At 34.5% G+C, this 57,671-nt stretch carries 51 protein-coding genes, 6 tRNA genes and 3 rRNA genes (2 of these 60 running past the window's edge); 52 read left to right on the forward strand and 8 right to left on the reverse strand.

All coding sequences use genetic code 11. The features are described 5' to 3' along the window. The 15 genes from secY to JN168_RS03610 all read left to right on the forward strand — a co-directional run. Window positions 1–714, forward strand: partial view of a preprotein translocase subunit SecY gene (gene secY, locus JN168_RS03540; RefSeq protein ID WP_042739073.1) — the 3' portion only. It extends 579 nt beyond the left edge of the window; only the last 714 of its 1,293 coding nucleotides appear in the window; the start codon falls outside the window, past its left edge; its stop codon occupies window positions 712–714. Between the two features lie 17 nt (window positions 715–731). Beyond that, the gene (locus tag JN168_RS03545) at window positions 732–1,379 is read left to right on the forward strand and encodes an adenylate kinase (RefSeq protein WP_042739072.1); all 648 of its coding nucleotides are present in this window, start codon (window positions 732–734) and stop codon (window positions 1,377–1,379) included. Between the two features lie 177 nt (window positions 1,380–1,556). After that, the gene (gene infA, locus JN168_RS03550) at window positions 1,557–1,775 is read left to right on the forward strand and encodes a translation initiation factor IF-1 (RefSeq protein WP_001118443.1); all 219 of its coding nucleotides are present in this window, start codon (window positions 1,557–1,559) and stop codon (window positions 1,773–1,775) included. Window positions 1,776–1,806: 31 nt separating this feature from the next. Then, a complete protein-coding gene (gene rpmJ / locus JN168_RS03555; RefSeq protein ID WP_002482634.1) occupies window positions 1,807–1,920 on the forward strand; it encodes a 50S ribosomal protein L36 in 114 nt (37 codons plus the stop codon). A 21-nt stretch (window positions 1,921–1,941) separates the two neighbouring features. Beyond that, the gene (gene rpsM, locus JN168_RS03560; protein WP_042739071.1) at window positions 1,942–2,307 is read left to right on the forward strand and encodes a 30S ribosomal protein S13; all 366 of its coding nucleotides are present in this window, start codon (window positions 1,942–1,944) and stop codon (window positions 2,305–2,307) included. A gap of 23 nt (window positions 2,308–2,330) precedes the next feature. Then, a complete protein-coding gene (gene rpsK / locus JN168_RS03565; protein ID WP_002471279.1) occupies window positions 2,331–2,720 on the forward strand; it encodes a 30S ribosomal protein S11 in 390 nt (129 codons plus the stop codon). Between the two features lie 76 nt (window positions 2,721–2,796). Further along, window positions 2,797–3,741, forward strand: a complete 945-nt coding sequence (locus tag JN168_RS03570; RefSeq protein WP_042739070.1) for a DNA-directed RNA polymerase subunit alpha — start codon at window positions 2,797–2,799, stop codon at window positions 3,739–3,741. 18 nt (window positions 3,742–3,759) lie between these two features. Further along, the gene (gene rplQ / locus JN168_RS03575) at window positions 3,760–4,128 is read left to right on the forward strand and encodes a 50S ribosomal protein L17 (RefSeq protein ID WP_042739069.1); all 369 of its coding nucleotides are present in this window, start codon (window positions 3,760–3,762) and stop codon (window positions 4,126–4,128) included. A 490-nt stretch (window positions 4,129–4,618) separates the two neighbouring features. Beyond that, entirely contained in the window at window positions 4,619–5,428 is an 810-nt protein-coding gene (locus tag JN168_RS03580; protein ID WP_042739068.1) for an energy-coupling factor transporter ATPase, read from the forward strand. Continuing rightward, entirely contained in the window at window positions 5,425–6,288 is an 864-nt protein-coding gene (locus JN168_RS03585) for an energy-coupling factor transporter ATPase (protein WP_229366634.1), read from the forward strand. The genes JN168_RS03580 and JN168_RS03585 overlap by 4 nt, the downstream gene beginning before the upstream one ends. Further along, window positions 6,278–7,084 (forward strand): energy-coupling factor transporter transmembrane component T family protein, encoded by an 807-nt coding sequence (locus JN168_RS03590; protein WP_107512207.1) that lies wholly within the window; start codon window positions 6,278–6,280, stop codon window positions 7,082–7,084. The genes JN168_RS03585 and JN168_RS03590 overlap by 11 nt, the downstream gene beginning before the upstream one ends. 3 nt (window positions 7,085–7,087) lie before the next feature. Continuing rightward, on the forward strand, window positions 7,088–7,852 hold the full coding sequence (truA, locus tag JN168_RS03595) for a tRNA pseudouridine(38-40) synthase TruA (RefSeq protein ID WP_042739065.1): 765 nt from the start codon (window positions 7,088–7,090) through the stop codon (window positions 7,850–7,852). Between the two features lie 244 nt (window positions 7,853–8,096). Continuing rightward, window positions 8,097–8,534: a 50S ribosomal protein L13 gene (gene rplM, locus JN168_RS03600; protein WP_042739064.1), complete on the forward strand. Its 438-nt coding sequence runs from the start codon at window positions 8,097–8,099 to the stop codon at window positions 8,532–8,534. A 19-nt stretch (window positions 8,535–8,553) separates the two neighbouring features. After that, the gene (gene rpsI / locus JN168_RS03605) at window positions 8,554–8,946 is read left to right on the forward strand and encodes a 30S ribosomal protein S9 (protein WP_042739063.1); all 393 of its coding nucleotides are present in this window, start codon (window positions 8,554–8,556) and stop codon (window positions 8,944–8,946) included. Window positions 8,947–9,143: 197 nt separating this feature from the next. After that, window positions 9,144–10,031, forward strand: coding sequence for an alpha/beta hydrolase (locus JN168_RS03610; RefSeq protein ID WP_279526179.1), 888 nt, complete (start codon window positions 9,144–9,146; stop codon window positions 10,029–10,031). Window positions 10,032–10,065: 34 nt separating this feature from the next. Here JN168_RS03610 and JN168_RS03615 read toward each other — a convergent pair whose 3' ends face one another. Further along, window positions 10,066–11,064, reverse strand: coding sequence for an LLM class flavin-dependent oxidoreductase (locus tag JN168_RS03615; protein WP_042739062.1), 999 nt, complete (start codon window positions 11,062–11,064; stop codon window positions 10,066–10,068). 149 nt (window positions 11,065–11,213) lie between these two features. Here JN168_RS03615 and JN168_RS03620 point away from each other — a divergent pair, with 149 nt between their 5' ends. The 6 genes from JN168_RS03620 to JN168_RS03645 all read left to right on the forward strand — a co-directional run bounded on the left by JN168_RS03620 (window position 11,214) and on the right by JN168_RS03645 (window position 16,467). After that, window positions 11,214–12,215: an NADP-dependent oxidoreductase gene (locus JN168_RS03620; RefSeq protein WP_042739061.1), complete on the forward strand. Its 1,002-nt coding sequence runs from the start codon at window positions 11,214–11,216 to the stop codon at window positions 12,213–12,215. Window positions 12,216–12,243: 28 nt separating this feature from the next. After that, window positions 12,244–13,257 carry a zinc-binding alcohol dehydrogenase family protein gene (locus JN168_RS03625; protein WP_232139524.1) on the forward strand — a complete coding sequence of 338 codons (1,014 nt, stop codon included), beginning with the start codon at window positions 12,244–12,246 and terminating at the stop codon, window positions 13,255–13,257. A gap of 154 nt (window positions 13,258–13,411) precedes the next feature. Then, entirely contained in the window at window positions 13,412–14,968 is a 1,557-nt protein-coding gene (locus JN168_RS03630) for a BCCT family transporter (protein ID WP_229366637.1), read from the forward strand. Window positions 14,969–15,112: 144 nt separating this feature from the next. After that, window positions 15,113–15,649 carry an alkaline shock response membrane anchor protein AmaP gene (amaP, locus tag JN168_RS03635; protein WP_042739058.1) on the forward strand — a complete coding sequence of 179 codons (537 nt, stop codon included), beginning with the start codon at window positions 15,113–15,115 and terminating at the stop codon, window positions 15,647–15,649. A gap of 12 nt (window positions 15,650–15,661) precedes the next feature. Beyond that, window positions 15,662–15,901 carry a DUF2273 domain-containing protein gene (locus JN168_RS03640; RefSeq protein WP_042739057.1) on the forward strand — a complete coding sequence of 80 codons (240 nt, stop codon included), beginning with the start codon at window positions 15,662–15,664 and terminating at the stop codon, window positions 15,899–15,901. Window positions 15,902–15,960: 59 nt separating this feature from the next. After that, the gene (locus JN168_RS03645) at window positions 15,961–16,467 is read left to right on the forward strand and encodes an Asp23/Gls24 family envelope stress response protein (RefSeq protein ID WP_107526930.1); all 507 of its coding nucleotides are present in this window, start codon (window positions 15,961–15,963) and stop codon (window positions 16,465–16,467) included. A gap of 217 nt (window positions 16,468–16,684) precedes the next feature. On the opposite strand, the gene JN168_RS03650 is transcribed toward JN168_RS03645, so the two are convergent. After that, on the reverse strand, window positions 16,685–18,637 hold the full coding sequence (locus tag JN168_RS03650) for an IucA/IucC family protein (RefSeq protein WP_279526180.1): 1,953 nt from the start codon (window positions 18,635–18,637) through the stop codon (window positions 16,685–16,687). Between the two features lie 104 nt (window positions 18,638–18,741). Between JN168_RS03650 and JN168_RS03655 the strand changes: the two genes are divergently transcribed. The 7 genes from JN168_RS03655 (at window position 18,742) to JN168_RS03685 (ending at window position 27,432) form a co-directional block, all read left to right on the forward strand. Beyond that, window positions 18,742–19,917 carry an MFS transporter gene (locus tag JN168_RS03655; RefSeq protein WP_042739054.1) on the forward strand — a complete coding sequence of 392 codons (1,176 nt, stop codon included), beginning with the start codon at window positions 18,742–18,744 and terminating at the stop codon, window positions 19,915–19,917. Continuing rightward, window positions 19,914–21,671, forward strand: coding sequence for an IucA/IucC family protein (locus tag JN168_RS03660; RefSeq protein ID WP_279526181.1), 1,758 nt, complete (start codon window positions 19,914–19,916; stop codon window positions 21,669–21,671). Before JN168_RS03655 ends, JN168_RS03660 begins: the two co-directional genes overlap by 4 nt. Before the next feature lie 3 nt (window positions 21,672–21,674). Then, entirely contained in the window at window positions 21,675–22,736 is a 1,062-nt protein-coding gene (locus tag JN168_RS03665; protein WP_229366639.1) for an alanine/ornithine racemase family PLP-dependent enzyme, read from the forward strand. 92 nt (window positions 22,737–22,828) lie between these two features. After that, a complete protein-coding gene (locus tag JN168_RS03670) occupies window positions 22,829–23,839 on the forward strand; it encodes an ABC transporter substrate-binding protein (protein WP_042739051.1) in 1,011 nt (336 codons plus the stop codon). 12 nt (window positions 23,840–23,851) lie between these two features. Then, entirely contained in the window at window positions 23,852–24,886 is a 1,035-nt protein-coding gene (locus JN168_RS03675; RefSeq protein ID WP_107513138.1) for a FecCD family ABC transporter permease, read from the forward strand. Further along, window positions 24,883–25,845 (forward strand): iron chelate uptake ABC transporter family permease subunit, encoded by a 963-nt coding sequence (locus JN168_RS03680; RefSeq protein ID WP_042739049.1) that lies wholly within the window; start codon window positions 24,883–24,885, stop codon window positions 25,843–25,845. Before JN168_RS03675 ends, JN168_RS03680 begins: the two co-directional genes overlap by 4 nt. A 213-nt stretch (window positions 25,846–26,058) precedes the next feature. Further along, window positions 26,059–27,432, forward strand: a complete 1,374-nt coding sequence (locus JN168_RS03685; protein WP_042739048.1) for a YjiH family protein — start codon at window positions 26,059–26,061, stop codon at window positions 27,430–27,432. Between the two features lie 705 nt (window positions 27,433–28,137). Here the strand turns inward: JN168_RS03685 and JN168_RS03690 are convergent. Beyond that, window positions 28,138–28,449, reverse strand: coding sequence for a heme oxygenase (locus tag JN168_RS03690; RefSeq protein ID WP_042739047.1), 312 nt, complete (start codon window positions 28,447–28,449; stop codon window positions 28,138–28,140). A 236-nt stretch (window positions 28,450–28,685) separates the two neighbouring features. Between JN168_RS03690 and JN168_RS03695 the strand changes: the two genes are divergently transcribed. Both JN168_RS03695 and JN168_RS03700 read left to right on the forward strand, forming a co-directional pair. Continuing rightward, window positions 28,686–29,501: a carbon-nitrogen hydrolase family protein gene (locus tag JN168_RS03695; protein WP_279526182.1), complete on the forward strand. Its 816-nt coding sequence runs from the start codon at window positions 28,686–28,688 to the stop codon at window positions 29,499–29,501. Then, window positions 29,488–30,813 carry an APC family permease gene (locus tag JN168_RS03700; protein WP_042739045.1) on the forward strand — a complete coding sequence of 442 codons (1,326 nt, stop codon included), beginning with the start codon at window positions 29,488–29,490 and terminating at the stop codon, window positions 30,811–30,813. The genes JN168_RS03695 and JN168_RS03700 overlap by 14 nt, the downstream gene beginning before the upstream one ends. A 235-nt stretch (window positions 30,814–31,048) precedes the next feature. Here the strand turns inward: JN168_RS03700 and JN168_RS03705 are convergent, their stop codons facing one another. Beyond that, window positions 31,049–31,309 (reverse strand): SunI/YnzG family protein, encoded by a 261-nt coding sequence (locus tag JN168_RS03705; RefSeq protein WP_042739044.1) that lies wholly within the window; start codon window positions 31,307–31,309, stop codon window positions 31,049–31,051. A 175-nt stretch (window positions 31,310–31,484) separates the two neighbouring features. Between JN168_RS03705 and JN168_RS03710 the strand changes: the two genes are divergently transcribed. The 20 genes from JN168_RS03710 (at window position 31,485) to glmM (ending at window position 49,431) form a co-directional block, all read left to right on the forward strand. After that, a complete protein-coding gene (locus tag JN168_RS03710; protein WP_042739043.1) occupies window positions 31,485–31,988 on the forward strand; it encodes a metal-dependent hydrolase in 504 nt (167 codons plus the stop codon). A gap of 114 nt (window positions 31,989–32,102) precedes the next feature. Then, window positions 32,103–33,290: a UTP--glucose-1-phosphate uridylyltransferase gene (locus JN168_RS03715; RefSeq protein ID WP_042739042.1), complete on the forward strand. Its 1,188-nt coding sequence runs from the start codon at window positions 32,103–32,105 to the stop codon at window positions 33,288–33,290. Window positions 33,291–33,308: 18 nt separating this feature from the next. Beyond that, complete coding sequence (gene trhA, locus JN168_RS03720; protein ID WP_042739041.1) at window positions 33,309–33,989, forward strand: PAQR family membrane homeostasis protein TrhA; 681 nt, start codon at window positions 33,309–33,311, stop codon at window positions 33,987–33,989. A gap of 333 nt (window positions 33,990–34,322) precedes the next feature. Beyond that, on the forward strand, window positions 34,323–35,678 hold the full coding sequence (gene sdrM / locus JN168_RS03725; protein WP_042739040.1) for a multidrug efflux MFS transporter SdrM: 1,356 nt from the start codon (window positions 34,323–34,325) through the stop codon (window positions 35,676–35,678). A 164-nt stretch (window positions 35,679–35,842) separates the two neighbouring features. Then, window positions 35,843–36,298, forward strand: coding sequence for a SepA family multidrug efflux transporter (locus tag JN168_RS03730; protein WP_042739039.1), 456 nt, complete (start codon window positions 35,843–35,845; stop codon window positions 36,296–36,298). 71 nt (window positions 36,299–36,369) lie between these two features. Then, window positions 36,370–37,815: an MDR family MFS transporter gene (locus JN168_RS03735; protein WP_042739038.1), complete on the forward strand. Its 1,446-nt coding sequence runs from the start codon at window positions 36,370–36,372 to the stop codon at window positions 37,813–37,815. Window positions 37,816–38,003: 188 nt separating this feature from the next. Then, window positions 38,004–39,068, forward strand: a complete 1,065-nt coding sequence (locus JN168_RS03740) for a P-loop NTPase (RefSeq protein ID WP_042739037.1) — start codon at window positions 38,004–38,006, stop codon at window positions 39,066–39,068. Window positions 39,069–39,565: 497 nt separating this feature from the next. Then, window positions 39,566–41,118, forward strand: a 16S ribosomal RNA gene (locus JN168_RS03745). A 281-nt stretch (window positions 41,119–41,399) separates the two neighbouring features. After that, window positions 41,400–44,321, forward strand: a 23S ribosomal RNA gene (locus tag JN168_RS03750). A 78-nt stretch (window positions 44,322–44,399) separates the two neighbouring features. Beyond that, window positions 44,400–44,514: ribosomal RNA gene (gene rrf / locus JN168_RS03755) — 5S ribosomal RNA — on the forward strand. Together the 16S, 23S and 5S rRNA genes with 6 tRNA genes alongside form the textbook arrangement of a ribosomal RNA operon. Before the next feature lie 11 nt (window positions 44,515–44,525). Then, window positions 44,526–44,600, forward strand: a tRNA-Asn gene (locus JN168_RS03760). A gap of 3 nt (window positions 44,601–44,603) precedes the next feature. Beyond that, window positions 44,604–44,675 (forward strand) — tRNA-Glu (locus tag JN168_RS03765). An 8-nt stretch (window positions 44,676–44,683) separates the two neighbouring features. Next, a tRNA-Val gene (locus tag JN168_RS03770) sits at window positions 44,684–44,759 on the forward strand. A gap of 15 nt (window positions 44,760–44,774) precedes the next feature. Next, window positions 44,775–44,858: transfer RNA gene (locus tag JN168_RS03775), tRNA-Tyr, on the forward strand. A 4-nt stretch (window positions 44,859–44,862) separates the two neighbouring features. Next, window positions 44,863–44,937, forward strand: a tRNA-Gln gene (locus JN168_RS03780). A 3-nt stretch (window positions 44,938–44,940) separates the two neighbouring features. Next, window positions 44,941–45,013: transfer RNA gene (locus JN168_RS03785), tRNA-Lys, on the forward strand. Window positions 45,014–45,272: 259 nt separating this feature from the next. Further along, window positions 45,273–46,181 carry an arginase gene (gene rocF, locus JN168_RS03790; protein WP_229366908.1) on the forward strand — a complete coding sequence of 303 codons (909 nt, stop codon included), beginning with the start codon at window positions 45,273–45,275 and terminating at the stop codon, window positions 46,179–46,181. Window positions 46,182–46,312: 131 nt separating this feature from the next. Further along, window positions 46,313–47,119 carry a diadenylate cyclase CdaA gene (gene cdaA, locus JN168_RS03795; protein ID WP_042739451.1) on the forward strand — a complete coding sequence of 269 codons (807 nt, stop codon included), beginning with the start codon at window positions 46,313–46,315 and terminating at the stop codon, window positions 47,117–47,119. Next, window positions 47,120–48,052, forward strand: coding sequence for a CdaR family protein (locus JN168_RS03800; protein ID WP_042739452.1), 933 nt, complete (start codon window positions 47,120–47,122; stop codon window positions 48,050–48,052). Between the two features lie 26 nt (window positions 48,053–48,078). Then, window positions 48,079–49,431, forward strand: coding sequence for a phosphoglucosamine mutase (gene glmM / locus JN168_RS03805; RefSeq protein WP_279526183.1), 1,353 nt, complete (start codon window positions 48,079–48,081; stop codon window positions 49,429–49,431). Window positions 49,432–49,535: 104 nt separating this feature from the next. On the opposite strand, the gene JN168_RS03810 is transcribed toward glmM, so the two are convergent. The 4 genes from JN168_RS03810 to JN168_RS03825 are packed head-to-tail and all read right to left on the reverse strand — an operon-like array spanning window position 49,536 to window position 54,695. After that, window positions 49,536–50,639 (reverse strand): mannitol-1-phosphate 5-dehydrogenase, encoded by a 1,104-nt coding sequence (locus JN168_RS03810; protein WP_279526184.1) that lies wholly within the window; start codon window positions 50,637–50,639, stop codon window positions 49,536–49,538. Continuing rightward, window positions 50,639–51,073, reverse strand: coding sequence for a PTS mannitol transporter subunit IIA (locus tag JN168_RS03815; protein ID WP_042739455.1), 435 nt, complete (start codon window positions 51,071–51,073; stop codon window positions 50,639–50,641). Before JN168_RS03815 ends, JN168_RS03810 begins: the two co-directional genes overlap by 1 nt. A 12-nt stretch (window positions 51,074–51,085) precedes the next feature. Then, the gene (locus JN168_RS03820; protein ID WP_042739456.1) at window positions 51,086–53,113 is read right to left on the reverse strand and encodes a BglG family transcription antiterminator; all 2,028 of its coding nucleotides are present in this window, start codon (window positions 53,111–53,113) and stop codon (window positions 51,086–51,088) included. Between the two features lie 40 nt (window positions 53,114–53,153). After that, window positions 53,154–54,695 carry a PTS mannitol transporter subunit IIBC gene (locus JN168_RS03825; protein ID WP_229366905.1) on the reverse strand — a complete coding sequence of 514 codons (1,542 nt, stop codon included), beginning with the start codon at window positions 54,693–54,695 and terminating at the stop codon, window positions 53,154–53,156. Window positions 54,696–55,349: 654 nt separating this feature from the next. Between JN168_RS03825 and glmS the strand changes: the two genes are divergently transcribed. Further along, complete coding sequence (gene glmS, locus JN168_RS03830) at window positions 55,350–57,155, forward strand: glutamine--fructose-6-phosphate transaminase (isomerizing) (RefSeq protein ID WP_042739458.1); 1,806 nt, start codon at window positions 55,350–55,352, stop codon at window positions 57,153–57,155. A gap of 160 nt (window positions 57,156–57,315) precedes the next feature. Further along, window positions 57,316–57,671 carry the 5' portion of a DUF2200 domain-containing protein gene (locus JN168_RS03835; protein WP_107512925.1) on the forward strand. It continues 1 nt past the right edge of the window, so 356 of the gene's 357 nt are visible here — the first part of the coding sequence; the start codon lies at window positions 57,316–57,318; its stop codon straddles the right edge of the window (only 2 of its three bases are visible, at window positions 57,670–57,671).

The following is a 57,671-nucleotide window of genomic DNA, read 5'->3' on the forward strand; positions in this document are numbered from 1 at the left end:
TCAGCATTGATTCAATTCTATCAACAAGCATTCGTTGGACAAGATGATGTTACAATGGCTTGGTTAAAGGTAATTGGATTAATAGTTGGAATGATATTATTAACAGTTGGAGCGATTTACGTCTTACAAGCTGTTCGTAAAATTCCGATTCAATATGCTAAAAAACAATCAACACAGCGATTAGGTTCACAAGCAACGTATTTACCTTTAAAAGTTAACTCTGCAGGGGTAATACCAGTTATCTTTTCAATGGCATTTTTCTTGTTACCGAGAACATTAACGTTGTTCTTCCCAGATGCGAGTTGGGCACAAAAAGTTGCGGATGTCGCAAACCCATCTAATAACTATGGTATGGTTGTATATGTCATATTAATCATAGCATTCACTTATTTCTATGCATTTATACAAGTTAATCCTGAGAAGATGGCAGATAACCTGAAGAAACAAGGAAGTTATGTCCCAGGCATTAGACCTGGAGAGCAAACTAAAAAATATATTACTAAAGTGTTATATCGTCTGACATTTGTAGGTTCTATATTCTTAGCTGTTATAGCAATTCTTCCAATCATTGCTACTAAAGTAATGAGCTTACCACAAACGATTCAAGTGGGTGGTACAAGCTTACTAATTGTAATTGGTGTTGCAATTGAAACAATGAAGAGTTTAGAAGCACAAGTAAGTCAGAAAGACTATAAAGGCTTTGGTGGTAGATAAATTGTAGGAGGGCACTTATGAATATCATTTTAATGGGTTTACCTGGAGCAGGTAAAGGAACTCAAGCGAGTGAAATTGTAAAGAAATTCCCAATTCCACACATATCTACTGGCGACATGTTCAGAAAAGCGATTAAAGATGAAACTGATTTAGGAAAAGAAGCTAAATCATACATGGATCGTGGAGAATTAGTCCCTGATGAAGTTACTGTGGGTATCGTTAAAGAAAGAATTTCTGAAGACGATGCGAAAAAAGGGTTCTTACTAGACGGCTTTCCTCGTACTATTGAACAAGCTGAAGCATTAAGTGAAATCATGCAAGAATTAGATAGAAAAATTGATGCTGTTATCAATATAGAGGTACCTGAAGAAGAACTAATGAACCGCCTTACTGGTCGTAGAATCTGTGAAAAATGCGGAACGACTTATCATCTTGTATTCAATCCTCCAAAAGTTGAGGGGATTTGTGATCTTGACGGTGGTAAATTATATCAACGTGAAGATGACAACCCAGAAACAGTTGCTAATCGTTTAAACGTCAATGTTAAGCAATCAAAACCTATCTTAGAATTCTATGATAATAAAGGTGTATTGAAAAACATTGATGGCTCTAGAGATATTAATGTAGTAACAGAAGACGTTATTAATATTTTAGAGCAACTATAATCAATTTCAACTTTGTACGGTCTATGTAATGCCAAAAGTATAATTAAATAAGAGTGACAATGCGATTGAGTAATTCATTTTAATTTTGTTAAACTTATTAACAACACTAATAGACTCGTATGGTTAGAGTTGATTATTGACGATAACCAACTACCGCAAAAAGGGGGAAGTTAATAAATGGCTAAACAAGATGTAATTGAATTAGAAGGTACTGTATTAGATACTTTACCAAATGCAATGTTTAAAGTAGAATTAGAAAATGGTCATGAGATCTTAGCACACGTAAGTGGTAAAATCAGAATGAATTATATTCGTATTCTACCTGGCGACAAAGTAACTGTAGAAATGTCTCCGTATGATTTAACACGCGGAAGAATTACTTATCGTTATAAATAATCGTCACTCCATAATATAGGGAGGTATTAAAATGAAAGTAAGACCATCAGTAAAACCTATTTGCGAAAAATGTAAAGTCATTAAACGTAAAGGTAAAGTAATGGTAATCTGTAGTAATCCTAAGCACAAACAAAGACAAGGCTAATAAAGAGAGGTGTAAATAATTATGGCACGTATTGCAGGAGTAGATATTCCACGTGAAAAACGTATTGTTATCTCATTAACATATGTATATGGTATCGGTACAACAACTGCTAACAAAATTGTTGAGCAAGCTAACGTATCAGCAGATACTCGTACTAAAGATTTAACTGACGACGAATTAGGTCGTATCCGTGAAGTAGTAGACAGCTATAAAGTAGAAGGTGACTTACGTCGTGAGCAAAACTTAAACATCAAACGTTTAATGGAAATCTCATCATACCGTGGTATCCGTCACCGTCGTGGTTTACCAGTACGCGGACAAAAAACTAAAAACAATGCTCGTACTCGTAAAGGCCCAGTTAAAACTGTAGCTAACAAGAAAAAATAATAGGTAAAGGAGGCAAAATTTAAATGGCACGTAAACAAGTATCTCGTAAACGTAAAGTGAAAAAGAATATTGAAAACGGTGTAGCACACATCCGTTCAACATTCAATAATACAATCGTAACAATCACTGATGAATTTGGTAATGCTTTATCATGGTCATCAGCAGGTGCACTTGGATTCAAAGGATCAAAAAAATCTACACCATTTGCAGCTCAAATGGCATCAGAAACTGCTTCAAAATCAGCAATGGAACACGGTTTAAAAACTGTTGAAGTTACTGTTAAAGGACCAGGTCCTGGTCGTGAATCAGCTATCCGTGCATTACAATCAGCTGGATTAGAAGTAACTGCGATCCGTGACGTTACTCCAGTACCACATAATGGTTGTCGTCCACCAAAACGTCGTCGCGTTTAATTTTATTGTTATTGTCGCAGGTCACTGAGAAATACAGTACAAATCAAGTCGACGTAATCAAGGAGGATATTTGTAAATGATTGAAATCGAAAAACCTAGAATTGAAACAATTGAAATTAGTGATGATGCTAAATTCGGTAAGTTCGTTGTTGAACCACTAGAACGTGGCTACGGTACTACACTAGGAAACTCCTTACGTCGTATCCTACTATCTTCATTACCAGGTGCAGCCGTCAAGTACATTGAAATCGAAGGAGTATTACACGAATTCTCAGCAATAGACAATGTAGTTGAAGATGTTTCTACAATCATTATGAACATCAAAAACTTAGCGTTGAAAATCTATTCTGAAGAAGACAAAACTTTAGAAATTGATGTTAAAGATGAAGGCGAAGTTACTGCAAGTGACATTACTCATGACAGTGATGTTGAAATTCTAAATCCTGAACTTAAAATTGCAACTGTTTCTAAAGGTGGACACTTGAAAATCCGTCTTGTTGCTAACAAGGGTAGAGGTTACGCATTAGCAGAACAAAATAACACTAGTGATTTACCAATTGGTGTAATTCCAGTGGATTCACTTTATTCACCTGTTGAACGTGTAAACTATACAGTTGAAAATACACGTGTAGGTCAAAGTAGTGATTTTGATAAATTAACTTTGGATGTTTGGACTAATGGTTCAATCACACCACAAGAGTCTGTTTCACTAGCAGCAAAAATCTTAACAGAACACTTAAACATCTTTGTTGGATTGACTGATGAAGCTCAAAATGCTGAAATCATGATTGAAAAAGAAGAAGATCAAAAAGAAAAAGTGCTTGAAATGTCAATTGAAGAATTAGACTTATCTGTTCGTTCTTACAATTGTTTAAAACGTGCTGGCATTAACTCTGTTCAAGAATTAGCTGATAAATCAGAAGCAGATATGATGAAAGTTCGTAATTTAGGACGTAAATCATTAGAAGAAGTTAAATATAAACTTGAAGACTTAGGTTTAGGCTTAAGAAAAGAAGATTAATATAAAGGAGGTTAACTCATGGGTTACAGAAAATTAGGTCGTACTTCTGATCAACGTAAAGCTATGTTACGCGACTTAGCTACATCACTTATCGTTAGTGAGCGTGTTGAAACTACAGAAGCTCGTGCGAAAGAATTACGTAGTGTTGTTGAAAAATTAATCACTTTAGGTAAACGCGGAGATTTAGCTTCACGCCGTCAAGCAGCTAAAACTTTACGTAACGTTGAAATCCTAAATGAAGATGAAACTACACAAACTGCACTTCAAAAATTATTTGGTGAAATCGCTGAACGTTATAACGAACGTCAAGGTGGTTACACTCGTATTCTTAAAGTAGGTCCTCGTCGCGGAGACGGAGCTGAATCAGTAATTATCGAATTAGTTTAATTTAAATATACGTACTACTATATATAAAGCAAATGAGTGCAACGATAATGTTTGCCACATACAAATATTGTCTAGCTCAGAGTACCCCATCAAACTTAATAAATTTTAAAGCGTGAACTCAAAAATAAATGATGGGGTGCGCGCTTTTTTTGTTTAGTCCCCCTTAACTCTTTAGAGTTTAGGGGGACTTATGCAATTGCGAAGCAATAGCGAACCATAAAAGCTTAACTCTTTAGAGTGAAAGAGGAATACATGCATAGATGCATGCATAAGTAGTACAAAGGAATTGGAGATTCCAAGTACTGCTAAGACTTATGCAATAGCGAAGCAATAGCGAACCATAAAAGCTTAACTCTTTAGAGAAAAAAGAGGAATACATGCATAGATGCATGCATAATCAGTACATAGGAATCAGAGAATGCAATATGATTCATTTTCATGTAAAATGGATAAAGTATACTAATTTTAAATGTAAAGGGAGGCAATCGATATGGAATCAATGGATAGTATAATTAAATTTAATCATGTATCATTTAAATATAATAGTGACGAACCATTTGCATTAAATGATGTATCCTTTGATATACCTAAAGGTAAGTGGACATCGATTGTCGGTCACAATGGATCTGGAAAATCTACAGTGGCAAAATTGATGATTGGAATACAAAAACCTCTGACAGGAGATATTTATTATAATCATCAGTGTATAAACCCTGAGCATTTAAGTGAGTTGAGAAATCATATTGGGATAGTGTTTCAAAATCCTGAAAATCAATTTGTTGGTGCAACAGTGGAATATGATGTTGCATTTGGATTAGAAAATAATGCTGTATCTCACGAATCTATGCATGAAATTGTACCTAAAGTGCTTAGTGATGTTGATATGTTAGATCGTTTAAATTATGAACCTCAATCTTTGTCTGGTGGTCAGAAACAACGTGTAGCAATTGCTGGTGTATTAGCGCTTAATACTGAAGTTATTATTTTAGATGAAGCAACTTCTATGTTAGATCCAGTAGGAAGAACTGAATTACTTAAATTAATCAGACGGTTAAATTCTGAGAAAGATGTGACTATAATTTCAATTACGCATGATTTATCAGAAGCTGCTGAATCAGATCAAATGGTGGTATTGAATGAAGGTAGTGTCTTTCAAATTGGGACCCCCCAAGAAGTATTTAGCCATGGAGAAGCGCTCACGAAAATTGGATTAGATTTGCCGTTTGCAATGAGGATCAACCAATTGATTAGAGGAGAGTCAGAGTATATCACTTATGAAAGGTTGTTAAGTGAACTATGACAGTAAATTTTAATAAAGTAAGTTATGTGTATCAAAAGGGAACACCTTTTGAACATTTAGCACTAAAAGATATCATAACAGAATTTGAGCAAGGCAAGTATTATGCAGTCATCGGACGGACTGGTTCTGGTAAATCGACATTAATACAACATTTCAATGGCCTTTTAAAGCCCACTCAGGGCTCGTTGACGGTTAATGATATACAGATTACACCTAAGACTAAGGATAAGTATTTGATGCCCGTACGAAAGCGTGTAGGAGTTGTGTTCCAATTCCCCGAATCTCAATTATTTGAAGACACAGTAGAGAGAGAAATATTATTTGGCCCTAATAATTTTAATATGCCATTGTCAGAAGTTAAAGAAAGAGCCTTTCGTTTATTATTAGACTTTGGTTTTAGTAGAGATGTATTAGAGCAATCTCCATTTCAAATGTCAGGTGGTCAAATGCGTAAAATAGCCTTAACATCCATTTTAGCAATGAATCCTGATATTGTAATACTTGATGAACCAACTGCTGGTTTGGATCCAAAAAGCCAAAAGCAAATTATGCAATTGATTAAAAATTTACAGATTAGACATAAAAAGACTATCGTTTTAGTTACACATGAGATGAATGATGTGGCTCGTTATGCTGACGAAGTTAAAATAATGCGAGACGGTAAGATAATAGAGTCCTGTTCACCACGAGCACTATTTAGTAATTCAAACTACGTGGAACAGCTAAACCTCGACGTTCCTGATATCGTGAAATTGCAACGTGATATTGAAAGCAAGTATCAAATGAAGTTTAATCATGTAGCTTTAACAGAGGATGAATTTGTAGCGATGTATAAGGAGTGGACGAAAAATGAAAGATAAGTTTATTATTGGACGTTATTTGCCACTTGATACATTAATACACAGACTTGATCCACGAGCAAAACTGATATTTGTCATGGTATTTATTATATTGATTTTTATTGCACATAGTTTTGCTACATACTTATGGTTATTACTATTGATAGGCATAATTGTACGTTTATCAAAAATCAAATTATGGTTTTTGGTAAAAGGTTTAACACCTATATGGATATTTTTAATCTTTACCTTTGCCATGCATTTATTTTTAACAAAAGGTGGCACGCGTTTAATAGAGATAGCCTTTATTTCAATTGATACAGCAGGCATATTAGAAGGGATTTATATAGTCTTAAGATTAATGTTTATAATCATGATTTCTACGGTTATGACTTTGACAACAAGTCCGATTGATTTAACAGATGCATTTGAAAGATTATTAAATCCATTAAAATGGATTAAAATTCCAGTACATCAACTCAGTATGATGATGTCAATTGCACTTAGATTTATACCAACTCTAATGAACGAATTAGATAAAATTATACTTGCACAAAAATCACGAGGATCAGAGATTAGTTCTGGTAGCATTGCAAATCGTATTAAAGCCTTTGTACCATTATTAATTCCTTTGTTTGTTTCAGCTTTTCAACGTGCAGAGGATTTAGCAATTGCGATGGAAGTTAGGGGTTATGACACGAATAAACAACGCACAAGTTATCGAAGGTTACAATGGCAATGGCAAGACACATTGACACTTGTAATCCTAATACCAATTGCTTTAATATTAATTGCATTGAAAGTTATAGGAGTGTAAAGCATGCGTGTTTTGGTAAATATATCATATCAAGGAAGCCAATTTTTAGGTTTTCAAATACAACAAAATGGAAGAACTGTACAACAGTTATTCGAAAAAATTCTTAAACGTATTCATAAACGTCATGTGAGAATACACCCAACAAGTCGAACAGATCGAGGTGTACATGCACTTGAACAATATTTTCACTTTGATACAGAACTCAACATACCGGCGCAACAATGGAAATACGCTATGAATAGAGCGTTGCCAGGTGATGTTTATGTTAAAGATGTAACCATAGTAGATGAACACTTTCATTGCAGATATGATTGCGTAGGGAAGTCTTATCGCTATAAAGTATATCAGTCTGAAACTAAGGACCCTTTTCAAAGTGGATTAAAAACGCATTTACCTGAACAACTAGATTTAGAAAAAATGAATAGAGCGGCTCAATTTTTTATAGGTACTCATGACTTTACAGGTTTCTGTTCGCAAAAAACAGAAACAGAAAGTAGAGTCCGTACTTTGTATGGAAGTAAAATAATAAAAACTGCTGACGGCTTCGATTACGTTGTAACTGGTTCGGGATTTCTATATAATATGGTGAGAGTATTAGTAGCATTTCTAATCGAGGTCGGTAAAGGAAAGAGAGAACCTGAGGAAATTCCAAAGCTGTTAGAAGCGAAAGATAGAAAGCAAATTCCTTTTACTGCACCCCCGGAAGGGTTGTACTTGGAACGCATATACCTCACATTGGATGAACTCATTGCGACATATGAAGTTTAGTATGAAAATTTAGTAAAAAATTTCTTTAGAAAATCACTAAATTACATTGACAAAATGACATAAAAATTATACGATTACTAACGGTATTGTTTTATATCACCCACGATAAGCCCCGGAATCTTATTGTGTTACAAGATATAGAAGCACGTAGAACAAAATTAATAAAATAAATGAAATTTACGATTTAAAAGTATACTACTATTAAATATGAAATCTTATTTATTTACTCTAGGAGGACAATATTATGCGTCAAACATTTATGGCAAATGAATCAAACATTGAGCGCAAATGGTATGTGATTGATGCTGAAGGTCAAACACTTGGTCGTTTATCATCAGAAGTAGCATCTATTTTACGCGGTAAAAATAAAGTAACTTATACACCACACGTTGATACTGGTGACTATGTAATCATCATCAACGCTTCAAAAATTCAATTCACAGGTAATAAAGAACAAGATAAAGTTTATTACCGTCACTCAAACCACCCAGGCGGTATTAAATCAATCACTGCTGGTGAGTTAAAAGCAACTAACCCAGAACGTTTAATTGAAAACTCAATTAAAGGTATGTTACCAAGCACTCGTTTAGGCGAAAAACAAGGTAAAAAATTATTTGTATATGGTGGCGCTGAACATCCACACGCTGCACAACAACCAGAAAACTACGAGTTACGTGGTTAATTAGAAGGAGGAAATTACATTGGCACAAGTTGAATATAAAGGCACAGGCCGTCGTAAAAACTCAGTAGCACGTGTACGTTTAGTACCAGGTGAAGGTAACATCACAGTTAATAACCGTGACGTACGTAGCTACTTACCATTCGAATCATTAATCTTAGACATAAACCAACCATTTGATGTAACAGAAACTAAAGGTAACTATGATGTATTAGTTAACGTTTCTGGCGGTGGTTTCACTGGACAAGCTCAAGCAATCCGCCACGGTATTGCTCGTGCATTATTAGAAGCAGATCCTGAATACAGAGGTTCTTTAAAACGCGCTGGATTACTTACTCGTGACCCACGTATGAAAGAACGTAAAAAACCAGGTCTTAAAAAAGCACGTCGTTCACCACAATTCTCAAAACGTTAATTGTTGGTTCATACGAACTACGATGTTTCAAGAAGCTCCCAACTTTGTTGGGGGCTTTTTTTGTAAACTTTTTTAACCTAATATGTAGTTCGTTTAAATCTTTTATAGGAAAAGGATAACCACAATATTCTAGGGTATGAAATATATAGTGTATAGCATATTTATATACTAATATTTTTATAAGAGGTGTTTCGAGATTGATATTACAAAAAAATAGTGTTTTTAGAAGAATGATTATCAGTAGTATTATAGTCATATTTACTATAATGTCACTGTTATATTTAATGACAGTACATAATCAAGTTAACGCGGCACAACAAGCAACTACCCAAGAAGCAAAACAAACACCTGAGCCGACATTTTACTTACATGGTTATTCTGGTTCGGAGAAATCAGAGCGTTATTTAGTAAATTCAGCAATTGAAAAAGGTGTCACGAATCAAGTAATCAAAGCACATGTATCAGCTGATGGTGAAGTCACATTTGACGGTAAATTTGATAAAAATGATCCTCATCCTATTGTTCAAATCATTCTTGAAGATAATAAAAATTGGGATTACAACAAAAATGCCGAATGGTTTAAAAATGTCATTACTGAAACAGAACAGCATATTAAATATAGTAAATTTAACATGGTAGCACATTCGATGGGGAACCTTACGTTAGGCTATTATATGTTGAATTATGCTGGAGATGAATCTTTACCTAAATTAAATAAACAAGTTAATACGGGTGCACCATATAATGGTATATTAGGCAGAAATGACGAACCGAATGAGGTGAAATTGGATGAAAATGGTAAGCCTGATCAAATGAAAAAGGAATATAAAGATTTACAACAAATGAAATATAATTATCCTAAAAAGTCAGTGGATGTATTAAATGTGTATGGAGATCTTCAAGATGGATCACATTCAGATGGAAAGGTGACAAATCAATCTTCATTATCACTTAAATCTTTACTTAATGGTTATGTGAATTCTTACCATACCTTTAAAGTTGAAGGGGAATATGGTGAACATAGTGCATTACATGATTATAAAGTAGTAGCAGATGAAATTAATGCATTTATTTGGAATAAATAGTGTAGAAATTAAAATCAACGTAACTATTGGTGAGTTACGTTGATTTTTTATTTTCATTTGCAATAAGTTGAAGTAATTGTTTTCGATTTTCTTCCCCATAGACATGAGGTTGAATCATAATTTCATCAGCACCATATTGATCCTGTATATTCTGTAATTGTGCATAAACAGCACTAGGAGTACCAGAAATAACGCGCTTTTTATTTTGTAGCATTTTTTCCTGTTCTCTGCTTGTAAGTGGTCTATTTTTTACATATTGAGGTGAAGCATAAAATTGTGGTTGGTCGATGTAATTTATACGTAATAACCAATAGTGTAGCGCTGTTTCTAAATCATTTATGGTTTCTTGATTATCGGCAGTTACTACAAATGTAGAAATGATTACGTAACTTTGACGTTGAGGGTGCAATGCTGCGAATTGTTGTCGATAATGTGTGATTACATTCGCAACCTGAGAAGCTGGTTGTCCCATTAAAGCAATGACGAATGGTAATCCTTCTTTCGCTGCAAGAGATGCACTATTTTTACTCATACCTAGAATAAACATTAAAGGCTTAGTATCAACTTTAGGGGTAACAGCGATATTTTTAAAGCGGTGAAGTTGTGTGTCACCATTAAAATATTGAATTAAATCTTCAATTTGAGTTTCATAATCGACTGGTTGTGATTTATGTTCGTTCAACGCTTTATTTACATTTTTAAAGCTGGGTGAATGACCTGTCCCAATATTGATTCTTTTAGGGTGACGTGCTTCCATAATATTAAATTGTTCTGCCACTTTATAAGGGCTATAATGTGCCAACATGACGCCACCACTACCTATTTGTATTGATTGTGTTTGTTCTAAAAGTGCCATCATAACCATTTCAGGTGCACTAGAAGCAACTGAATATACTTGATGATGCTCTGCAACCCAATATCTTTCATAGTTTAATTGCTCAGCCAACTGTACAAGTTCTATGGCGTGATTAAATGCTTCTGTTGCATTGCAATCTTGAAAGATGGGGACATAGTCCAAGATGCTTAATTTCACGGATTATCCTCCTTTAATAACTTCGTATAACAAGTGTTTAATTTAATAAATCATAACATGAAGTTAAAATTGAAGATAAGCGATTTGATTGATTGAGATCGTCAATCACTATAAAATGAAAGATAACAGACGTGAATGGAGGCTAAAAAATGAAAACAGAAAGAATTGTATTAGCTAAAAGACCTGTAGGTTTACCTACAGATGAAATTTTTCGATATGAAACTGTTGAAATAGGGCAGCCAGGTGACAATGAGATTCAAATTGAAGCACTATACATTTCAGTGGATCCTTATATGAGAGGTAGAATGAGTGATAGCGAATCTTATGTTCAACCATTCAAATTAGATGAAGCACTTAATGGTCATGTGGTAGGTAGAGTAACAGAATCGAATCATGATCAATTTGAAACCGGTGATATTGTCACTGGTGGACTACCTTGGCAAAAGGTTGTAAATATATCAGGAGATAAAGTGATAAAAGTTTCAAATACAGAAGTACCTCTTTATCTTTACCTTAGCGTGTTAGGCATGCCAGGACAAACTGCTTATCATGGTTTACTTAAAATAGGAGAGCCTCAAGAAGGTGAAACTGTCGTAGTATCTGCAGCTTCAGGTGCTGTTGGTTCTGTTGTTGGACAAATTGCTAAATTGAAAGGTGCACATGTTGTTGGTATCGCAGGTGGACCTGAAAAAACGGCATATTTAACAGAAACGTTAGGTTTTGATGTAGGATTGGATTATAAAGACGAAGATTTTGCAACTGCATTAAGCGAAGCAGTCCCTAATGGCATTGATGTCTACTTTGAAAATGTTGGCGGTGATATTGCGGATGAAGTGTTTAAACATTTAAATCAATTTGCCAGAATACCAGTCTGTGGTGCAATTTCTGGTTACAATGATACAGAAATTGAATATGGTCCTCGTATACAACCAACATTAATCAAATCTCAAGCATTAATGAAAGGTTTTATTGTTGGAAATTATGCAGATGACTTTAAACGAGCTAGTCAAGATTTAGCACAATGGGTTACTGAAGATAAAATCAAAACAAAAACGACAGTAGAAGAAGGTTTTGAAAATTTACCACAAGCATTCCGTAATTTATTTACAGGTGATAATTTCGGCAAACAAGTAGTTAAAGTCGCAGATTAACGAATTAATAATGAAGGAGATGCATGTGATGAAAGCAATTGGTGCAGATAGCGCTTTTAATTTATCTGAAGGGAATCAATTTTATGAATTTGAAATAAATTCATTAGAACCAAAGCAATATGAATTATTGGTGAAGATAGATGCAATTAGCATTAATCCTGTTGATACTAAGATTAGGCAATCACCTGTTGATAATGCACCACGCGTTTTAGGCTTTGATGCTGTAGGTGTTGTTGAGGCAATAGGCGATAATGTCAAACATTTTCAGGTGGGTGATGAGGTCTATTATTCTGGTTCACCGTCTTATCAAGGTTCAAATCAAACACATCAAATTGTAGATAGCCGCTTGGTAGCAAGAAAGCCTCATAATATATCGGCAATTGAAGCAGCCAGTATTCCACTCACTGGTTTAACAGCTGCAGAAACATTATTTGATGTATTCAATATTTCACACAATCCAGAAGATAATAAAGGTAAATCAATCTTAATTATTAATGGAGCAGGAGGTGTTGGAAGTATTGCTACCCAAATTGCTAAACAGCACGGTTTGCATGTTATAACAACAGCATCTCGTGAAGAAACACATCAGTGGTCGAAAGAAATGGGGGCAGAAATTGTCCTAAATCATAAAAATGATTTAAGTGCAGAATTTGAGAAATATGAAATTTCTGAGGTAGATTATATATTCTGTACCTTCGATACGGACCGATATTTTGAGAAAATGATAGAATTAGTGAAACCACGAGGTAAGATTGCTACAATAGTAGCGTTCAAGGACAAGCAAGATCTGAATTTACTTAAAAATAAAAGTGTCACATTTACACATGAATATATGTACACACGACCATTACATGAGACAGAAGATATGCAACGACATCATGAGCTACTATCAGACATTACTGATAAAATTGAATCCGGTAAATATAAACCAACAGTTAATAAGGTATTACAAGGGTTGACTGTTGACAATTTATATGAAGCACATAAACAACTAGAAAGCCATTCTATGGTTGGCAAGTTAGTAATCCAAGTTGCTAAATAAGACCCAATAGAATAAATGTAAAATGCCATTCATTTGACTATGATCATAGTTAAGTGAATGGCATTTTTTTGCAATTTATCAAATATAGAAGATACGCATATTGAAAATAAGATAGGGTAATACAAATATAGATTTAAGGGAGGGGAATTAACGAATGAGTGGTAAGAAACTCACGATTGTATTTTGGTGTGCGTTATCTATATGTACGTTATTCGTTATTTATGGAGCAATTTTACCAAAACAGTTAGAGCAAGTGACACAGAGCATTACTAATTTTATAGCTGTGCACTTTGGCTGGTATTATTTATTATTAGTGTTATTTATTTTAATTGTTTGCATTTATTTATTATTCTCAAGGTTTGCGTCAATTACCTTAGGAGATGATAATGAAGAACCAGAATTTTCACTGAAATCTTGGTTTGCCATGCTATTTAGTGCAGGAATGGGGATTGGATTAGTATTTTGGACAACAGCTGAACCAATCAGTCATGCCTATACATTAACACCATTACATAAAGCAGGTACACAAACTGCAATTAACGAAGCCATGCAATTTTCTTTTTTCCATTGGGGCATACATGCATGGGCAGTGTATGGCATAGTTGGCCTTGTCTTTGCTTATTTTAATTTTCATAAGGGATATCCAGGATTAGTTAGTGCGACTTTGACCCCAATATTAGGCAGTAAGGCGATGCGTGGACCAATTGGTGGTGCGATTGATGTGTTGGCTATCATTGCAACGGTAACAGGCGTAGCAGCTACACTTGGTTTTGGCGCTTTACAAATTAATGAGGGACTGAACTTTTTATTTGATATTCCTTCTAACTTTGGGACGCAAGTCATTATCATTATTGTAGCTACAATTTTATTTACTTGGTCTGCTTGGTCAGGTATTGATAAAGGTATTAAAAGTTTAAGTAATATTAATATGTTGCTTGCATTTGTTGTATTATTAGTCCTATTTTGTGTTGGACCTACTTTAAATATATTAAATATGTTTACCAATACTTTAGGTGATTATATTGCTAATTTCTTTAAAATGAGTTTACGCATTCCTCAGAGCGGTGGTGAAAAGTATCAATGGTTACAACAATGGACAATATTCTATTGGGCATGGTGGATTTCTTGGGCACCATTTGTTGGTATATTTATTGCAAGAGTATCGCGTGGTAGGACGATTAAAGAATTTATATTAGGTGTTTTATTTGTACCGGCGTTTGTGTGCTTTTTATTCTTTGCAGTATTCGGTACATCAGCTATTTATTTGCAACAACACAATATTGCTAATATTGCTAAGGCAGCAACAGAAACAGCTACATTTAGTACATTGGAGCATTACCCACTTGGATTTATTTTGAGTATTGTCACATTAGTTGTTATTATGATTTTCTTTGTGACTTCGGCAGATTCTGCTACTTATGTGTTAGGTATGTTAAGTGCAAAAGGTAGTATTCATCCTTCAGGTATTGTCAAAATAAGCTGGGGTGTTATCTTAGCATTATTTGCAGTAATCATGATCTATACTGGAGGTACACAGTCGATACAAAACTTGTTAATTATTGCTGCATTGCCGTTTTCAGTGGTCATTATCTTTATGATATGCGCCTTATTTAAAGCAATTTCTGAAGAGAAACCAAGAACAAATCATAGTAATACGCTGAAACAAAGTAAAGGTTCACAACAAAAGATAAATGAAAATAACCAGCAATGATTTGAAAATTTTAATTAGTTTAAGCAAGTTTTATTGAAACCAATTAAAATATAACGCAATAAAATGTTTTTGATGGAAAATTTAGGGGTATGTTTTTGGTATGACAAGTACATAAATATACAAGCATAGGAGGTGTCATACGAGGTGAAACGCATAAAGAATTTTATTTTAGGTCTGTTAATAGTGGTGATTGTTGGATTTTTACTCTTTATGTTTATTAAAGATTCACGTATTACTAAATACCAAGATTATTTCATGCAATTTAACTGGTTTGTACCAACATTAATTGGTTTAGCAGCACTCTTATTATTAATAGGTCTAATATTAGTATTTAGTTTGTTTAAACCTACGTATAGAAAGCCTGGACTTTATAAAGATTATGAGGATGGTCATATTTACGTATCACGTAAAGCAGTTGAAAAAACTGCCTACGATACAATTGTTAAATATGATGAAATTCGTCAACCTAATGTAATAGCTAAGCTATATAACAAAAAGAAAAAGTCACATATTACATTGAAAGCGGATTTCTTTGTTCCTGGAGATGTTCAAGTTAAAACACTTACAGAACAAATAAGAAATGATGTAAAACAAAATGTTGAGCATTTTACTGAATTACCAGTATCAAAATTAGAGGTTAATGTTAGAGATCAAAAAACCTCAGGCAAACGCGTGTTGTAAGGGAGGGTAATTATGACTCAAAATAATAACCAAAATGGTCAAGATTCAACGCAACAAGTTATTGATTTCTTTAAAACTTTTAAATGGAGAATTATAGGATTCTTAGCATTCTTAATCATTGCTATTTTATTTTTAACTTTAGGTTTCTGGAGTACAATACTTATTATCATATTATGTTTGATTGGCGTAGGTATAGGGTATACGAAAGACCGTAAGCAGGATTTTTTAAATTTCTTAAATCGGTGGAGTTAAAAATTTAAAGTAATTAATGAATCAAAACAAAAAACTTAAATAATAAAGGAGAATTTATTATGGCAGTAGATAACAATAAAGCGAAACAAGCATATGACAACCAAACTGGTGTGAACGAAAAAGAACAAGAATTACAAAAAGAACAACAACAACAAAATCAAGAACCTCAATTTTCAAATAAATTATCGTTCTCAGATGAAGTTGTAGAAAAAATTGCAGGTATTGCTGCACGTGAAGTTCACGGTATCTTAGAAATGAAAGGCGGTTTCGTCGACAACATTTCTAATTCATTTGGTAGTAGCAATAATGTTACTCAAGGTGTGAGTGTAGAAGTAGGCGAAAAACAAGCAGCAGTAGACTTAAAAGTTGTATTAGAATATGGTGAGTCTGCACCTAAAATTTTCCGCAAAGTAACAGACTTAGTCAAAGAACAAGTTAAATATATCACTGGTTTAGATGTGGTTGAAGTTAACATGAGAGTTGAAGATGTAATGACTAAAAAAGAATGGGCTCAAAAAAATGAAAAAAATGAAAGCTCAAGTAAAGAACAAAAAGGTTTACAATAAGTCTATTACTGATTAAGACCAAAACCTAAAAAAATTTATCACATTAATTAAATAGGAATAAATAATTATTTCGAAAAAATACAGGTTAGGACCTAATAAACATCCTAACCTGTATTTTAATTTATAGAAAAAAACTGCCAATAAAGCAATATACTTTATTGGCAGTAAATGATGTGATTTCAAAATATGATAACCCTCATTTTTATCTTCTATATAATTACTTACTTTTGTAAAGTGGATTATCTACTTGAACATAAGTGTAATAATCAGCTTCATCTTCTAGACGCATGGTTGTTACACATTTATAATCTATCTTCTCCGCAAATATGATATCTCTAAAGTTTGCTACACGTTCTGAATCTGTTAGAGTTTGTTCAATTTGATCTAGTTTAGCTTCAATTAAATCACTTATTGTATGCCAGATTTGGGCTTCTAAATCATTTGAGTCACTATATTTTGCTACGGCTGTGATTAATTCACCAAGATGATTTTGTATGCTTGAATAAAAAACTTTATTAAATACAGTTTGTGCTTTGTCTGTTAATATAAGTGATTTTTCATGAAAATCCTTTGTACTATATCCAACACTATTTAAAAAAGGTTCATCAATACGTAATCCTTCAAAATCTCTGACATATAAGGTGTTAAGTGAACCATCTTTATTAAATGCCACGATTGAATTTTGTAAATGCGCTTCTAAAGCAATACCATATTTTACTAATAATGGAATTGCAATATCAATTAAAGCTTGGCCATAACGTTTAAACCAATTTATACTTGCGATTTCAAAATTATCAAAGGAACGTGCTAATGTATATTTTTTTATTAAAGAGATAATAGGTGCCTCAGAATTGTTCGGATAATTTGCTACTAAACTTGATGGTATGATCGGCGTAACATCCGCATCAATAATTTCGTAAATATTTCTTCTGAATAATGTACCAAGTTGTTCACTTCTTAAAGTTTTAATTGCTGTAGCATCCGCTTCATTATAAAAGTGTATACCTGCTAATTCATCGATTGTTTCTGCATTAATATTATGAAATAGTGAGTCGTTTTCTTTAATGTTATTTAGTATTTGAGTGACCTTTGGACCATTTGTCGTAGTCTGTTCAGATAATGTTCTGATTTCACCAGTTATATGCACATTGGTTGATAATTTAATATGTGGCGAAGTTACTGGTAGTTCAGGCATCAATGTTCTGAAGGATAGGCCAGCAAAATAATTCAACTGGTAATTTAAAGGAATAATACTTTGAGTTTTGAGTTCTTGTGCATAATCTTTAACAATAATTTCGTTAAATTGCCAAGGATGAACGACCATGACATTATAATTATCAATAGCTTCTTGTCCTACAGTTTCAACCGCGAAATCATACAAACCATTAAATAATTGGTAAACAACGTCATTGAAGTGATTATTTAGCGCACTTGTACGTGTAATTTGCTTATTGATGAGTATAAATTTCATAGGAATTGGTTGAGCAAATTCAGATGAATAATTAATTGCAGTTTCAGGCGTCATACCTTTCCTTAACTTTGCACCTGGATGGAGCGGATGGCCTTCAACGACAGATTGCTCAGAACGTAGATAACTGTCGGGATGTTGATCTATAAGTTCCCATAGAGGTGCTGTCGTTTCAGATAAAGTATGATGCTGAAAACTTATAGCAATAGCCATATTGGCCACACTATTATTGATATCCTCTAAAAATTGTGCGCTCGCATCATTATTTAATTCTGGTGCTTCGATTAATATGCAATCTAATATCTCTTTAGGATGTAGCACACGTGTCATTACTTGGTCTTGTTCAAAGTAGAAAGGTCCTGATACATCGATTCTATCGAAAGCGTGTTGACCAGTAATTGGTGCTATTAAAGTACGACTAGACTTGGGAAAATCAATACGCAGTACTTCATCAGTTTGTATATCCGTTACAAGGTTTAATGATTTGGTTGAAATAATTTGACTATAGTCTCGACTATTTACTAAATTTTCTCTATGTAATGAACTAATAAGTCGTTGTGATATTTTGTCTCTACTAGCTAATAACACTGACTTAAATTGATTGGCCCAATTTTCTTCTATTGTGCTTAAATAATAAAAAGCATTTTGTTCATCAATAGTAAGATTTTCAATTAAGTTGTGTTTGTTTCTTTTTAAATACATAAAAGCACCTCTAAAAAATTATTTTACAAAAGCATAAGATATTTGTATAATCTATAATAACGATAATGATAATTATTATCAATTAAAAAGACGGGTGAAATTTCATGGCGAAGTATTTTTTTCCAAGTTCTTTCTTATTATTTTTAGGAAACTGGATTGGACAAATTACATTAAATTGGTATGTATTCAGTATTTATCACAATGCGATTTACTTAGGTTTAATTAATTTTTTCCGGTTAGTACCTATCTTATTAATAAGTGTATGGGCTGGAGCATTAGCTGATAGATGTAACAGAGGCAACCTGTTACGAATTTCAATATCAGCTTCCTTTATATTAACTACTATACTTTGTATTTTAACGTTTCAAAGTAAGAAGTTACCAATAATTGTGTTCTTAATTTATGCATTAGGAAGAGGCATTATGAGTGCAATTGAAACACCAGTTAGACAAGCAGTATTACCTGATTTAACAGACAGGTTAACAACGACACAAGCTGTGTCATATCACTCATTTATAATAAACATTTGTCGATCAATTGGTCCGGCAATTGCTGGATTTGTTGTTGCTACATATAATTCAGAAATTAGTTTTGCATTACAGGCACTATGTTACTTTATTTCATTACTACTCTGTTTACCATTATCGTTTAATACACATAAGATTGATAAGGTAGATACAGAAGTAAGTTTCAAGTATGTAGTTGATTATTTTAAAGAAAATAATGTAGGAGCACGTATCTTTATTACATCACTATTAATTATGGCAACAGGCTTTTCATATACGACACTATTACCAGTGTTAACCGATAAAACATTTCCAAATCAAGTCGCAATATTTGGTAGTGCAATGACTTGTTGTGCAATCGGTGGCATTATAGCAACTATGATTTTACCGAATATTTTAGAGAAAATTTCTATGGTAAAAATGTATTATTTAAGTTCGGCATTATTTGGCGTATCGCTTTTAGGTACGATAACAAGTAATACGTTGTTACTATTTACTGCAATATTCTTTATTGGTTTGTTTAGTCAATGGGCACGAACTACGAATAGAATCTATTTCCAACACAAGGTGGAAGCGCAACATAGAGGTAAGATATTAAGTGTAATTATGATGGATAGAGGCATGATTCCTTTAGGAGCAATGTTAATGAGTTTTGCAGCTGAGTTAATAGGGGTTGTTGAAACATTTGTTGCTATGGGTATATGCACTTTAGTTATTTCATTATTATTCGGTATTGTTAACAGACAAAGGAAAGACGGAGGCAAAGTCGTATGAAGCATCAAACATGGAAATGTGCAGATAAAAATGTGCAATATCGTATTATCAATGCGATTCTTAAAGAACAAATTTTTCCTGATGGAATGCGAGTCAATGAATATCAGGGTTTAATTGAATTACAATATCAAGGACAATTAATAAAAGTTAATAAAATTCGTAAAAGTGCGATGGCGCGCTATGATTTTAAAGGACCTTTGAGTTATTTAAAAGGTGAAGAAGCTTATGAAGTTGATTCGGTAGAACAATTAATCGAAATTTTAGACAGTAAGTTCGATATTCCTATAAGTGAAAGGTTAACTCAGGAATTAATATCTTGCCGTGATGGCTTTGTTCTGACATATGAACATTTTTGTAATAGGCAATCATTGATTGATGCAACGTTAAAATTCTCAAGGATGCCAGAAACGATTAATTTTTTCTCATGGATCCAACATATGACAGATTCAGGTCAGATGAATGATTTAAGTTATTCTGAAAGTTTAGTGGTTGAAGGTCATCCAACACATCCATTATCAAAGACAAAGTTACCCTTAACTGAGGATGAAGTTAAACGATATGCGCCAGAATTTGAGAAAATCATTCCATTGAAAGTCATGTTAATCCATAAAGATGATAGTGTTACAACATCAATGGAAAATGATGAACAATTTATATTGGATTTTATTATTCCTGAATATCGTTATAAATTGAAAGCATTTTTAGAGCCATACCAATTAGAATTAAATGATTATAATGTATTGCTTGTTCATCCGTGGCAATATGAAAATGTTATCGTCAAACAATTTTCTGAATGGATAAAAGCTAGACAATTATTACCAACACCATTTGAAATTGAATCTAAAGCGACGTTATCATTTAGAACAATGGAACTTGTTCACAAACCATTTCATATTAAACTGCCAATCAATGTCCAAGCTACAAGCGCTGTGAGAACTGTGTCACCTGTGACTACAGTAGATGGTCCCAAGTTAAGTTATGAATTACAAGATATGTTAGATATATATCCACAACTCCAAGTTTCAATGGAACCTTATGGTATTCATGCAAAGACGGATCCTGATATCGCAAGACATTTAGGGTGTATTGTACGTTATCAACCTGTATTAGCGGATAATGGCACAACATTAGTAACAGCAAGTTTAGTGAACAAGAACCCGGTCGATAATAGTGTAATAGTCGACAGTTATTTGGATTGGTTAGGTGAAGGATTGACAGTAACTTCAATTGAAAAATTCATGAAATACTATGCTAAATCATTAATAGAACCACTTATCGCTTATATTCAAGATTATGGTATTGCGTTAGAAGCCCATATGCAAAATACAATTGTTAATCTTGGACCTGATTATCAAATGAAATTTATAGTTAGAGACCTAGGTGGTTCACGAATTGACCTTGCTACATTACAGCGTATTAAACCGGGTATTGATATTACAAATACCAGTTTAATTGCTGAAAACATTGAAGCGGTAATTGCTAAATTCCAACATGCTGTAATTCAAAATCAAATCGCAGAATTTATACATCACTTTTCAAATTATGAGCAAGTCGAAGAAGAGAACTTATACAGTATCGTCAGTGATATCGTTTATGCAGCAATTGATCCTAATAAAGCACATGCTCAAGTGTTGAAAGAGGTATTATTTGGAAAAACAATAACGGTAAAATCATTACTACGTATGAGAATGGAGAGCAAGGTTAAACAATATGTCACTATAGACTTAACGAACCCGATCTATAAAGAGGTGTAAAAAATGGCACAAGTAAAAATCAATCTATCAAAAATTCAATATAATGCGAGTGTATTGCAGTCAATATTCACAAGTCATAACATTCAGTTTACACCAGTAATTAAATGTGTGGGTGGCGATAGACGAATAGTTGAAACATTAAAGGATGTAGGCATCACTCATTTTGCGGATGCGAGAATTGATAATATAACGAAGACTGTCGATGAGGATATAAGTTATACAATGATTCGCACAGGTAACCAGCAAGAATTAGAAGATATCGTTCGTTTCACTGAAATTAGTGTTCAAACTGAACTTGAAACAATTCGACGTATCAACGATATCGCTGCAAAGCAACAAGTGAAGCATAAAATTTTATTGATGGTTGATTGGAAAGATGCACGTGAAGGTATTTTGACATATGACATCGTCGATTACATTAATGAAATTATGAAGATGCATCATGTTTCAATTGCTGGTCTTGCATTTAACTTTATGTGCTTTCAGTCTATAGTTCCAACAGATCTTGACATCGAGATGATTAATCAATTTGTAGATTCAGTAGAGATGGAAACACAAATGCGCTTTCGAATTGTATCAGGTGGAAATTCTAGCTTGATACCTCAAATGCTCTATACAGATTTAGGAAAAATAAATGAACTAAGAGTCGGAGAAACATTATTTAGAGGCGTCGAGACAACGACGAATCAACCTATTGCCTCACTCTATCAAGACGCAATCATATTAGAAACAGAGATTGTAGAAATTAAACCACGTGTGAATATATCAACAGGTAAACATTATTTACAAGCAATTGTAGATATTGGAAGTTTAGATACGTATGTTGCTGAAATCAAACCATTACACCATCAAATTAAGGTGTTAGGTGCAACAAGTGATCATGTGATGTTAGATTTAGAGAACCACGATCATTATCAAGTGGGAGATAAAATTCAATTTAGTCTCGGTTATAAAGCACTGGCTCATAGTATGTATATGCCTAATTTAGCTAAAACATATATATATGATGAAGTTGTCCAAAGCGTGAATCATCAGCTTCACACGCTAAAAACGAATGAATATTAAATAACTAAATATTCATTCAATTTCTTATTGACAGTGATAATTATTATCAATAAAATAAATATGTAATGATACATATTTAAGGAGTGAAGACAATGAAACATAGCTATAAGATTATGGGAATCTTGTTATTAACATTAACTGTGGCTTTATTAGCGGCGTGTGGTAGTGTGAGTGATAACGGTTCTGACAAATCTAAAAGCAACAAATCCGACAAGGAAACAGTATCAATTAAAAATGATGGTGGGACAACTAAAGTCGGTAAGAATCCAAAACGTGTTGTAGCATTAGAATTTTCATTTGTTGATGCACTAGCAGCTTTAGATATTAAACCTGTCGGTGTTGCTGATGATGGAGATAAAAATAGAATTTTAAAACCTATCAGAAATAAAATTGGTGATTATACTTCAGTAGGTGCACGTAAGCAACCAAACTTAGAAGAAATTAGTAACCAAAAACCTGATTTAATCATCGCTGATAGCAATCGACATAAAGGTATTAAAAAGGATCTTGAAAAAATAGCTCCGACAATTATGCTTCCAAGTTTTGATAGTGACTATAAAGATAATCTTGAAGCATTTAAAACAATAGCTAAAGCAGTAGGTAAAGAAGATAAAGGTAAAGAAAGACTAAAAGAGCATAATGAATTAATGGATAAATACAGTAAAGATATCACGATGGACAAATCACAGCCGGTACTTCCTGCAGTAGTAGCTAAATCTGGTTTGTTAGCACATCCTGATAATACGTATGTAGGTCAGTTATTAAAAGAATTAGGTTTCAATAATGCTTTAAATAAAACAAAAACTGATCACCTTTCAAAATATCTTAAAGGACCTTACCTACAACTAAATTCAGAAGTCCTTTCAGACATTAACCCTGGTCGCATGTTTATTATGGCGGATAAAGGTGAAAATGATCCTAACTTGAAATCTCAAGAAAAAGATCCTGTTTGGCAAGACTTAGATGCTGTTAAGAATAATAGAGTATCAGTTGTAGATCGTAATACATGGGCGAGAGCGCGTGGTATAATTTCTTCTGAACAAATCGCTAAAGAATTAGTAGAAATTTCTAAAAAGCAAAAAGAAGATAAACAACAAAAGTAAGGTGAATGGTAAATGACTAAATTAACAAATGTTAGTCAGACCGACACAAAAGATCATAACATGTCAAAACGCACAACACTCACTTTTTTAGTGAGTGTATGTGCGCTTTTTGTCATTATTTATTTTAATCTTAGTGTTGGCTCGTCTCACATAGGTTTGGGAGATTTTAAGAACTATTTTTGGGATCATGTAGATACAAAGCAAACTTTTTTAATACATAATGTAAGAATGCCTAGAATGCTTGCCGGTCTTTTTATAGGTGCAGCGTTAGGTCTAGCCGGTTTACTTATGCAAGCAATGACGAGAAACCCACTTGCTTCACCACAAATTTTTGGTGTTAACGCAGGTGCATCGTTTGTTATTGTTACAATAACTATGATTATTCCTGCGCTAACTGCATACTCAACATTGTTGGCATTTATTGGGGCATTTATCGGTGGATTAACAGTTTATCTATTGTCAGGTTCAGCTAGAGGAATGACACCTGTTAAACTTGCATTAGCTGGTATGGCAATTCATTTGTTTTTCTCAAGTTTAACGCAAGGCATAATTCTACTTAACGAAGATTCTACAACAACGGTAATGTTTTGGTTAGTCGGATCTTTATCAAGTATAAAATGGGCACAAATAATCGGTATCATACCTTGGTTAGTTATGGCATTTATAGCTACGATAATTATTTCAAGGCAATTGACGATTATGGAACTTGGTGAAGATTTAGCTACTGCTCTAGGTCAGAATGTTAAAGTAATTAGAATCGTTACAGGATTGCTGGTTATTGTTCTTGCAGGAACATCCGTTTCAATTGCAGGTCCAATTGGTTTTGTTGGGTTAATTGTCCCTCACATTGTAAAGCATTATATTCGTACAGATTACAAGCTTATGGTGCCATTAACAATGATAATAGGTGCTGATTTATTGCTACTATCTGATGTGCTTTCTAGATTAATCACATACCCGTTTGAATCACCAGTTGGTATCGTGACGTCATTTATTGGCGCACTTTATTTCTTAGCAATAACGATTAGAGGGGTGGATCGTATATGATTCAACGTTTATCTTTTAAATATACAATCGTTGTCATATTGTTGCTTGTATCGTCAATTGTATCGCTTTCTGTTGGAGCTGTATTTATTAATCCGATTAACGTTATAAAAAGCTTACTATTACACGATAATTTTATATTAAATGAATATCGTACGCCGAGAATGTTACTTGCGCTAATCGTCGGATGTAGTTTGGCGATATCGGGGTCGTTAATACAGGGTGTTGTTAGAAATCCACTTGCTTCACCAGATGTTATTGGTATAACTAAGGGAGCAAGTCTCTCTGCAGTAACAATTATAATGCTATTTCCGTCAGCACCATTATTTGTTTTACCTTTCGGCTCATTTGCAGGTGCATTAGTAATTAGTTTAATTTTGACTACGTTAATTTCTAAGTTTAATGTACAAGGTTCTAAACTAGCATTGATTGGATTAGCAATTGGAGCGATTTGTACGGCAATTGTGCAATTTCTATTAATTCGCAACCCGCAAGATGCAAACACAGCATTAGTGTGGTTAACAGGTAGCTTGTATGGACATAATATGTCTAATGTATATGTATTATTACCGTGGTTTATCTTATCATTACCTGTTATATTTTACTTCTGTCATCAGTTAGATATTTTAACGCTTGGTGATGATATAGCTATTGCACTAGGTACGAAAGTAAAAATGATTAAAATGATTTTACTATTTCTAGCTGTAACTTTAGCAGGGGCTTCTATTTCAGTCGTTGGTGGATTAAGCTTCCTAGGTCTAATAGCGCCACATATCGCTAGACGAATGGTAGGACATAAACATATTCATATTACAACTATGTCGGGGTTGATTGGCGCACTAATATTAGTAATTAGTGATGGTTTAGCAAGAGGCATTCATCCACCAATCGATATTCCGGTAGGTGTTGTAGTAGCAATAGTGGGTGTACCATACTTTTTATTCTTATTGAGAAAAATATAAGTTTTCAACTGTAATAGGAATTTTAAAGCAAATATATATAAAGTTGGTTATAAATTTACTCAAAAAGTAGATTTATAGGCCAACTTTTTTTATGATAGGAATAATAAATGAAGTGTCATAGAATTTACATTTACATAATTATACATTATAGGTTATAATTATTGCTGTTGTTTTTTGTACGAAACTTAAATGACGTGAAAAGGAGGTCGTTTGATGAATCAATATAATAAATCGCAAATTGTCCGTGGTCGACTTAAATTTATAATTATGTCTTTAATTGGTATTATTCTTTTTTTAGTTCCCGTGACAGCAACAGTTGACGGTGAAAAGCAAAAAACGTTACCAGTAGCATTTTTAGCTGGCGTGTTAAAGGACTTAATAGGTGGAGCAATGCCAACACTAATTGTAGTAATCATTACATTATCAGGAATTTTGACAGTGTTATGTTCTACAGTATTTAAAAATAAATTAAAACCAGATAGTTTAATGAACAATGCGTTTAATGTGCGTTGGGTTTGGCTCGTACTGAGAGTTATCGCAGTTATTTTTGTATGGATGACTTATTTAAAAGTGGGAAGTAAAGTTATTTACTCAAGTGATACGGGTGGTTTAGTATTCGATAGTTTATTGCCTACCTTAGTAACTGTATTTCTATTTGCAGCTTTATTCTTACCATTACTGATGGAATATGGATTGTTAGAATTACTGGGACCTTTATTTAGACCGATTATGCGTCCATTATTTACATTACCAGGTCGCTCTACAGTTGATAATTTAGCTTCATTTATTGGGGATGGTACAGTAGGCGTCTTGATTACGAGTAGACAGTATGAAGAGGGTTTCTATTCTAGACGTGAAGCAACTGTAATTTCAACAACATTTAGTGTGGTGTCACTAACTTTTGCTATTGTTGTTGCTAGTACGGTACACATGGAAAAGCATTTCTTTTATTTTTATTTAACTGTTATAGTTTCTTGTCTAGTCTGTGCGTTTATTTTGCCACGTATTTGGCCATTAAATAAAATTAAAGATGAATATGCAAAGGAAGTATCAGAAGAGACTAGAACAGAGCGTTTACCTGAAAATAAAACCGCGCTTGGACATGGCTTTGACATGGCTACAGAAGTAGGAATTAAGGCACCAGGATTTATTGCTTTCTTTAAATCAGGTTTTAAGACTGTAATTGATATGTGGTTTGTTATCTTACCAGTAGTTATGGCGATTGGGACAATAGCTACGATTATAGCGAATTATACTTCTGTGTTTGCCATTATAGGTAAACCGTTTGTACCGTATTTGGAATTATTGCAAATTCCGGAAGCAGCTCAAGCTTCAGAAACTGTATTAATAGGTTTTGCTGATATGTTCTTGCCTTCTATATTGATAGAAGGGGTTGGCAATAATATTACATTATTTGTAATAGGTGCTTTAAGTATAACGCAATTAATTTATTTATCTGAAGTTGGTGGTGTTATTTTAGGTTCGAAGATACCAGTAAGTATCTTTAAATTGTTTATTATCTTTTTAATAAGAACAATTATTTCATTACCGATTATTGCTTTAATGGCGCATCTTTATTTTAATTAAGTTTGATATAAGTTAGTATGACTGTCGATTAAGATTTGATCTTATCGACAGTTTTTTTATTGTTAATTGAAAATAAGGTGCACGCTTTCCGTGGGCCCAGCCTCAGCCTGTAGTCTTCGGCATGTGCTTATCCCACAGGAGTCGGCACCATTTTCAAATAAAAAAGTAATAATACTTATGGAACTGACTACTTAATGTATTATCGCTTAAAGCTAAATTCAAATAATAATGGATAAGATAGGTTCTTTTGTCATCATTTTATTGTTAATTGAAAATATGGTACACGCTTTCCGTGGGCCCAGCCTCAGCCTGTAGTCTTCGGCATGTGCTTATCCCACAGGAGTCGGCACCATTTTCAAATAAAAAAGTAATAATACTTATGGAACTGACTACTTAATGTATTATCGCTTAAAGCTAAATTCAAATAATAGTGAAATAAGATAGATTGATGTAGCAATCAATTGATTTAAAATAATCAAGACATTGTCACCCTCATCACTGATTAATTAAATGTTCTATATTAATATTAAATTGAATTCTAATTCGTATCCGATATTACAAATATAGATTAGACATTTTCTCAACACTTAAACGCTACTTAAAAAACGATATGCACGACAGCTATACGTACAAAAAAACAAACTAAATGCCAAAGGACACTTAGTTTGTTTCATATAATATATTAATTAAAGCTAAATCATAACTTTAATTTAATTTCGATAGTACGGTTGCCTTAACAACCTCATTACCTAGTACAGGTGATTCCTCTGAATTTTTTGATTTGCCGCTGTGTGCTTCTTTAAAGGCATCACTTGATAACCAACCTTTGAAATCATCTTCAGATTCCCACCATGTATTTACATACATTTGATCGTAATCCGCTTCATTTTCTATTTGCCAAACCTCTATTTTGATAAAGCCTTGTAAATCCTCGATTTTACCACCTTTGGTAAAATGTGGTGCCATTTTTTCGGCATAGCCTTTTTTTAAATCAATTCTATTTGTAACTACATACATATCATGCACCTACTTTCTAATTTTGTACTGTTTATTATAACACTTTTCGCTGAAAAATATTTTTATAAACTGGTACCTTAAAAACGTTCTATCTGGTTCTTTTATAACTAACCAGAATTGTAGTAAAATTCAGATAATTAAATTTAATAATTTATTTTTTTCGAAACGAAGGGTGGAATTTATAGAAGTTGCTAGTTATATGAGATTCATTAATTTAATACAAAGGGGATATGTTGATGAAAATTTCATTAGCTCAATTTGAGCCGAATTTAGGAGACTTAAAGCAGAATATTAATGACATATGCGATATTTTAAAAACAGAAAGTCAATTTCAGTCAGATTTAGTACTATTTCCTGAATTATCAATTTCAGGTTATATAGAAGAAACTGAGTTATTAGATCGAGTAGCGATTGAAGATACTTCACGTATTTTACAAAAAATCATGGAAACATGTATTCAATACCATGTTGATACGATAGTTTCATTTCCTGAAGTCGAAAGACAATGCTACTATATTACATCAGTGTATATAGACTGCAATGGGGAAATAATTGGAAAATATAGAAAGACGCATTTATTTGCAAACGAGCAAATGTTATTTGAGCGAGGCGATGAGTTTGTCGTTGTACCATCTAGATTCGGAAACTTTGGCTTAATGATTTGTTATGACTTAGAATTTCCAGAAGTTGCACGAATTTTAAAATTGAAAGGTGCAGAATTAATACTTATATCCACAGCGAATATGGCACCTTATCAAAAACATCAGGATATATATCTTGCTAGTCGAGCGCTAGAAAATGAAATACCTATCGCTATTGCTAATCAATTTGGAGTAAATGGTTCTTTAGTATTTTTTGGTCATAGTGCAGTGTATGATCATAATGCCAATTGTTTATTACAAGTCGATGATAAAGCAACAGTCGAACGTTTGGATTTACAATTAACAACGGAACGTGATCCACAGTTAGATTATATCAATCAATTGCATCCTAATATTTATCAACAATTAAGTCATGCTAAAGGGGAGTGTGATTTTAATGGAACAAGGTAAATTAAAGCAATCTTTATCACTCTATCAAGTTATTATGTTTGGTCTAGCGTATATGGCTCCAATGATAGTGTTTGGAACTTATGGAACTTTGTATGCAACAACAAGTGGTTATGTGCCATATGCCTATTTATTTGCAACAATCGCGATGTTATTTACTGCTTATAGTTATGGGAAAATGGCAAAGGCGTTTCCTTCAGCTGGGTCAGCATATACTTTTGTTTCTAAAAGTTTACATCCATCATTGGGATTTATGGTGGGTTGGACGATAATGTTGGATTATCTATTCTTACCATTAGTTATCTGGTTAATAGGCGCAGAATATTTAACGACAGCTTTTCCATTCATGCCAAATTGGTCGTGGATTATTATTTTTATAATCATCACTACTGCAATTAATATTATTGGTATTAATACTACGACTTCAATGAATTTATTAATCATGTTATTTCAAATATTAGTGATTATAATTTTTTTAGGTTTATGTATATGGAATGTAGTACATGGTATGGGTGAAGGTAGTCTATTAAGTCGTCATATATTTGCTATAGCAGGTCACCATATGTCGCCTGTACTGGCTGGTGCCTCAATTGCGTGTTACTCTTTCTTAGGATTTGATGCGGTTACTACACTTGCTGAAGAAACTAAAAATCCAAGCAAGACGATACCAAGAGCTATAATGCTTATAACCATTATAGGTGGCTTTATTTTTGTAGCGGTCGCGTATGTATTATCGATTACAGTTCCTAATTTCAATGTAATTCATAATACAGAATCAGCAGCATTTGAAATTGCAAAAATTGTTGGAGGTAATTTCTTATCAGCTTTATTTTTAAGTGGATTAATCTTAGCTCAATTTGCTTCAGGTTTATCAGCGCAAACGAGTGGCGCTCGTATATTATATGCGATGGGAAGAGATGGAGTACTAAATAAGCGAATTTTTGGTTTTGTGGATAAAAAACATCAAACCCCTATATTTAATCTTATATTTATTGGGATTATTGGTACTATAGGTGTGTTTATGACTATTAGTACGTCTACTTCTTTTATTAATTTTGGTGCATTTATTTCTTTTGCTTTTGTTAATATTTCTGTAATTGCTTATTATTATATAAAATTAAAGCAAAGAGAAGGATTCAAAAAATTGAGTTACTTATTTATACCAGCAATAGGTTGTATACTAGATATCAGTCTATTTGTGAGTTTAGACATACATGCCTTAATACTCGGTTCTGCATGGACGTGTATAGGATTTATCTATTTACTTGTATTGACTAAATGTTTTTCAAAATTACCACCAAGTTTAGCAATATAGATTTAACTGACAAGAGATTAATGATATATATTATGCAACAGTTTTTGAAATGTATTGAAGAATGGTGGAGTAATTTTTGTCATAAAAATTACTGCTCCATTCTTTATATTTATATTTGAAATATATTGAACTCAAAAAAGACGAGATTCCGAAAAACGAAATCTCGTCTATTTATTAATGACTGATATTAACATCAGCTGAATTTAATTATTATTTTAAAGGCAGTTTAAAACGATTATTTAGTTATTTCATTGTAAATCTTTTGATCATTTTGCGTATAAATAATGTATTCATGGTCTTTTGTATCAATAATTACTCGGTTAGTTTTACCGAAAGTTGAACCAATACGAGATACTTTATCTCTGTCTAATTTAGGCACTGCATGAATATTTTGATCTTGTGAAATATTTGTAATTTCACTTGTTGGAATTTTAATATCTGCTACTCTCCACTGAATTCGTACCTCATTATTGTCTTTTTTAACTGTCATTGCCATAAATGAACACATCCTTTAAATAATTTGTAGCTATATCATACAATATAATGAAATCGTTTTCAAGAGATTAGGTGATACTTATTTAAATTAGGTTATACTAATTACATGAACCGAAAGTATGTTCGCGTTTTGTGCGCTTTTATGGTAAAATATAGCATATTAAGGAGTGATGAATGTGACAGGTAAGACCCATGCCTCATGCGGTTTATTAGTAGGCGCATTAACTACAGAATATTACCATACTGATTTGTTTACATCTATTACTATTATAACGCTTGCTATTATTTCAAGCTTATTACCTGATATTTGTCATACACAAAGTAAGATTGGTAGAAGATTTAAATTATTGAGTTTAATTATTAGACTTATGTTCGGTCATCGAACCTTTACCCATTCTATATTGTTTATATCTATTATTACGGGGATATTATATTTTATTCAAACACCTAGTCATTATTTAATAGCAATTGTATGTGGCTTGTGTTCACATGTTATACTAGATATGTTAACGCCTAGAGGAGTTAAATTATTTTATCCGGTACCGATAAGTGTGAAGTTCCCGATTGTATTTAAGACGGGCGGTATGATAGATTTATCTCTTGCAAGTGCTTTATCAATTGGTGCATTTTATTTGTTTTTCAAATCATTTGTTGATGATTTAATCATGAAATTATTATGATTACAGTTGTATATGCTGTAATTATAATATAAAGTGAGAATACAGAATTTATAAAATCACTGTGTAAATAAAATATATTTTTTATATAATCTTTAGTCAATAAGGAGCGAAAATATGCTAGACAAGAAAGAGTTAGAAAAGTATAATCAAGCACATTTAATTGAATTTGAAAAAATGATGAGTTCAAATGAAAAGGAACAATTAGCTAATAAGGTTGACTCATTAAACTTATCTAACATTCGAGATTTGTACGAAGATTTATATGTGAATAAGCAAGTTATAGATGATGTAACTGAAGTTGATGAAGTCAAATACGAAGTCAAAAATACATTATCAGAATCATTGTTAAATGAATATGAAAGTATTGGAATAGATGCAATTAAAAATGGCAAGTTTGCAGTTTTATTAATGGCCGGTGGTCAAGGTACGCGTTTAGGGTATAAGGGACCTAAAGGTTCATTTGAAATCGAGGGTGTAAGTTTGTTTGAGTTACAGGCGAAACAACTTATTGCGTTACACGAACAAACGGGTGTCTATATCGATTGGTATATAATGACGAGCAAAGTAAATAATAGAGAAACTCAATTATATTTTGAAGATCAAGGTTATTTTGGCTATGATGCTGAGCATATACATTTCTTTGAACAGGATAACATTGTTGCATTATCTGAAGAAGGTAAACTGGTCTTGGATGCTGATGGGAATATTTTAGAGACACCAAATGGTAATGGTGGTGTGTTCAAATCCCTTAAAAAAGCTGGCTATTTAGCTGAAATGTTAGAAAATGGCGTTGAGTACATCTTTTTAAATAATATTGATAATGTTTTAGTTAAAGTATTGGATCCGGTATTTGTTGGCTATACTTATAAGAACAGTAAGGAAATTACAACGAAATCTATTCAACCTAAACCTAATGAAAGTGTGGGTAGATTAGTACATGTAAATCAAAAGGATACGGTCTATGAATATTCCGAACTAGACGAAGCTGCTGCTAATCAATTTAATAACGCAAATATTGGCATACATGCATTTAAACTATTATTCATCAATGATGTTGTAGACTATGATTTACCATATCATCTTGCAATAAAGAATTTAAAGCAATTAGATGAAGATTTTGGGGTCATTGAACAACCGACGTTAAAATTTGAATTATTTTATTTTGATATATTCAAATACGCAAATAGTTTTATTACATTACAAGTAGATAGAAATCAAGAATTTTCACCTTTAAAGAATAAAGAAGGTAAAGATAGTGTCGAAACAGCAACTGCTGATTTGAAAAGCATGAACTTGATTTAATAGAAGGTGGTATGCCAAATGGCAGATACAATAAAAGTAAATAAAAAGATGAGAAAGTCTTTTAATGACATCATACCTTTAACCTTTGGAGAAGAATTGGGAAATTCGATTTCACATGGTGTAGGTGCAATGTTGGTATTGTTGGCACTTCCGTATGCGGCAGTTCAAAGTTATATTGATAATGGATTCTTAGGCACATTAAGTGTGTCAGTCTATTTAATAAGTATTTTTATGATGTTTTTAGCATCTACAATTTATCATGCAATGCAAAATGATTCACCACATAAATATGTAATGAGAATTATTGATCATAGTATGATATTTTTAGCAATTGCTGGTACTTATACGCCTGTGTTTCTTATCATAGTAGGTGGATGGTTAGGTTGGCTTGCAATGGCCATATTATGGGGAATAACAATTTGGGGTATTCTTTATAAATCCTTAGCTAAATATGTAAATCATAAATTAAGTTTAACGATGTATTTAGTTATGGGATGGATGGGTATTTTATTTTCCCCTTTAATTGTAATAAAAACGTCAGCGTTGTTTATTACTTTTATCGTCCTAGGTGGACTGGCATATACTGGAGGCGCTTGGTTCTATGCTCAAAAGGAAAGACCTTATTTCCATATGATATGGCATTTATTTATAATCATCGCGTCAGCATGTCATTTTATCGCTATCATTTTCTTGATTTAATTCAGAATAAAAGTTTTGTAATTAATATATCAAGTTTGAAAGCTCATCCTTAGAAAATGACTGTATATGAATGCTTATAAATTTGAAAGTGTTCAAAGTTAAGTAACTAAATATTTAATTAAATTTCAGGTTAATCTCGTTCTTTACGAGGTTAACCATTTTTAATGTTAATTTAGCAAAAACGCCAGCATGTTATTTGTATTACCGTTAATATACGATAATTTCTGTATCGGTCAAATGGTGTAATTTGACCTTTAGTTATTGCACATCTTTCAAATTAATGGTTTATTTTAAAAGTACTTGATTCAATAAAATCAGGTTAGGAGGTATGTTATGAATATAAAATCTATAGGTATTGTTATAGCATTATTATTAATTATGTTCATGTCTGCAATTGAAACTTCTATTGTGTCATTAGCGTTACCGACAATAAAGGATGATTTAAATGTCACTTCATCTATCTCATTGATTTTTGCTGTTTATTTTATTGCCATTGTAATTGCGAATCCAATAGTTGGGGAATTACTTGAACGTACTAGAATGATTTACATAACAATGTTTGGTTTGTTATGTTTCACGATCGGTAGTTTATTTTCAGGACTAAGTGAAACATTTACTATATTAATTATTTCAAGATTTATACAAGGATTGGGTGCAGGAATAATGATGGCCTTATGTCAAATTGTTCCTAAACTTGCATTTGAAATTCCACTGCGCTATAAAATTATGGGGATAGTTGGTAGCGTTTGGGGCATTTCAAGTATTATTGGGCCGGTACTAGGTGGTGGAATACTTGAATTTGCATCATGGCATTGGTTGTTTTTTGTAAATATTCCAATTGCAATATTAGCAATGGTACTTGCATTGATGACCTTCCATTTCGATAACGAAACCTCATCGACTGAGAATGGTCGCAAGAGTAAGCTAGATATTAGAGGTTTAACACTTTTCTACATATTTATATTCTTTTTATTATTTGCAGTTATGAATACGTCTCATATTTATTTGAATGTAATTGCATTTGTAGTAGCCTGTATCGTTGCAATGATTTTATATAAAAATGAAAAATCGATCAGTATGCCATTCGTACCTGTTAAAGAATTTAACAAAATGATAGTACTCGTTTTTACGACTGACTTTCTATATGCAATTATGTTAATGGGGTATAACCTTTATATGCCAGTTTATTTACAAGAAGAATTGAAATTATCGCCGTTACAAAGTGGGTTTGTCATTTTCCCAATATCATTTGCTTGGTTAATGTTAAACTTTTCCTTAGCAAAAATTGAAATGCGCTTATCACGAAAGATGCTATATTTGGCTGCTTTTACATCATTGCTACTATGTTCAATTTTAGTGTTTGTCGGTACAGAACACCCACTATTTATAGCATTTAGTTTGTTGTTTGCGGGTGTAAGTTTTGGAACAGTTTATACTAAAGACAGTGTGATTACTCAAGAAGAAACATCTCCTGAACATATGAAGCGGATGATGTCACTTTATACATTGACGAAGAGTTTAGGGAATTCGATTGGTTCAACCATAATGGGTTATGTGTATGCAATGTCAATATTGTTTATAGGCCTACAAATTCATAATGTATTATTGTTAGTTTGTATTATTCTATTCATTTTAATTATTTTATGGTCTTTCATGTATAAACCGCACATAGATAACAATGGTAGTTAGCAATATGACAGACGATGAGTTGAAACAAGAGTTGAAATATTGGAATTTTAGCTCTTGTTTTTTGTATTTGGTAACTACTTGTTATAATGGTAGTATATTAATATTATTGTTTGGAATAAGTTCTAAGAAGCTGAACTATTATTTGAAGGGGAGGACAGTAAGCAATGAAATATATAAGATACTTGATAACCACGCTTATTGTACTTTCTGTGTTTATTATTTCAGGTGCTATATTTTTAGCGTTTTTAGGCTTCGGTTTATATGGACTCAGTAGAATTTTGATTTATTTCCATTTAGCATACTTCGGTTATAATAAAAACTTTTACGATAACTTATTTTATTATGGTAGCTATATCGTATTAGGTTATTTCACATTATTTATCATTGAAAATTTAATGGATTATTTTAGAAAGAAATTACCAGACAATCCTTACTTTCAAGGATTAACTTATCACTTAATTACATTTACTGTAACCACTTTGTTATTCTACTTCATTGTTCACATACACTATACTTATATCAATATTGATTTTTGGGTTATTGTCGTTATTATTGGAATATTATTTATATGCAAAGAAATCTTTTATCCCGATAGTGAAAATTTAAATCAAAAAAAGTAAGCAAATGACGATAGTATGTCAAAGTTAAGATAATGCTATCGTCATTCTGTTGAATATTAAGGAGTGACAATATGCAAAATCAAACACTACCTAAGTCACAAAGAAATATGATTGTTGCAGTTATGATTGTGAGCGCTTTTGTAGCAATATTGAACCAGACTTTATTAAATACGGCTCTGCCTCATATTATGAAAGGTCTTCACATCACTGAAAACACATCACAATGGCTGGTAACAGGGTTTATGCTAGTCAATGGTGTTATGATTCCATTAACTGCATTTTTAATGGATAAAATTAAAACACGTCCATTATTCTTAATGGCGATGGGGATTTTTTTAATTGGTTCTATTGTAGCGGCTTTAGCACCTACTTTTCCTATATTAATGTTAGCTCGTGTAATCCAAGCTATTGGTGCAGGAGTGATAATGCCATTAATGCAATTCACATTATTTATGCTATTTCCAAAGGATGAGCGAGGATTTGCTATGGGATTAGCTGGTTTAGTTATACAGTTTGCTCCTGCTATTGGACCTACACTTTCAGGGGTGATTGTTGATACCATGAGTTGGCGTATGCCATTCGTAGTAGTTGTAATAGTAGCGTCTTTAGGATTTATTTTCGGAGCTATTTTCTTAAAAAGTTATAACGAGACTAAAGATACAAAATTAGATAAACGTTCAGTTATATATTCTACTTTAGGCTTCGGCTTGATGCTTTATGCATTTAGTAGTGCAGGTAATTTAGGATTTCATAATCCAATAGTGTTAGTATCACTTGCAATTAGTTTAGTAATTATTGGTGCATTTATTAGAAGACAGATTCGCATTAGTAATCCACTATTAAATATTATTGTATTTAAAAATAAAGTATTCTGTCTAACAACTATTTCATCGATGATAGTAATGTTATCAATGGTTGGACCAGCATTATTAATTCCATTATATGTTCAAAATGCCTTAGGGTTGTCAGCGTTATTGTCAGGACTGGTGATTATGCCAGGAGCAATTATCAATGGTGTGATGTCTATCTTTACCGGGAAATTCTATGATAAGTATGGTGCTAGACCACTTGTCTTAACAGGTTTCACTTTATTAACTATTTTCACAGTTATGTTGTGTTTCTTAAAGGCGGATACATCATATACGTATCTCATTATTGTGTATGCATTAAGAATGTTTTCAGTTTCATTATTGATGATGCCACTGAATACAGCAGGAATTAATTCACTAAGTAATAAAAATATTTCTCACGGAACAGCAATTAGTAACTTTGGACGTGTCACAGCTGGGTCGTTAGGTACTGCATTAATGGTAACCATAATGTCAATTGGATCAAAAAACTTTGCGCCTGATCCAAGTGCCAATGAATCACAGGCAATGATACAGAGACAAGCAATAGCTGCAGGTGTTGATCTTTCTTTTGCTGTTGTGAGTGTATTGGTGTTTATCGGACTGATTATTGCTTGCTTTATAAAAGAAAATAGAGCAGAAACAAAAGTGAATACAAGAGAAGTGTAGACTTCTTGCCGAGGAGTTAGTCATTTATTTTTATAAATTATAAATAAATTGAGCTAACTCCTTTTTTATTAGTTAAAATATATTTATACTGGAGACAACGATTAACAACAAATGTAGGTATAGTTTGTTAGAATTAATTTATTCATATAGTAAAGATTTTAAGTATGTAACTTTAAGGGGGACGCATTGTGTTAACGATCGAGCAAGTTAAATCAATAGTAGGTGAAATCAAAGACCCTATCATTGGTGTACCATTGAAAGAGTCAGAAGGTATTGTAGATGTCTCAATAAAGGAAGAGATTGAGCATGTTAGTGTGAAAATTGCTATTGCTCAATTAGGTGGACAACCTCAATTAGAATTGCAAATGGCAATTGTTGAAGCTTTAAAAGAAAATGGAGCGAACACGGTAGGAATAAGATTCGAAGAACTACCTTCAGATAAAGTTGAATCATATAGAGGCGTAAATGATGATCAGCCACAAACAATAGAAGGTTTATTGTCAAAAGATAATCCAGTTGAATTTATTGCGATTGCATCAGGTAAAGGTGGCGTCGGTAAATCAACAGTCGCTGTTAATTTAGCAGTATCACTTGCCAGAGAAGGTAAGAAAGTCGGATTAGTAGATGCAGATATATATGGTTTTAGTGTTCCAGATATGATGGGCATCGATGAAAAACCGGGTGTACAAGGTAAAGAAATCATTCCTGTAGAACGACATGGGGTCAAAGTTATATCAATGGCATTCTTTGTGGAAGAAAATGCACCAGTTATATGGCGAGGTCCAATGCTAGGTAAAATGCTTACGAATTTCTTTATGGAAGTGCGTTGGGGTGAATTAGATTATCTATTATTAGATTTACCACCTGGAACTGGTGATGTTGCGTTAGACGTCCATTCTATGTTGCCTTCTAGTAAAGAAATTATTGTAACAACACCTCATCCAACAGCAGCGTTCGTAGCTGCTAGAGCTGGAGCAATGGCGAAACATACTGAACATTCAATCTTAGGCGTTATTGAAAATATGTCTTATTTTGAAAGTAAAGAGACTGGAAATAAAGAATATGTATTTGGTTCAGGTGGAGGAGAAAAACTTGCTGAAGAACTACAAACAGATCTCCTAGGGCAATTACCATTGGAACAACCATCATGGAATCCGAAAGATTTTGCACCTTCAATTTATCAAGAGGATGATAAATTAGGGCAAATATATCAATCAATAGCGCAACAAATTATTGAAAAAACAGCTAAATAAAGCTGATTTAAGGATGGAGAGAAATTATTTTAATTTCTCTCCATTTTTTACTTGCATTTATTTGTAATGATGTTAGAATTATATCTTGTGACCTGACAACAGGCGCTACAGACGCAACAAAAAAACAATTTATAAATCACTAAAATAATTGTTGACTTTGATTGTGAGACTTGATATTATATAAAAGTCGTCAAAAACGGCAAAAACATTATTTAATATCTTTTTGAAAAAAGTGTAAAAAATATACTTGTTAACTTCAAAATAATAGTTTAATATTATTAAAGTAATGTTAATTGATTGTTACGAAATATTAATTTCTTATTGACAAGATATTGACAGACATGATATAGTAATAAAGCAACTATTTAAATGAACATTGAAAACTGAATTGCAATATGTCAACGTTAATTCCGAACACAACGATAATCGTTGGTTCAAAAAAACGTGTTAATGATAACACAAATTAGTATTTTATGAGCTAATCAAACATCATAATTTTTATGGAGAGTTTGATCCTGGCTCAGGATGAACGCTGGCGGCGTGCCTAATACATGCAAGTCGAGCGAACAGATAAGGAGCTTGCTCCTTTGACGTTAGCGGCGGACGGGTGAGTAACACGTGGGTAACCTACCTATAAGACTGGAATAACTCCGGGAAACCGGGGCTAATGCCGGATAACATATAGAACCGCATGGTTCTATAGTGAAAGATGGTTTTGCTATCACTTATAGATGGACCCGCGCCGTATTAGCTAGTTGGTAAGGTAATGGCTTACCAAGGCGACGATACGTAGCCGACCTGAGAGGGTGATCGGCCACACTGGAACTGAGACACGGTCCAGACTCCTACGGGAGGCAGCAGTAGGGAATCTTCCGCAATGGGCGAAAGCCTGACGGAGCAACGCCGCGTGAGTGATGAAGGGTTTCGGCTCGTAAAACTCTGTTATTAGGGAAGAACATATGTGTAAGTAACTGTGCACATCTTGACGGTACCTAATCAGAAAGCCACGGCTAACTACGTGCCAGCAGCCGCGGTAATACGTAGGTGGCAAGCGTTATCCGGAATTATTGGGCGTAAAGCGCGCGTAGGCGGTTTCTTAAGTCTGATGTGAAAGCCCACGGCTCAACCGTGGAGGGTCATTGGAAACTGGGAAACTTGAGTGCAGAAGAGGAAAGTGGAATTCCATGTGTAGCGGTGAAATGCGCAGAGATATGGAGGAACACCAGTGGCGAAGGCGACTTTCTGGTCTGTAACTGACGCTGATGTGCGAAAGCGTGGGGATCAAACAGGATTAGATACCCTGGTAGTCCACGCCGTAAACGATGAGTGCTAAGTGTTAGGGGGTTTCCGCCCCTTAGTGCTGCAGCTAACGCATTAAGCACTCCGCCTGGGGAGTACGACCGCAAGGTTGAAACTCAAAGGAATTGACGGGGACCCGCACAAGCGGTGGAGCATGTGGTTTAATTCGAAGCAACGCGAAGAACCTTACCAAATCTTGACATCCTTTGACCACTCTAGAGATAGAGCTTTCCCCTTCGGGGGACAAAGTGACAGGTGGTGCATGGTTGTCGTCAGCTCGTGTCGTGAGATGTTGGGTTAAGTCCCGCAACGAGCGCAACCCTTAAGCTTAGTTGCCATCATTAAGTTGGGCACTCTAGGTTGACTGCCGGTGACAAACCGGAGGAAGGTGGGGATGACGTCAAATCATCATGCCCCTTATGATTTGGGCTACACACGTGCTACAATGGACAATACAAAGGGCAGCTAAACCGCGAGGTCATGCAAATCCCATAAAGTTGTTCTCAGTTCGGATTGTAGTCTGCAACTCGACTACATGAAGCTGGAATCGCTAGTAATCGTAGATCAGCATGCTACGGTGAATACGTTCCCGGGTCTTGTACACACCGCCCGTCACACCACGAGAGTTTGTAACACCCGAAGCCGGTGGAGTAACCATTTATGGAGCTAGCCGTCGAAGGTGGGACAAATGATTGGGGTGAAGTCGTAACAAGGTAGCCGTATCGGAAGGTGCGGCTGGATCACCTCCTTTCTAAGGATATATTCGGAACATCTTCTTTAGAAGATGATAAGAGGAATAACATTGACATATTGTATTCAGTTTTGAATGCTCATTTAGAGGATTCAAAGATTGTACATTGAAAACTAGATAAGTAAGTAAAATATATAGATTTTACCAAGCAAAACCGAGTGAATTAGAGTTTTAAAAAAGCTTGAATTCAAAAAGAAATAATCGCTAGTGTTCGAAAGAACACTCACAGATTAATAACATTTTGGGTTTTCAAACAACGACGTTGTATTGGAAAACAAAAAGATTAAGTTATTAAGGGCGCACGGTGGATGCCTTGGCACTAGAAGCCGATGAAGGACGTTACTAACGACGATATGCTTTGGGGAGCTGTAAGTAAGCTTTGATCCAGAGATTTCCGAATGGGGAAACCCAGCACGAGTTATGTCGTGTTATCGATATGTGAATACATAGCATATCTGAAGGCAGACGCGGAGAACTGAAACATCTTAGTACCCGCAGGAAGAGAAAGAAAAATCGATTCCCTGAGTAGCGGCGAGCGAAACGGGAACAGCCCAAACCAACGAGCTTGCTTGTTGGGGTTGTAGGACACTCTATACGGAGTTACAAAGGAATAAATTAGACGAATCATTTGGAAAGATGAATCATAGAAGGTAATAATCCTGTAGTCGAAAGTTTATTCTCTCTTGAGTGGATCCTGAGTACGACGGAGCACGTGAAATTCCGTCGGAATCTGGGAGGACCATCTCCTAAGGCTAAATACTCTCTAGTGACCGATAGTGAACCAGTACCGTGAGGGAAAGGTGAAAAGTACCCCGGAAGGGGAGTGAAATAGAACTTGAAACCGTGTGCTTACAAGTAGTCAGAGCCCGTTAATGGGTGATGGCGTGCCTTTTGTAGAATGAACCGGCGAGTTACGATTTGATGCAAGGTTAAGCAGTGAATGTGGAGCCGTAGCGAAAGCGAGTCTGAATAGGGCGTTGAGTATTTGGTCGTAGACCCGAAACCAGGTGATCTACCCATGACCAGGCTGAAGTTCAGGTAACACTGAATGGAGGGCCGAACCGACTTACGTTGAAAAGTGAGCGGATGAGTTGTGGGTAGCGGAGAAATTCCAATCGAACCTGGAGATAGCTGGTTCTCTCCGAAATAGCTTTAGGGCTAGCCTCAAGTGATGATTATTGGAGGTAGAGCACTGTTTGGACGAGGGGCCCTTCTCGGGTTACCGAATTCAGACAAACTCCGAATGCCAATCAATTTAACTTGGGAGTCAGAACGCGGGTGATAAGGTCCGTGTTCGAAAGGGAAACAGCCCAGACCACCAGCTAAGGTCCCAAAATATATGTTAAGTGGAAAAGGATGTGGCGTTGCCCAGACAACTAGGATGTTGGCTTAGAAGCAGCCATCATTTAAAGAGTGCGTAATAGCTCACTAGTCGAGTGACACTGCGCCGAAAATGTACCGGGGCTAAACATATTACCGAAGCTGTGGATTGTCCGTAGGACAATGGTAGGAGAGCGTTCTAAGGGCGTTGAAGCATGATCGCAAGGACATGTGGAGCGCTTAGAAGTGAGAATGCCGGTGTGAGTAGCGAAAGACGGGTGAGAATCCCGTCCACCGATTGACTAAGGTTTCCAGAGGAAGGCTCGTCCGCTCTGGGTTAGTCGGGTCCTAAGCTGAGGCCGACAGGCGTAGGCGATGGATAACAGGTTGATATTCCTGTACCACCATAATTCGTTTTAAGCGATGGGGGGACGCAGTAGGATAGGCGAAGCGTGCTGTTGGAGTGCACGTCCAAGCAATGAGACTGAGTATTAGGCAAATCCGGTACTCTTAAGGTCAAGTTGTGATGGGGAGAGGAAATTGTTTCCTCGAGTCGTTGATTTCACACTGCCAAGAAAAGCCTCTAGCTAGAAGTGTGGTGCCCGTACCGCAAACCGACACAGGTAGTCAAGATGAGAATTCTAAGGTGAGCGAGCGAACTCTCGTTAAGGAACTCGGCAAAATGACCCCGTAACTTCGGGAGAAGGGGTGCTCTTTAGGGTTAACGCCCAGGAGAGCCGCAGTGAATAGGCCCAAGCGACTGTTTATCAAAAACACAGGTCTCTGCTAAACCGTAAGGTGATGTATAGGGGCTGACGCCTGCCCGGTGCTGGAAGGTTAAGAGGAGTGGTTAGCTTCTGCGAAGCTACGAATCGAAGCCCCAGTAAACGGCGGCCGTAACTATAACGGTCCTAAGGTAGCGAAATTCCTTGTCGGGTAAGTTCCGACCCGCACGAAAGGCGTAACGATTTGGGCACTGTCTCAACGAGAGACTCGGTGAAATCATAGTACCTGTGAAGATGCAGGTTACCCGCGACAGGACGGAAAGACCCCGTGGAGCTTTACTGTAGTCTGATATTGAAATTCGTCACAGCTTGTACAGGATAGGTAGGAGCCGTTGATACGTGAGCGCTAGCTTACGTGGAGGCGTTGGTGGGATACTACCCTCGCTGTGTTGGATTTCTAACCCGCACCATTTATCATGGTGGGAGACAGTGTCAGATGGGCAGTTTGACTGGGGCGGTCGCCTCCTAAAGAGTAACGGAGGCGCTCAAAGGTTTCCTCAGAATGGTTGGAAATCATTCATAGAGTGTAAAGGCATAAGGAAGCTTGACTGCGAGACCTACAAGTCGAGCAGGGTCGAAAGACGGACTTAGTGATCCGGTGGTTCCGCATGGAAGGGCCATCGCTCAACGGATAAAAGCTACCCCGGGGATAACAGGCTTATCTCCCCCAAGAGTTCACATCGACGGGGAGGTTTGGCACCTCGATGTCGGCTCATCGCATCCTGGGGCTGTAGTCGGTCCCAAGGGTTGGGCTGTTCGCCCATTAAAGCGGTACGCGAGCTGGGTTCAGAACGTCGTGAGACAGTTCGGTCCCTATCCGTCGTGGGCGTAGGAAATTTGAGAGGAGCTGTCCTTAGTACGAGAGGACCGGGATGGACATACCTCTGGTGTACCAGTTGTCGTGCCAACGGCATCGCTGGGTAGCTATGTATGGACGGGATAAGTGCTGAAAGCATCTAAGCATGAAGCCCCCCTCAAGATGAGATTTCCCAACTTCGGTTATAAGATCCCTCAAAGATGATGAGGTTAATAGGTTCGAGGTGGAAGCGTAGCGATACGTGGAGCTGACGAATACTAATCGATCGAAGACTTAATCAATTTTATAAACCGTTTTGATTGGTAATTATATTTTACTTACTATCTAGTTTTGAATGTATAATTTAATACATTTCATTGTCTGGTGACAATGGCAAGGAGGTCACACCTGTTCCCATGCCGAACACAGAAGTTAAGCTCCTTAGCGCCGATGGTAGTCGGACTTACGTTCCGCAAGAGTAGGACGTTGCCAGGCAGTTATATTATTCCACAGTAGCTCAGTGGTAGAGCTATCGGCTGTTAACCGATCGGTCGTAGGTTCGAGTCCTACCTGTGGAGCCATATGGCCCCGTGGTCAAGCGGTTAAGACACCGCCCTTTCACGGCGGTAACACGGGTTCGAGTCCCGTCGGGGTCATTACATACGGAGGATTAGCTCAGCTGGGAGAGCATCTGCCTTACAAGCAGAGGGTCGGCGGTTCGAACCCGTCATCCTCCACCATTTAATTGAATATGCGGAGGGGTAGCGAAGTGGCTAAACGCGGCGGACTGTAAATCCGCTCCTTCGGGTTCGGCAGTTCGAATCTGCCCCCCTCCACCATTAATGGGCTATAGCCAAGCGGTAAGGCAACGGACTTTGACTCCGTCACGCGCTGGTTCGAATCCAGCTAGCCCAGCCATTAGAGCCATTAGCTCAGTTGGTAGAGCATCTGACTTTTAATCAGAGGGTCAGAGGTTCGAATCCTCTATGGCTCACTTAGATAAGCATTTCTCTTCGGAGAAGTGCTTTTTTATTTGTTCTAATAAATTTATTTTTAAAAAACTAATATTTATAATTATGATTTTTAATCCTTAAAGTGGCTGTTTTATTACTATAAAATGTATGATAAACCATTTTTTTGATTGTATATGTAAAATGCTTAATTTATATAAAAAAACCTTTATTATATTGACTTGAAAGTTAATTCTCTTTACCTTATTCTAGTATCACACGATGACAAAGGGGTTTTTATTAATGACAAATCAAGTTATAGATATTATTGGAGCACCATCTACATTTGGACAAAGAAAGTTAGGTGTCGATTTTGGACCTGATGCAATACGTTATGCTGGTTTAGTTGAAAGAATAAAAGCGATAGGTCTAACGGTAAATGACAGAGGTAATATAACTGTTCCAGCTTTGAATTTGGAAAAATTCAATTCTGAACAGAATGGATTGCGTAATTTAGAAGAAATTGAAATTGTTTCACAAAATTTATGTAATGCTGTTTCTAATAGTATTAGTGAAAACCATTTCCCACTTATATTGGGAGGAGACCATTCAATTGCAATTGGCTCAATTTCTGGTGTAAGTCAGCATTATGATAATCTAGGTGTTATTTGGTATGATGCACATGGTGATTTGAATGTACCTGATGAATCACCGTCTGGTAATGTACACGGTATGCCGTTACGTATTTTAGCGGGTGATGGTGATAAGTCGTTAGTTGAAGTTGGAGGAAATAAACCTAAAGTTAAACCAGAAAATATTGTGCTAATTGGTATGAGGGATTTAGATATTGGTGAAAGACAATATATTAAAGACAACAATATCCAAACCTATACAATGGCTGATATTGATCGTATTGGTATTAAGCAAGTAATTGACGAATCTATTGCTTATTTAAAAGATAAAACGGATGGTATTCATTTATCTTTAGATGTTGATGGCCTAGATCCAATTGAAACACCGGGTACTGGAACAAGAGTATTAGGTGGTTTAACTTATAGAGAGAGTCATTTTGCATTAGAATTATTACATAATTCCAAATTAATTACATCAATGGATGTTGTAGAAGTTAATCCACTGATAGATCAGAATAATCATACAGCTGAACAAGCAGTGAGTTTACTTGGTAGCTTCTTTGGTGAAACGTTATTATAAATATATTTTAAGCTGATAAAGTGTAAAGCTATATCAGCTTTTTTAATTGTAAAAAATATATACTTCATATGACAGGTTAGCTATAGATTGGTATAATAATACCATGGGAACAGAATACCGGAGGAGATGTTATGGATTTTTCCAATTTTTTTGATAACTGGAGTACAGTAAAAATTATAGCCGGCGTACTCGACTTACTCATCGTTTGGTATGTACTTTATCTTCTCATTACAGTTTTTAAAGGTACTAAAGCCATTCAATTATTGAAAGGTATTGTGGTCATTGTAATTGGCCAACAGTTGAGTAAGATGTTGAATTTAACAGCGACATCTCGTTTGTTTGACTTAGTAATTCAATGGGGTGTTTTAGCGCTAATTGTTATATTCCAACCAGAGATTAGACGTGCATTAGAACAATTAGGACGCGGAAGCTTGTTCAAACGTTATTCTTCAAACTTGAATAATGATGAAGGTAAATTAATTTCCTCTGTATCTAAAGCTGTCCAATATATGGCTAAACGTCGTATTGGGGCGTTAATTGTTTTTGAAAAGGAAACAGGTTTACAAGATTATATTGAAACAGGTATTGCTATGAATTCTGAGATATCACAGGAATTACTCACAAATGTGTTTATTCCTAATACGCCATTACATGATGGAGCTATGATTATACAAGCAAATAAAATAGCAAGTGCAGCAAGTTATTTACCACTTTCTGATAGCGCAAAGATAGCGAAAAGTTTAGGAACCAGACATAGAGCAGCTGTAGGAATATCTGAGGTTTCAGATGCTTTTACTGTTGTTGTATCTGAAGAAACAGGTTCGATATCTGTTACTTTCGACGGTAAATTGCGTAAAGATATTTCGACTGAAGCATTCGAAGAACTATTGGCTGAACATTGGTTTGGCACACACTTTCAACAGAAAGGTGTGAAGTAGATGTTAGAAAGTAAATGGGGGCTTAGATTAATTGCATTAGTTTTAGCGGTTGTTTTTTTCTTATCTGCGAATAACATGTTCGGTAATATTTTTGATGCGGATCATTTTGGACAAAAATCAAATGATACGCTACAAGAGGTACCTGTACAGGTTAAGTATGATAATAAATCATTGTATGCAAGTGATGTACCTGACAAGGTTGATGTTGAAATTTCAGGACCTCAATCACAAGTGCTCAAGGCTGAGAATGCTGAGAATGTTCGTGCAGTCCTAGATTTCACTGGTGAAAAGGCAGGGAAGCATACTGCACAATTTAAAGTGAATGGTTTAAGCGAGGATATCGATTATACTGTTAAACCTAAGGAAGCAACTGTAAGTCTTGAGAAAAAGGTAAGCAAGAACCTAAAGGTTGAGCCAGATGTGAGTAATAGTGATTTAGATTCAGATTATAAGGTGAGCTCGCAAAAGGTATCTCCTGATACTGTCAAGGTTACAGGTGGTCAAGAACAGATCGATAAGATAGCATATTTAAAAGCAACATATAAAAACAAAAGTAAAATTTCAAAAAATTTAACAGATGCAGCGACAATAACTGCATTTGATAGAAATTTAAATAAAGTAAAGGTATCGATTGAACCGAAAGAGGTAAATCTAACGGTAAAGGTAACTGATTATAGCAAGAAGGTTAAAGTAAGACCGCAAACAACTGGTGAGTTACCAGATAATCTAAAGTTAGATGACATCGATTTAGAAGATAAAGAAATAGAAATATATGGTAATAGAGAGGACTTAGATGATATCAATTCTGTAAAGGCAGAAATTAATTTAGATAATATTACTGAGTCTACAAAGAAAAATATTAAATTAAAAATACCGGACAGTGTGACTAAAGCTAGTTCGCAAGAAACAACTGCTGATATTACTGTAAAATAGATTTCTAATATAAAGGAGATATAATGATGGCAAAATATTTTGGTACAGACGGCGTAAGGGGCGTTGCAAATAAAGAATTAACTCCAGAACTTGCGTTTAAATTAGGGCGTTATGGTGGCTATGTATTAGCACATAACAAAGGAGAGAAACACCCTAAAGTACTAGTTGGTAGAGATACTCGAGTTTCAGGTGAAATGTTAGAGTCAGCGCTTATTGCTGGTTTGATTTCAATTGGTGCAGAGGTAATGCGTTTAGGAGTTATCTCAACACCTGGAGTAGCTTATTTAACACGTGAAATGGAAGCAGCATTAGGTGTTATGATATCAGCTTCTCATAATCCTGTAGCAGATAATGGTATTAAATTCTTCGGTTCAGACGGTTTTAAATTATCTGATGATCAAGAACAAGAAATTGAAGCATTATTAGATCAAGAAAATCCGGATTTACCTCGCCCAGTTGGTGAAGATATTGTTCACTATTCAGATTACTTTGAAGGTGCACAAAAGTATATTAGCTATATCAAATCAACAGTAGATGTAGACTTTGATGGAATGAAGATTGCGCTTGATGGTGCGAATGGTTCGACATCTTCTTTAGCGCCATATTTATTTGGAGATTTAGAAGCAGATACTGTAACAGTAGGTTGTAACCCTAACGGTTATAATATTAATGACGGTGTAGGTTCTACACATCCTGAAGTCTTGGCTAAGAAAGTAGTAGAAGATGAGTGTGACTTTGGATTAGCTTTTGATGGAGATGGTGACAGATTAATTGCTGTTGATGAAAATGGCGAAATCGTTGATGGCGATCAAATCATGTTTATTATCGGTCAAGAAATGGCGAAAAATCAAGAACTAAATGATAATATGATTGTCTCAACTGTTATGAGTAATCTAGGTTTTTACAAGGCATTAGAGAACGAAGGTATCCAATCAAATAAAACTAAAGTTGGAGACCGTTATGTAGTAGAAGAAATGCGAAGAGGCAATTATAATTTAGGCGGAGAACAATCAGGACATATCGTCATGATGGATTATAATACGACGGGTGATGGCTTGTTAACTGGTGTCCAATTAGCAAGTGTCATTAAACTAACTGGTAAGAGCTTAAGTCAATTAGCTAAGCAAATGAAAAAGTACCCACAATCTTTAGTTAACGTACGTGTAACAGATAAATATCGTGTTGAAGAGAATGTTGATGTACAAGAAGCAATGACTAAGGTAGAAGTAGAAATGAATGGCGATGGCCGAATTTTAGTTAGACCTTCTGGTACAGAGCCATTAGTACGTGTAATGGTTGAAGCGGCCACTAATGAAGATGCACAACGCTATGCACAAACAATTGCAGACGTTGTACAAGAGAAAATGGGTTTAGATTAAATTAATAAACTTTAAATTATAAAAAAGTACTATTAACGATGAGTATAGATTACTCAGGTTAGTAGTACTTTTTTGGTTAAGAGATGGTATAAGTACGCTGCTTATTAAAGTAATTCGTATGCTTTAACAATTTCTTCAGTTAATTGAGCGTCTGTTTTAGCATACTCTTTTAAAAATGCTTCAACACCATATGATTTAATATAGTTATTTTTTTCTACGGTTTCTTTATCGTTACTATCATCATATTTCAATAAGAGCGCAGCAGTTTTTACTAAATGATCATGCTTTAATTGATTTTTATATAAATAGTTTAACGGTTTAATTATACGATCTTGTGGTCCTATTTTTCTTAAAGTACCGCGACCTACACGTGTTACTTCATCTGATAGGTGTGGGTTTTCAAATCGTTTAATAATTTTTTCAACATACTGTGCCTGAGCTTCAGGTGTGAAATCAAATTGATGTGTGATATATTGGCTTGTTTCTTCAAGTGTTCCATATAAATCATGTTTGATACCTTGGTCTTTAACTGCATCTAAAACTGTAGGTTTGTTGTGATATTTACCAGCATAAGCTAAGAAGGCATGACCCGTATTAACAGTCAATAATTTTCTTTCAATATATGGTGTTAGTTTATCAACATATTTGATGTGTTCTAATTCTGGACCAAACCAAGTATCCTTTTCTACAACCCATTCGTAAAATGGTTCAACCATAACATCTAAAATGTTGTCATTGCTTTGTAGTGGTACGATTCGATCAACGGCTGAATTTGAGAAATGAATGTGGTCACCTAATGGGCCAGTGATATCAAGGATTGCTTCCTTTAAAGTGTCTGTTGCCATAATTGCATTTTCACATGCAACAATATTTACTGGTGTTTCCTTTTCCTTTAAAAATGAAGCAAATGATTTAGCGATAATTGGTAAAATATTTACACCAACTGCTGTAGTAATAATATCTGCTTCTAATACAGCTTGTTTTAATTTATCACTAGGGGATGCTGAATTAATTGCATCCACTTTGTGTACGCGTGTTGTTGTTCGTGCTTCATCTGCTAAGATAACATCATAAGCATGTGCTTTATCTAAGGCGTCTATAATTTCTGTATTTACATCTGCGAAAGTGACTTTGATATTATTATCCGCTAAAATATATCCGATAAATCCTCTGCCTATATTGCCAGCGCCAAAGTGTAATGCTTTCATTATGCGTCAGCCTCCTCGAATACTTGTTTAATTTCTTCAGCTGACTTAGCGTTCACGATACGTTCTACATTTTCTTCTTCACTAAATGTAATTGCAATTTTAGAAAGTAAGTCTAAATGCTCACCGTCTTTTCCAGCGATACCTACAACTACTTTAACTTCTTCTCCGTCCCAATCAATACCTTCAGGAATTTGTAATAGCGTTAGTCCTGATTGTAAAACGCTTGCCTTTGCTTCGTCAGTACCATGTGGTATCGCTAAACCATTACCCATAAATGTTGAAACAACTTGTTCACGGTCTTTCATAGCTTGGATATATGCATCAGTTACAGCACCGCTTGATACTAACGCTTGTCCTGCTTTTTCAATTGCTTCATTTTGGTTGCTTACTGTTGCGTTAATAAAGATATTTTCATTACTAAATAATTCTGTCATAGTTAATCTCTCCTAGTTAAGTAAATTTTTTATTTTTGAAAGGTAGCTTTGCTTTATAATTTCAGTTATTTGTTCAGGTTCTTGCATAAATTCGTCTAAACTGTCTAAATGTTCGACTAACTTACTAGATAAATCACTAATAATTTCAGATAATACTGTGTCATCCGCAGGTAAAAACATATTAATTAAATAGCGAATTTCTATTACAGTATGATTATCTTTTTTAAATAATAGTGGTTTTTCTAATATTGAAATTAAAATAAATGGCTTTTGAATTAAATCACTCTTTAAATGTGGTATTGCAATTGGATAAGGATCTAACGCAAAACTTTGTTCTTCATTACGTTGTTGTAATAACTTAACGAATGCTGATGAATCATTAATTATTTGATGTTTTAAAGTTTGCTCTCTTAAATAGCTTATCCAGTTGTTAATGTTACTATTATCAATATAAACTGAATCTATGAGTTCTAAACCTTTTCTTATAAAGGACAATGTTGAAGTAGAATCGGTAATTTCATTGACTAAACTGGGCTCAGTAGTCATTGGTTTAGTGTTGGCATTTGATTTTAAAAATGCAGCAACGTGATTAATGTCAGCATCCGGTAATAATGGATTAACTGTAATATAAGGTACAGTAATATCTAAATCTACAGTTGAGATAATAGCATCAAAATCACTGGTATTTAAGTGTCTTAAATCACCGACGGATGCCTGTTTTGTTTGGGTGATTTCACTAAATGTTTGTTGTAGTCTCGTCGCTAATAAACGACTCGTACCAATGCCACTACTGCAAACGACTAATATAGATAGTGTATTTGTTTGTTGGCTGTATATCGCACCACCAAAATGTAATACAATAAATGCAATTTCACTGTCTGGAAATTGTAATTCAGGCCAGGTTTGTTGTAATGCTGTGCTAACCCCTTTAAATAGCACAGGATATTTCTGTTTAATCATTTCAGTTAACGGATTATATGTTTCAATATTTGCTTTAAGGCGATTTATTGCAGGTATAATATGCAATTTCAAACCTTCTGTCAAAGTTGTAGCATCTTTAAATGTTACTTTTGATGCTAGTGCAACTCTGTCTACAAAATTGGATATAACCGTTTCATCTTTGACATCATTGAGGTCTTCAGTAGATGCCTTTCGTTTAGCGCCACGTAAATGTATCGTGATAAATGTAATTTCTGCTTGGGTAAACTGAACACCATATATATGTTCAAGGTGTAATGCCAATGCTTGAGCAACTTCATGTTCAAAGGTATCTTTAACATTGTTGTAAATATCATCACTTAAACCAACATATTCTCCATTTAACATACGATCAATACTTAAGACAACGTGTACAGTAAGTGTTAAGTAACTTGATTCAGTTAATGCGTAGGGAAGTTGCCCCAAGTGGTCCATAAGAATACGTTCAACTTGGAAAATTTTGTCCATATCAACCATAGAAAGTTGTGAAGCATTGAGTGATTGATAAACAAAGTGATTTTCAATTACAGAATAGACACTTGTACTGTTTAAGTTATTAACCATTAATTGGCTTAATAACTCTCTTTTTTTAGATTCAGGACCTTCTAAACGAATACCTTCTCCACGTTTTTTAATTAACTGTAACTGGTATTGTGTTAATTCATGTTCTAATTCATCTAACAGTTTAGCTAATGTTTGAGTAGATACACCAATTTCGTGGGCCAGACTATATTGTTTAATAGGTTCCTTTGCCTGAATAAGCCCATATAAAATAATTACTTTCTGTTCTTCTTGAGATAAGTCAATAGTGTCTTGTTTTAAAATAGTGTTTTTAAGGCGAGTCATTAATTCCTGATTTGCAACTAATTGAATACCTTTTTTATTAACACGCTCAAGTTTAATATCGAATGTGTCGAGAAATATTTCTATAGATTTTAATTCCCGATGAATAGTACGAGAGGATACAGCTAGATGTTGAGCAATGTCATAAATTTTGACATATTGACCGTGATATTTAATTAACATTTCGATAATTTCTTTTTCACGAGTACTTAAAAACATAGCTATATCCTCCATTGAATGCCTTTAACAATTAAGGTATTTATTTTTCTTCTTCTTTTAAATTTTCTAATAATTCATCATATCTTGGTGAATTCAAGAAGTTGTCTACAGAAATATGAATTGCACTTGGAACTTGTTTGATTGCTCTATCTGTAAGTTTCTTTTGTGTAATTACAAGTTGTGCATCGCCTGGTAATTGATTTATTGCAGTATTGGTTACGTCAACGTTTTGAATGCCTGCTTTTTTAAATTTATTTCTTAACATACTTGCACCCATAGCACTTGAACCCATACCAGCATCACAAGCAAAGATGACATGGTTTACTTTGCTATAATCATGAGCATCAACATTTTCGGTATCATAATTATCTAGTAAATCCTCTTCCGATTCTTCACGCTCATTGTCACTTGCAGTAGCAGAAGTTGTAGCAGTTTCAGTTGTATTATTATCTTCTTTCCCTGATAATTTAGATGCTACACTTGATTTTTTACCTTTACTTGCTTCCATCTTAGCAGTAGCAGCTTCTAAATCTTGTTCTGGTTCTTTAGTGAATTTCAATATTAATGAAGCAACGATAAATGAAACAAGTGCTGCTAATAATACACCAAGTACCATTTGTAAGAATTCACCTTTAGGTGCATTTAACATATAAACAATAAATGAACCTGGTGAAGCAGGGCTCTTGAATCCGAAATCAACCATAGAATATGTTGCAACACCAGTCATACCGCCTAATATAACTGCGATAAATAATAATGGTCTCATCAATACGTAAGGGAAGTAAATTTCATGAATACCACCTAAGAAATGTATAATTCCAGCTCCGTATGATGTAGCTTTAGCAGTTCCTTTACCAAAAATCATATAAGCAACTAGGATACCTATACCTGGCCCTGGATTTGATTCGATTGTGTATAGAATAGATTGACCTGCTGATGCAGCTTGATCAGCACCAAGTGGTGTAAACACACCATGATTTATTGCATTATTTAAAAATACAATTTTAGCCGGTTCGACAATAATACTTACTAAAGGTAATAAGTGGGCATGTACTAAACTTTCAACAGCTAATGAAAGAATATGCATTATGAATTGCATAATTGGTGCTAATACTTTAAAGCCAATTATTGTCATAATGAAGCCTAAAATACCTGCAGAAAAGTTGTTAAATAACATTTCGAAACCTTGTGGTGTTCTCGGCTGAATGAATTCGTCTGTCTTCTTCATTAACCAACCAACTAAAGGTCCCATTATCATTGCGCCTAATAACATTGGCGTATCTGGTAGTGCAACGATTACTCCCATCGTTGCTACAGCAGCGATAATGCCGCCACGCATTTCGTGAATCAAGCGTCCACCACTATAAGCAATTAGTAATGGAATTAAATAAGTAATCATTGGTCCTGCTAGTTGGCTTAAATCTTTGTTAGGCCACCAGCCTCCATCAATGAATATTGCAGCAATAAACCCCCATGCGATAAAGGCGCCGATATTCGGCATAATCATACTACTTAAAAATGATCCAAATGCTTGAACCTTACGACCGATTCCTTTATTCTCCTCAGTTTGAGCTTGTGCCATATTTTTGCACCCCTTTTTATCTATTTGGTATAGCTTCATTGTAGGGGGAGGAGGTCATATAAACAACTGAAAGTAATTTAAACTTTGTCACAGCTCATGTGACAAATGTATGTGTACAAAGAAAATGATTATTTATTACGGGTTATTTATTTAAAATAATAAAAATTTGATATTTAAATCCAATCTATTTATAAAGTTTATTTAATGTTTGCATTGCATGAGTTAAACATTGTACAATAGGTTGTATTGAAGGAAGGAGGATAGGAAAGTAAGTTGATCAATTTAAAGCGCCTGTGCAAGTGATGAGGTATTGTATCGAAGATTTAAGATTTATATCAGAAATCTTAATAGATAAGGATATCGAAACTTGTAGACGAGGAGGATAGTTATCGAACCATCGGCGGATGCTATCCCGGATGTGGCTCATTCGTGAACTTATTAAGGAAAACATTAGGGTAACCTAGTGCACAAAGTTAATAAGTTAGCCAAATTAAATAAAAACTATAAAAAGGTCATTGGGATAAGTATGTACTTTTTTAGAGTGATTTATAACCATTTAATGAAAATTAGTCTATAGAATTGTATTTATTTATTACGCACCATACTTATATTTAGCGTTTATACCAATGCCTTAATCATTGGAGGAATTATTAAATGTGCGGAATCGTAGGTTATATCGGGCATGATAATGCTAAAGAATTATTATTAAAAGGATTAGAAAAATTAGAATATAGAGGTTATGATTCAGCTGGTGTTGCTGTTGCAAATGACGAAGGTACTTCAGTATTTAAATCAAAAGGTAGAATAGCAGACCTAAGAGAAGTAGCTGACAGTGAATCCACAGATGGAAACGTAGGTATTGGACATACACGTTGGGCAACACACGGTGTACCTAACTATGAAAATTCACATCCACACCGTTCAAGTTCTAACCGTTTTACATTGGTTCATAATGGTGTAATCGAGAACTATGAAGAATTAAAGAACGAATATTTAGCAGATGTATCATTTATATCTGAAACTGATACAGAAGTGATTGTGCAATTGGTTGAACATTTTTCAAATGAAGGCTTAACAACAGAAGCTGCTTTCTCTAAAGTAATCTCATTATTAGAAGGTTCATATGCTTTAGGTTTAATTGACAATGAAGATAAAGAGACTATCTTTGTTGCGAAAAACAAATCTCCATTATTAGTTGGAATAGGTGAAGATTTTAACGTTATTGCATCTGATGCCATTGCTATGTTACAAGTTACAAATCAATATAAAGAGATTCACGATCATGAAATTGTAATTGTTAAACGAGATGAAGTCGTTATCAAAGATCAACAAGGTAATGTCCAAGATAGAGAAGCATATACAGCACAAATTGACGCATCTGACGCTGAAAAGGGTGTATATGATCACTATATGCTTAAGGAAATTCACGAACAACCTGCAGTTATGCGTCGTATTATTCAAGAATATCAAGATGAAGATGGAAACTTGAAAATGGATGCAGAAATTATTAAAGACGTTGCAGAAGCAGACCGTATTTATATTATTGCTGCGGGTACAAGTTACCATGCTGGTTTAGTTGGTAAAGAATTTATCGAAAAATGGGCAGGCGTACCTACTGAAGTGCATGTAGCATCAGAGTTTGTTTACAACATGCCATTATTATCAGAAAAACCATTATTTATCTATATCTCTCAATCAGGTGAAACTGCGGATAGTAGAGCAGTACTTGTTGAAACTAACAAATTAGGACATAAATCATTAACAATCACTAACGTTGCTGGCTCAACACTATCACGTGAAGCTAACCACACATTATTGTTACATGCTGGTCCTGAAATTGCAGTAGCATCAACTAAAGCATACACAGCTCAAATTGCTGTATTATCTATCTTGTCACAAATTGTAGCTAAAGAACATGGACGAGAAGCGGAGATTGATTTATTACGTGAACTTGCTAAAGTTACAACTTCAATTGAAGCAATCGTTGATGACGCAGATATTATGGAACAAATTTCAAAAGATTTCTTAGCGACAACTAGAAATGCATTCTTTATTGGTCGTACAATTGATTATAATGTAAGTCTTGAAGGCGCATTGAAATTGAAAGAAATTTCGTATATTCAAGCTGAAGGCTTTGCAGGTGGAGAGTTAAAACATGGTACTATTGCATTGATCGAAGAGGGAACACCAGTCATTGCATTAGCTACACAAGACAATGTAAACCTTTCAATCCGTGGTAATGTTAAGGAAGTTGTAGCACGTGGTGCACATCCTTGTATCATTTCAATGGACGGTTTAGATAAAGAAGGCGATACTTATGTTATCCCACATGTACATGAATTATTGACACCACTTGTATCAGTAGTTGCATTACAATTAATTTCTTATTATGCAGCACTACACAGAGATTTAGATGTTGATAAACCACGTAACTTAGCAAAATCAGTTACAGTTGAATAATGATAGTAAATAGAAACTGTCGGTAGAGTCTACACTTTATCGACAGTTTTTTTATATGCTTTTATTTCAACTTTTGAAATCAATTCGTTGTTAAAAAGTTGTGCATTTATTATGCTTAGTGTATTGAAATAAATAATTGATTAGTGAAAGGAATTTGATGATGTCTAAACCTAAAGTTTATACAATGGAATTTGGTTTTGTGTATCCTCATTTAATCAATAAAGTTGAAAAAAAGGGCCGAACAAAAGGTGAAGCAGATCAACTTATAAAATGGATGACAGGTTATAGTCAACAAGATCTAGACAACCTTATTGAGGACGGTACAGATTATGAAAATTTTATTTTAAAAGCACCGGAGTTAAATCCTGATAGACGTAACATAACTGGGCGTATTTGTGGAGTGAAAGTCGAGGATATGGAAGAATCTGTAATGAAAGAAATTCGATACTTAGATAAATTGATTGATGAACTTGCAAAAGGGAAATCAATAGAACAAATTACAGAGCGATTAAAGTA

The organism is Staphylococcus gallinarum (genome assembly GCF_029774255.1).
GTDB classification, from domain to species: Bacteria; Bacillota; Bacilli; order Staphylococcales; family Staphylococcaceae; genus Staphylococcus; species Staphylococcus gallinarum.

What these genes read in the sequence shown, in the direction of transcription:
- JN168_RS03665 (WP_229366639.1), top strand. Translation starts at nt 21,675, where the DNA reads ATGGCACAAGTAAAAATCAATCTATCAAAAATTCAATATAATGCGAGT.
- JN168_RS03820 (WP_042739456.1), bottom strand. Translation starts at nt 53,113, where the DNA reads ATGTTTTTAAGTACTCGTGAAAAAGAAATTATCGAAATGTTAATTAAA.
- JN168_RS03630 (WP_229366637.1), top strand. Translation starts at nt 13,412, where the DNA reads ATGAGTGGTAAGAAACTCACGATTGTATTTTGGTGTGCGTTATCTATA.
- JN168_RS03675 (WP_107513138.1), top strand. Translation starts at nt 23,852, where the DNA reads ATGACTAAATTAACAAATGTTAGTCAGACCGACACAAAAGATCATAAC.
- JN168_RS03680 (WP_042739049.1), top strand. Translation starts at nt 24,883, where the DNA reads ATGATTCAACGTTTATCTTTTAAATATACAATCGTTGTCATATTGTTG.
- JN168_RS03685 (WP_042739048.1), top strand. Translation starts at nt 26,059, where the DNA reads ATGAATCAATATAATAAATCGCAAATTGTCCGTGGTCGACTTAAATTT.
- sdrM (WP_042739040.1), top strand. Translation starts at nt 34,323, where the DNA reads ATGAATATAAAATCTATAGGTATTGTTATAGCATTATTATTAATTATG.
- JN168_RS03640 (WP_042739057.1), top strand. Translation starts at nt 15,662, where the DNA reads ATGACTCAAAATAATAACCAAAATGGTCAAGATTCAACGCAACAAGTT.
- JN168_RS03695 (WP_279526182.1), top strand. Translation starts at nt 28,686, where the DNA reads ATGAAAATTTCATTAGCTCAATTTGAGCCGAATTTAGGAGACTTAAAG.
- JN168_RS03690 (WP_042739047.1), bottom strand. Translation starts at nt 28,449, where the DNA reads ATGTATGTAGTTACAAATAGAATTGATTTAAAAAAAGGCTATGCCGAA.
- JN168_RS03655 (WP_042739054.1), top strand. Translation starts at nt 18,742, where the DNA reads ATGGCGAAGTATTTTTTTCCAAGTTCTTTCTTATTATTTTTAGGAAAC.
- rpsK (WP_002471279.1), top strand. Translation starts at nt 2,331, where the DNA reads ATGGCACGTAAACAAGTATCTCGTAAACGTAAAGTGAAAAAGAATATT.
- JN168_RS03625 (WP_232139524.1), top strand. Translation starts at nt 12,244, where the DNA reads ATGAAAGCAATTGGTGCAGATAGCGCTTTTAATTTATCTGAAGGGAAT.
- rpsM (WP_042739071.1), top strand. Translation starts at nt 1,942, where the DNA reads ATGGCACGTATTGCAGGAGTAGATATTCCACGTGAAAAACGTATTGTT.
- JN168_RS03670 (WP_042739051.1), top strand. Translation starts at nt 22,829, where the DNA reads ATGAAACATAGCTATAAGATTATGGGAATCTTGTTATTAACATTAACT.
- JN168_RS03825 (WP_229366905.1), bottom strand. Translation starts at nt 54,695, where the DNA reads ATGGCACAAGCTCAAACTGAGGAGAATAAAGGAATCGGTCGTAAGGTT.
- JN168_RS03620 (WP_042739061.1), top strand. Translation starts at nt 11,214, where the DNA reads ATGAAAACAGAAAGAATTGTATTAGCTAAAAGACCTGTAGGTTTACCT.
- JN168_RS03545 (WP_042739072.1), top strand. Translation starts at nt 732, where the DNA reads ATGAATATCATTTTAATGGGTTTACCTGGAGCAGGTAAAGGAACTCAA.
- rpmJ (WP_002482634.1), top strand. Translation starts at nt 1,807, where the DNA reads ATGAAAGTAAGACCATCAGTAAAACCTATTTGCGAAAAATGTAAAGTC.
- JN168_RS03800 (WP_042739452.1), top strand. Translation starts at nt 47,120, where the DNA reads ATGTTAGAAAGTAAATGGGGGCTTAGATTAATTGCATTAGTTTTAGCG.
- JN168_RS03705 (WP_042739044.1), bottom strand. Translation starts at nt 31,309, where the DNA reads ATGGCAATGACAGTTAAAAAAGACAATAATGAGGTACGAATTCAGTGG.
- JN168_RS03580 (WP_042739068.1), top strand. Translation starts at nt 4,619, where the DNA reads ATGGAATCAATGGATAGTATAATTAAATTTAATCATGTATCATTTAAA.
- JN168_RS03735 (WP_042739038.1), top strand. Translation starts at nt 36,370, where the DNA reads ATGCAAAATCAAACACTACCTAAGTCACAAAGAAATATGATTGTTGCA.
- rocF (WP_229366908.1), top strand. Translation starts at nt 45,273, where the DNA reads ATGACAAATCAAGTTATAGATATTATTGGAGCACCATCTACATTTGGA.
- JN168_RS03650 (WP_279526180.1), bottom strand. Translation starts at nt 18,637, where the DNA reads ATGTATTTAAAAAGAAACAAACACAACTTAATTGAAAATCTTACTATT.
- JN168_RS03570 (WP_042739070.1), top strand. Translation starts at nt 2,797, where the DNA reads ATGATTGAAATCGAAAAACCTAGAATTGAAACAATTGAAATTAGTGAT.
- glmS (WP_042739458.1), top strand. Translation starts at nt 55,350, where the DNA reads ATGTGCGGAATCGTAGGTTATATCGGGCATGATAATGCTAAAGAATTA.
- rplM (WP_042739064.1), top strand. Translation starts at nt 8,097, where the DNA reads ATGCGTCAAACATTTATGGCAAATGAATCAAACATTGAGCGCAAATGG.
- infA (WP_001118443.1), top strand. Translation starts at nt 1,557, where the DNA reads ATGGCTAAACAAGATGTAATTGAATTAGAAGGTACTGTATTAGATACT.
- JN168_RS03715 (WP_042739042.1), top strand. Translation starts at nt 32,103, where the DNA reads ATGCTAGACAAGAAAGAGTTAGAAAAGTATAATCAAGCACATTTAATT.
- truA (WP_042739065.1), top strand. Translation starts at nt 7,088, where the DNA reads ATGCGTGTTTTGGTAAATATATCATATCAAGGAAGCCAATTTTTAGGT.
- rplQ (WP_042739069.1), top strand. Translation starts at nt 3,760, where the DNA reads ATGGGTTACAGAAAATTAGGTCGTACTTCTGATCAACGTAAAGCTATG.
- JN168_RS03810 (WP_279526184.1), bottom strand. Translation starts at nt 50,639, where the DNA reads ATGAAAGCATTACACTTTGGCGCTGGCAATATAGGCAGAGGATTTATC.
- JN168_RS03645 (WP_107526930.1), top strand. Translation starts at nt 15,961, where the DNA reads ATGGCAGTAGATAACAATAAAGCGAAACAAGCATATGACAACCAAACT.
- JN168_RS03660 (WP_279526181.1), top strand. Translation starts at nt 19,914, where the DNA reads ATGAAGCATCAAACATGGAAATGTGCAGATAAAAATGTGCAATATCGT.
- JN168_RS03700 (WP_042739045.1), top strand. Translation starts at nt 29,488, where the DNA reads ATGGAACAAGGTAAATTAAAGCAATCTTTATCACTCTATCAAGTTATT.
- JN168_RS03815 (WP_042739455.1), bottom strand. Translation starts at nt 51,073, where the DNA reads ATGACAGAATTATTTAGTAATGAAAATATCTTTATTAACGCAACAGTA.
- JN168_RS03730 (WP_042739039.1), top strand. Translation starts at nt 35,843, where the DNA reads ATGAAATATATAAGATACTTGATAACCACGCTTATTGTACTTTCTGTG.
- glmM (WP_279526183.1), top strand. Translation starts at nt 48,079, where the DNA reads ATGGCAAAATATTTTGGTACAGACGGCGTAAGGGGCGTTGCAAATAAA.
- trhA (WP_042739041.1), top strand. Translation starts at nt 33,309, where the DNA reads ATGGCAGATACAATAAAAGTAAATAAAAAGATGAGAAAGTCTTTTAAT.
- cdaA (WP_042739451.1), top strand. Translation starts at nt 46,313, where the DNA reads ATGGATTTTTCCAATTTTTTTGATAACTGGAGTACAGTAAAAATTATA.
- JN168_RS03590 (WP_107512207.1), top strand. Translation starts at nt 6,278, where the DNA reads ATGAAAGATAAGTTTATTATTGGACGTTATTTGCCACTTGATACATTA.
- JN168_RS03585 (WP_229366634.1), top strand. Translation starts at nt 5,425, where the DNA reads ATGACAGTAAATTTTAATAAAGTAAGTTATGTGTATCAAAAGGGAACA.